We start from the raw sequence: 57671 nt of genomic DNA, 5'->3' as shown, positions 1-57671 counted from the left end.
GATCAGAATCAAAGCTGCCATAAGCTGCTGACGTGCCTTTTTCTCCTTTTCAACCAGCATCTGATAAAAGAAATAAATCAGTGCCAACGGACCGATAATATACATAAACATGTCAGTATATCCGGTATTATGGATCATGATAAAGATTAATGGAATACAGGCTAATGCACCAATGTACACCAATACTTCCTGCACCGTTTTCTTTGCTTTAGGAAGGTGTTCAATAGGACTCGCACCTATTGGTCCCAAATATTTTTTAGTAAGTAAAAAGATAAAGAGTCCGATTACCATGACAATTGCGGCTGCCATAAAAGCCAGATTCCAGGAATGTTCTTTACCCAGCCACACACACAATGCACCACCTAAAAGTGCTCCGACATTTATTCCGGAATAAAAAATTCCGAATCCGGCATCTCTTCTCGGATCTCCCTCTTTGTATAACTCTCCTACCATAGAAGAAATATTCGGTTTGAAAAATCCTGTTCCGATAATAGTAAGTACTATCCCCAGATAAAAGAAATCATGCGGAGAAACCGCAATTAATGCGTTGCCGGCGATCATCAGTATCGCTCCGAAAATCAGAGAACGTTTGAAACCAAGAATCCGGTCTGCAAAGATCCCTCCTATAAAAGTAAAAGCGTAAACGAAAGCCTGAATAGCTCCATACTTAAGATTTGCCTCTTTATCTGTCAGAAATAACTGATCGACCATAAAGATTGCCAAAACGCCACGCATTCCGTAAAAACAGAAGCGCTCCCACATTTCCACCAGGAATAAGTACCAAAGTTGCTTAGGGTACTTTCCTTCAAAATTCTGAATTTCGGCTAACGTTTGTTGTTTATATTCCTCCATTTTGTATTATGATATATTAAAAAAAGCTTTCCCGGATAAGGAAAGCCTTTAGATTTTTTATTTTACGCCGTGCATAAGTCGTTTAATCAGCGGATTAAGCAACATCACCAGTAGTCCTGCTGCAGCCGGAATAATAGTGAACAGGAAGAAAAAGTGACTCAATGAGTAATTCTCTTTGATAATCTCCACCTGACCTCCCAGAATAGCAGCCAGTTTCTGAGCAATCGCTATCGCCAGATACCATACCCCAAACATAAAGGCCAGCATACGCGCAGGAACTAACTTAGAAACATAAGATAAACCTACCGGAGAAATAAACAACTCGCCTAATGTATGGAACAAATAGGTCAATACCAGAAAGATCATCGATATCTTCACATGCTCGCTGATGCCCAATGAACCTAATCCCAATATTAAAAATCCGATCGCTACCAGTACCAATCCGAAGCCATATTTAAATGCAGCAGAGGGATTGAATTTGGATTCCCAGATTTTAGATACAGAAGATGCTAATGCAATAATGAAGAAAGAGTTAAGTGTAGAGAACCAGGAAACAGTAATCTCCGAAGTTTTGGCTGTAAATTCATTGGTCAGCATCCAGATAGCTGCGCCCCAGATCAACACAAAACAAATCAACAAAATAATATTGGAAGGAGCTATTTTTTTCCAGGTTGCTTTTGCCAGCAGAATCAACACCCATGAGATAATGGTCAACGGTACAATTGTAAATAAGGCATTTACAATATTGAAGATTAACAGACTATTGCCTGAAAGCTGTCTGTCAATATGATCACGCGCTACCAGTACCAGAGATGTAGCTCCCTGCTCGAAACTCATAAAGAAGAAGATCAGGAAGAAAGCAAGCAAGATAACGGCAAACATTCTGTCACGCACGATCTTGCCATAGCGCAGAATGCGGGATACGATCAGATAAATAAAAGCAATAAGTGCTATAAATATCATCAGGTATTGTCCTCTCAGATAAGAAGTATCAATAAATTCAAAAATATCTACAACCCCGTTTTTGGAAAGCGGATCGTTGAATGCATACATAAAACCTACAACGGTAATAAAGCCGATTAACACCATGTCAAAGGTAGTGTACGGATTGCGTTTACTTTCTTCTTCGCTCTCCTTCGCTTTCTTTTCAGCATCTTCTTTAGCCGACTTATCCAATACCCCCAGGTTACCCATTAGTGGTTTTGCAGCCCAGAACTGAATGGTACCGAGGAACATAAAAATACCTGCCAGTCCAAATCCCCAGTGCCAGCCTACTTTTTCGGCTAAGTAACCACATAGCATCATACCAAAGAATGCTCCGGCATTTACTCCCATGTAGAAAATAGTATATGCACCATCTTTTTTCTCCGGTAAATGCTTATACATCTCTCCCAAAATAGAAGGCATATTCGGTTTGAAAAAACCTGTACCGATAATCAGACAGGCCAAACCGGCAAAAAACATATAAGAATTATCAAATGCCATCGCTGCATGCCCCAGAGTCATGACAGCTGCACCTATAATAACTGCTTTACGTGAACCAATGTATTTATCCGCAATGATACCTCCCAGAATAGGAGTGAGATATACCAGCATAGCGTAAGTTCCGTACAGGGCCCCTGCCTGTTCAGCTGTCCAGCCCCATCCGGAAAAAGGACTTCCGAATATAACCGCAGAAGTTAGAAACTGAATCAACAATACGCGCATCCCGTAATACGAGAATCTCTCCCACATTTCTGTAAAGAAAAGAACTAATAATCCGGATGGATGTCCCAACACTGTTGATCCATCTATACCGTCTTTTTCAAGCGTGCCTGAAACGGCACGATTCTGATCATTCATATAAAATTTTAACTTAACAATAGCTACAAAGTTATAAATTTATCTTATTGCCAAATGGTCTTAACACAAAAAAAGCATCCCTAAGGATGCTTTTTTATGTAAATAACTTATTGTTAATGAATTCCGTGCATCATCCGCTTTAATACCGGATTTAGCAGGATCAATATCAAGGCTGTAGCAAAAGGAATAAGGGTGAAAATCATAAAGAAATAAGACATCGAATGTGTCTCTGTGATCTTATCGATATAGGCTCCCATAAATCCGCCAAGAAAATTGGCAATAGCTGAAGCACAAAACCAGAATCCGAATAATAAACCTAAAAATTTCTTAGGAGAAAGCTTACTCACATACGACAATCCCACAGGCGACAGACACAGCTCTCCTGTTGTATGGAAGAAATAAGCCAATACCAGCCAGATCATACTTACAGAAGCTGTCTTTGCTCCAGAAGGAATAGACATACTACCGTATGACAAGGCCGCAAAGCCAATTCCTACTAAAATCAGCCCCAGCGCAAATTTCACAGGTCCTGAAGGATTCCACACTTTTTCCCACAGCTTACTAAATGAAGAAGCTAACGTAACGATAAAGAAAGAGTTTAGAATCTGAAACCAGGATACCGTAACTTCAGTACCGAAAGAGGTAAATTCACGGTGTACTTTCCAGACACCCAATACCCAGATCACAGCAAATGAGACCGCTGTAAAAATAATAGTCAACGGGTATTTTTTATAGATTTTGGCTGCTAAGCTTCCTAATACCAACGTAACGATCAGCATTGGAAATATTGTCAATGCCGCATCTACCCATTTAAATGCAGAAGCCATACCTCCATCCAGTACACGCTGTGTATAGTCTTTAGCAAAGATAGTCATAGAACCACCAGCCTGCTCAAATGCAAAAAAGAATACAATACTGGCAATCATTAGTGCAGCGACCACAAACAGACGGTCACGAACTACATTTGCAGGGATAACTTCATCCTGTTCTTCATTTGCAGCCACTCTTTTATCATGGTCAGCTTTTAATACTTTCGGGCTCTCTCCGATAATACCAAAGATTCGCTGTCCGAAATAAAACTGAAGCATACCGAAAAACATAAATACACCCGCTAATCCAAAGCCATAGTGCCATCCCACTTTCTCACCAATATATCCACAAAGCAACATACCTAAAAACGCCCCTGCATTGATCCCCATATAAAAAATAGTATATGCAGCATCTTTTTTAGAACTGGAATCCGGGTATAACTTACCCACCATGGAAGAAATATTCGGTTTAAACATACCATTACCGAGAATCATCAGAATTAGCCCTAAATAGAAGAAATTACCTGAAAATCCTTCGAGAGCCATAGAGGCATGTCCCAGTGTCATGATCAGGGCACCTATCAGAATTGCTTTTTTATAACCTGTCAGCTTATCAGCAATAATCCCTCCGAGTAAAGGTGTCAGATAGACCAGTCCCGTGTAAAGACCATACAGCTTCATGGCTTCTTCATTGCTCCAGCCCCATCCACCTTTGGCAATCTCACTCACTAAAAACACGGTCAATAATGCCCGCATCCCGTAATAACTGAAACGTTCCCACATTTCTGTAAAGAAGAGGACAAATAGTCCTGCCGGGTGTCCCATTACCATTTTGTCATCAACTCCCTGTTTTGCCAGGTGCGAGACCAATACTCCATCTCTTTCTTCTGTCATATGATATTTTATAGATTTTACATGGTTATAATTGCCTGCTGAAGGAAATCATCAATCGTTGTTTTAACAAACAATGCTACAAAGAAAACAAACTTTTTGAATTGATACAGCTTATTAAAGAAATATTTTTGTTTCAATTGGCATTGAAACCACTTTTCTTCTCAATTTTTTTCCGCGCAGGGTTGAGATATTGATCTTCATCTCCCCTTACAGGATTGATAAATTCAATATTTGATTTGAAAAACAACTTCGCAGGAACAATCTCATAGGCATCATACGTCAGATCCGGCCCGTAATACTGATATTTTCCTTCCAGACTTTTATCTGCAGGCACTAAATGATCAAATACAATTCTCTTTTTTGCGGCATCATAGCGAAGCAGCATACTGGCCTGTCTTGTATAATTGAATATTTTTCTGGAAATCTGCGGCTGATCTGAAAACATTTTCTTTCCGAATGTAGCTTCTTTGCCTTTGAGGCTGAGTACCTCAATAACTTTTTGTGTAAACAGACGGTTATGGCCTTTCCAGCCTAATAAAAGGTAGTGATCAGCATTTTGGATGATCTCATAATATTGAGCTCCATACCAGTTGGCAGAAGATACAACTGCCTGATCTGCTTGCTGAATCTCAAATGTTTTATCCAGTAACGGAATCAAAGATAATTCCCCATTTCCTGTTTTGAGTTGAATACTCCCATAATAGAGATAAGAACCATCATTGAGAGGTACATTCCAGGAGAATATACGAAATTTATTATCAGGAGAATTCAGGACAGCGATCATTTTAAGCTGATCAAATCCAAAATCAAACGAATTCTTTTCCTTTAATGCGGAGACCAGCGTCTTCACAAATTTGAAGTTGGCATCTATCCGTTCGGGTTCTGAAGGATTTTGAAACACCCTGTTCCCGATACTCAGCAAAGAGTCCTGCCAGACCTGCATAGCTTTAGCGGAAGGCTTTTGAGCATGCGCATGCTGGACAGTCAATATCCCTATTCCCAAACAGACAGATACAAACCAATACTTCATATAATAAATTTAAGCATCTATATAACAGATACTATTGGAATTTTTGCAACAATTTTTTAGTTAACAATACACCGTCAATCTCACTGTGTTTATCTCCTTCGTATTCGATACCTACGAAACCTTTAAATTTTGCATCTTTCACAATTTTCATCATGCGGGCGTAGTCAATCTGTGTTTCATTCCCGTCGGCATCAAAATCATGAGATTTGGCACTAACACCATGTGCATACGGCATCAGATCAGTCACTCCCTGGTAACGGTCATACTCATAAAAATTACCCAGATCAGGGAGACTTCCACAATTTTTCTTCCCTACTGCTTTCAGGACTCCTGACAACCAGTCTCCATGAGAAGAGATACCACCGTGATTTTCTACAATCACACTGATATTAGATTTTTTTCCATAATCAGCAAGTGTACTCAGACTCTCTACGACTCTTCCTTTGACTTCCTCCGGAGTACCTTTACCGGCAGCATTTACACGAATAGCATGACAGCCCAGGAATGCAGCAGCATCCACCCATTTGTAGTGATTTTCTACAGCTTCTTTACGTTTTGCAGTATCTTCATCTCCCAGATATCCTTCACCATCGATCATGATCAGAACGTTGCGTACACCATTATCTTTAGCACGCTGATTCAGATCTTTCAGATATGTCATATCTTTTGCTTTATCTTTAAAGAACTGGTTTACATATTCTACTGCATGTATTCCAAATTTTTTAACCGCAAATTCAGGGAAATCTATGTTTTTAAGATCTCCTTTAAAAAGAGTCTTATGTAACGACCATTCCGCTAAGGAAATTTCAAACCAAGGCTTTTTGGCAGCAAACAAATCCAAGTTTGGTGCTAAAGCGACACCTGCAGTAGCAAGTCCTAAATTTTTCAGAAAATCTCTTCTAGAATTCATAGTAAGTTTTATTATTGATTATTGATAGTTAAATATTTGCCCATCCGGATGTCAGGACATCCACAAGGTGAATTGTTCGTACAGGAAGTTGATGTTTATCAATATATGCCTGCAGATGAAGCAGACATGAGGCATCGGTAGAAATAATATAGTCTGCCTCTACATCCAGTGCATGCTGTACTTTCTGCTCTGCCATAGCGGAAGAAATTCCTTCAAATTTGACCGCAAATGTACCTCCGAATCCGCAACATGTTTCCTGATCCTTCATCGGGATCAGTTCGAGTCCGCCAACTTTGGACAATAGCTGCCGGGGCTCTTCTTTAATTTTACATTCCCGTAAAGCCGCACAGGAATCATGATAGACTGCTGTCCCAACTAATTCGGCACCAAAATAATCCCGCTTTGCAATGTGAATCAGAAATTCGCTTATCTCAAATACGTTACGTTGTACATTCCTGCAACGGTTATGCTCTACAGAATTTGTAAATAAATCATCGTAGCCGTTTTTGACCATACCTACACAAGAGGCGGAAGGCGCAACGATATAATGCTCCTCACTAAAATCATTTAAAAATTTATGGCCGATTTCTTTAGCTTCATCCCAAAAACCCGCATTGTATGCTGGTTGCCCGCAACAGGTCTGCTCGGGATTGTAACTGACTTCACATCCTACCCGCTCTAATAATTTTATCGTATTGAAAGCTGTTTCAGGGTACATCTGATCTACAAAACACGGCACAAACAGCTCTACTCTCATATGTGAATTTTTCAAAAACTTAAAATTAGACTTTATTGAATTTTAATACCCGGAAGAGCAGTAACAATCCAATTACAAAAAATAAAGATAAAAATAATGCCGAATATCTGATATTATGTGTCAATTGCTCTATAAGACCAAAAGAGAATAAGCCGACAACAATAGCCAGTTTTTCGGTGACATCATAAAAGCTGAAAAAAGCGGTCGTATCTTCAATGTTTTGAGGCAGTAATTTAGAATAAGTAGACCGGGAAAGCGATTGTATACCTCCCATCACCAATCCGACAAGTACCGCCATAATATAGAATTGGATCTCATTGGTCAGAAAATACGCTCCGATACAAATAGCTACCCAGATAACGACAACCATAATAAGCACTGATATATTGCCGATCCGGCTTGCCAATGCGGACATCAGATAAGCTCCTGCAATGGCGACTAACTGAATTAAGAGTATGGTACCAATCAACTTAGGCGCCCCCAGATGAAGTACTTTTTCACCAAAGGCTGCAGCCACAATCATAATGGTCTGTACGCCTATTGCATAAAAAAAGTAAGCCGGCAAAAACCGCTTGATACCTTCTATCTGTGAAATACGATGCCACACTTTCAAAAATTCCTCTTTAACTGTCCGTATCAAAGGAAGCCCTTTGGTACCTGACATAGCCGAATTAGAAGGTAATACCCTGAACGGGATTTGGGCAAAACCTACCCACCAAAGACCTACAAGGAAAAAGGATAATCGCGCAGGAAATGAAAGATCCGTAATCCCAAACCATTCCGGCTTCAAGACAAATACAAAACAGATAATCTGCAACAATACACAACCTACATAGCCGTAGGCAAATCCTTGTGCACTGACTCTGTCCTGCTGATCTACAGTCGCAATCAGCGGAAGATAGGAGTTATTAAATGCGACACCACCGATATAACCCATTGCAGCCAGAGCAAAGAATATAATGCTCATTTCCAGCGTTTCCAGTTTAAAGAAATAAAGTCCCATACAAGCTGCTCCGCCTATGTACGTGAAAAGCTTCATCAACATCTTCTTGCGACCTGTAGCGTCTGCAAAAGAAGTAATAAAAGGTAAGGATACAGCCATGAAAAGATAGGCAAAGGCCAATGCAAAATTGGACAATGCTGTGTTCACCACTTCGATTCCAAAGAAAGTTACTGTATCTCCATGTTCCTTTGTATTGGTGATCGTGGTGTAATAGACCGGGAATATTGTAGAGGTAATAACCAGGTTGTAAGCTGAATTCGCCCAGTCATACATAGACCAGGCACGTATTGTTTTCTTGTTGTTCTTTTCAACAGCTATCATAAAGGGTCTTTAAACTCCGAATATACAACGTTTATTTAAAAAATATTAGTGTCTCCATGTTAATAATTCTGACGTATATACGTCACAATATTGACCATCTCTCTACGTACTGTACTCGCAGAAGTCACAAAATTATTATTCAGGAATGAAAATATAAGTTTACGTCCTGACCGTGTGATCAGATATCCACTCTGACAATGCACCGAATTAAGCGTGCCTGTCTTTGCCCACACAAAAGGTTCTCCTCTATCCAGTTTATAAGCTGAGCGGATGGTACCATCTACCCCACCTGTCGGAAAGAGTTTGTGCAATACCGCTGGATCCGGAATATCTTTTTGCAATACAACCAGTAACTCCGCTATACTTCTCGGAGTGACCAGATTATACACAGAGAGACCACTTCCATCCTTCAGATCTACCTTATCCGTAAAGTATTTATAGTATTCCTGCTGCATCCACTCCCGCAATCTGTTAGTATCAAATTCGCCGTATCTGACAAGCGAGCTCATCATCTGAAACTGTTCTGCCATGAAATTATCACTAGGCAACATCATTTCACGCAACATCTTATTTCTACTGTTGGAATATACTGTCTTCACGTCTGAGGGCTTTTCATAAGCAATCATTTTTACTTCCTTCTTTAGGGTGTCCACCAGCAATTTCAAAAACAGACTATCCGAATATTTAAAAGGCTTTTCATTAACATACCCTCTTTTCACGTCGATATCGGACATATAAAAGATATTTTTATCAAAGGCACGGGTTAGTTTAAATTTACCTCTGCTCCGTTCATCATCTTTTACCTGCACATCTTTCTGAAAATAATCCGGTGTAGCTCTCAACGATCCTCTTTCTCTGGCCCTGAATGTGACTACATTGCCGTAAACAGGAAATGTACTGATCTCTGGCTGATAATATTCATCATAGTCTTCTACTGACCAGCCGTTTCTGTAAAAAGGTTCTTTAGATGCTGTGGGCACATAATAAAGATGTTTACCACTGTTTTTTAAAAAATTATACACCTTGTGACTATCCAATCTGTTATGCAAAAAAGTAGGATCGCCCGTACCCCAAAAGATCAGTGAATCCCCTTTCTCTATATATTGAAGCCCCGGAATGGAATCCGGTAATGTATGGATTGCTGCCAAAAGCGTAAAGATCTTCGTATTGGAAGCAGGCATAAAATGTTTTTCCTCATTAATTCCGAATAAAAATCTTGAACTGTCTGCATCATAAAGTGAAAAACCGTAAAAGTGTTTTTTAAGCCCTTCTGCCTGATTAAACTTCCGTTGAAGATTACTGGATATCTGCCCTTTAGCAGGCATTATATAGACCAGTACTGAAACAAAGAAGCTAAAGAGATATAATTTCATTGCGATAAACATACAAAAAAGATCATAAAAACCTTCATGTACAGAGTACACCAACTGTAAAGAAGCGCTTACAATCCATCTGATTGCTGATAGAAGGAACAATTTAAGAAAAACGGGCTGCTGTTTGAGCAGCCCATCTTTCAACCGATTTCGTTACAGATTAATATCCTTCATTTTGCTTCAATGTACCGTTACTCTTATCGATTTCATCCTGAGGAATCGGGAAGTACTCATTTCTGCTATTGAAAATCAAACCTTTAAATGCAGACAGGAATCCACCTTCAAATGCAGAGTAACTTTCTATAACCTGTTTAGCCTGTCCCCATCTGACCAGATCATAAAACCGATGCCCTTCCATTGCAAGCTCCAGACGTCTTTCGAAACGGACAGCTTTACGTGCATATTCCTGGTCTGGAAAAGATGGATAAGGTTTTACTTCATATACTGCTGCCGGCACACCGTCTGCGGTCAATTTCGGAGGCAATTTGGAGGCTCTTATACGGATGGAATTCACGAGTTTCACTGCAGCATCCAGATCATTCAATTCCACCTGACATTCGGCAGCCATCAGAATAACATCTGCCAGACGAATAATATTGACATCCAATGCGGTCAGATAGCGATCTGCAGCAGCAAATTTTCCAAACTGACTTTGCGGAATCATTGTTTTAATTCCTACAAAAGGTCCGGCATAGGGCTGATCGCGTACCCAGGCAGCACCCGGCATAACACCATAATCCAGATATTGAACACCCCGGCGTCCTACGGTATAGTCCAGTCGCGGATCGAATCTCAAGGCTACATTCAGCGTATAGCCTGCTTCGTTATTAAGATCAGAGACATAAGGAATAGTACGATAAGAATTATCCAGCAACGGTAATCCATCTGTATCGACTTTATAAGCATTTACCAGGTCAATCGTAGGTTGATAAAATCCACAGCATCCTACCGGATTATTTCCGTTCAGACCGCTAAGCATATCTCCGACATTCGCATTATCGCCACTGCCGTCCGGATTAATGGCATGTTTGGATACCAACAAGGTTTCCGGACCATCTTCTGTAGTTACATCAAAGTTATTTTGAAATGGCATGACGGTGATGTCTTTGCTTCCGATCACATCTTTAAACAAAACTAAAGCTTCTCCATACTTTTTCTGATACAGGTATACTTTGCCCAAGTAGGCTTTAGCAATATTCTGATCCATCCGTCCTGTCTCTCCATTGATCTTGGTCAGCGGCAGATTATCTACAGCAAATTTAAGATCATCAATAATCATAGGAAGCACATCTGTATTATTCGGGACGGTCTTTGCTTCGTCTGTAGTCGTTGCTTCACTTACATAAGGAATATTCTTAAATACTCTCCACAGAAAAAAGTAATAGTGCGCACGTAACATACGAGCCTCGCCTTCAATGGTCTTGGCACGGTCTGCACCGATTGTTTTTGCTCCCTCCTGATCCAGTCTCAGTAATTTAAGGGTATTATTTGCGCGAAGAACACCCTCGTAATACACCTGCCACATCTGACTGAGATTATCATTGGCACTGTTGGAGATATAAGATTCGATCAGATTCATATTAGGCTGATCTGTAGATGTAGATCCTTTATGCGCATTATCTGAGGCGACTTCCCCAAACAGCCATTGACTTGGCGCAGAAGAGTAATTCCCCCAGGTGCCACTCACATTACCATTCAGAATACCATAGGTTCCAAGCAACACCTGCTCTACCCCATCTTTATTGGCGACTTCTTCATCTGTCAACTTACCCTGTGGTGCTTTTTCTAAAAAATCCTTACCGCAAGACGACATCATCAGAATAGATGCGCCCAATATTGTAGTTATTATATTTCTCTTTTTCATCTTCTTCATTTTTAATTATTCAACTATTCCATCTTAAAAACCTAAACTCAGTCCTAACATATACTGACGGGATTGCGGATAAACTCCAAAGTCCACCCCAAATGCAGGATAATCTGAAGGTGTGGCTGAAACTTCCGGATCCAATCCTTCATATTTGGTAATAGTAAACAGATTGGTCACACCGAAATAGACTCTCAGTTTGCGCACCCCACTAGTTGATTTAAATATTTTTTCTGTTGGAAGACTATATCCGATTTGCAGATTCTTCAATTTTAAGAAACTCGCATCCTGAATATAATAGCTCGATGATGCATACTCCAGTGAGGAAACGTCACTTCCTCCTTGGGAAGGAATCATGCTTGATGTATTTGTAGGGCTCCACTCATCCAGTACACGAACACTTTTCTGTCCTTTGAATACACCAAAATCAGTAAAGTAACGCGTTGCTTCATAGTTTTGATTTCCCTGTGAACCATAGAAGTACATCATGAAATCAAAATTCTTGTATGCCCCACTGATGTTAAAGGAATATACAAAATCCGGATGCGGACTACCGATAACCGTACGGTCGTTGGCATCGATCTTGCCATCTCCGTTAATATCCTCATATTTCAGACCACCGGCTCTGGCCAGTTCGTATGATGGTGAACTTGCCACATCGCTGGCGCTTTGATAGATACCGATCACTTTATAACCAAAGAATGAACCCAATGGCTCTCCGGCTTTCAGGAGAGAAGTTTCCATACTTCTGAAACTTCCGTAAATATCCTGCGAAATAGACGGTGCCAATGAGACGACTTTATTAATATTACGGGAAATATTTGCGGACAGATCTAATGTAAATGGTCTCTGCTGACGTTTACCATAATGATAATTTAAGGAGAACTCTATACCTTTATTCTGCATTTCACCCACATTGACATACGGAGAATTAGCGCGGCCTACTGCAATTGCAGGCAACGGCAAACGATAAAGCATATCTGTTGTTTTCTTATTGTACCAGTCAAATGAACCATCTAAATCTCCATTGAGAATAGAGAAGTCAATCCCAAGGTTTAATGCAGAAACCTGCTCCCATTTTACATTTGGATTATCGTAGTCACTTAACCACATACCTGTAAGTACGGTTCCGTTGATAGGATATGAAGACGAATTGACTGCGGATTCAAATCTTCTGAAATACTGATCAGACGGGATACGCTGATTACCGGTTACACCATACCCTGCTCTTAATTTCAGATCAGACAACCAGCTAGTACCTTTCAAAAATTCTTCTTCAGATACACGCCATGCACCACTTACTCCCGGAAATACCCCATACTTATTGGCCGAACCAAAGTTGGATGATCCGTCACGACGGATAGTCGCACTCAGGATATAACGATCCTTGAAAGAGTAATCTACTTTACCAAAAAGGGAGAACATAGATCCTACGGTTCCTTCACTTGTACTGGATTGTCCGGAAGCAGCACCTAAGTACAGATAATCCAGACTGCTCATGGTAAACAGATCACGACCACTTCCATCCAGCTGTCTATATCTGTTTTGAATAGCTTCCGTACCGGCAAGAATATTCAGATTGTGATCGCCGAAGGTTTTTCTGTAGTTTAAGGTATTGGTCCAGGTCCATTCTGTTGTAAATCCAAAATACTCACTTATAGAATTACTGAAATTACCTTCTGTAAATTCCGGATTAGGATATCTGTAAGATACGCCATTATAATTTTCATATTTCAAACCAAAGTTTGTACGTAAAGTAAGGCCATCAATAATGTCATATTCCGTAAAGGCATTTCCAAAGAAGAAGTTATTCTTATTTTTGTTATCCTTTGCTCGGTAAGCTATAGCCACAGGATTTTCACCGTTACCATATTTTCCACCCAGTGATCCGGCAAAATTACCGCCTTCATCATAGACAGGAATAATATTATGTATACGGTATGCAAATCCTAACGCACTCCCCTCACCGATATAATCACCGGCCGTATTGGTATTAACCCCGATTCCATATCCTTCTGTAAAACTGTATTGTAAATTCTCTCCGAAACGAAGCTTTTTGTTCAACGCAGAGAAACTGGTATTCGCACGAACATTAAACTTATCAAATCCGGTATGTATAATGGTACCTTTTTGTCCCAGATAGCCGGCAGACATTGCATATTTAGCATCATCTGTACCTCCTGCCGCACTCAACTGATACGATTGGGTAGGCGCATTTTGAGAAAGCTCTTTAAACCAGTTTGTACCTTCTTTGTTGGCTTTGGTAATCTGGTAAAAGTCTGCTCTGGATTTAGCGCGATAATTGTATTTGGCCATATCAATATCCGCCTGTGTAATATCATGTCCGGTTTTAGAGCCGGCGACTAAATAATCAGGCAAAGTATTACTATTTCCGGTCAGGCGATTTTCAATATCCAGTTCCTGCTGAGGAGTAATCATTTTTGGAAATCTTGAGCTGTTTGGCACCTGTACACCATAATAAGCATCGAGATTGATTTGCGCTTTTCCGGATTTCCCACTTTTTGTTGTGATAATGATAACCCCGTTATTTGCACGGGCACCGTATATAGAAGCAGCGGAAGCATCTTTCAAGACCTGCATCGATTCGATATCATTTTGATTTAACCAGCTCAATTTTCCTTCAAAAGGCACACCGTCAATAACATAGAGAGGTTCGTTGTTATTAATCGTACTGAATCCACGGATCTTGATTTGTGGAGTAGATCCCGGAGCACCGTCTGTTACGATCTGTACCCCTGTTGCCCGTCCCTGAAGTGCTTCAACGGCACTTGCTACGGGTTGTGTCTTTAATTGATTGACATCCACGACAGCAACAGAACCCGTCAGATCCTTCTTACGCTGTGTAGAATAACCTGTAACAACGACTTCTTCCAGTGATCCGGTCTCATCAGTCAGGTCAATAAGCAGATTGCTGGCCGGCCCGGAGACTTTATATTCGGTCTTCTTATATCCTATATAAGAGAATTCGATAATGTCGTTGGCACTTACTTTCAGTTCAAATGAACCATTTTCATCAGTTGAAGTAGCTGTAGCTTTTCCCAGTATTTTCAGGGTAACACCAGATAGTGCTGATTTTGTAGCAGCATCCTGTACCTTTCCTTTAATCAGGAATTCCTGTTGAGGATTTTCGCTCAGTAAAATTTTCTCATAATTTGTGTTTTCAGTATTAGAAATTCGGGCAAATGCCGTATTGACAAGCAATACTGTGGCACTAGCCATCCAGAAGGATTTCTTGAGTGAAAAATGGAAGGACGGCTTAATTCTTCCATCAAACTGTTTAAGTTGTTTCATAATAAGTGATAAGATTGTTTATATTGATTGTTTATGTTAGGCGACATACTCAATTAGAGTACAATAGGTTATACTTTATCTAATCATAGGCAGTAGATTTTAGTTTACTAAATTTACAATTGGCCTGTTACGAAATAAAAAAGGGATAACAGGTTTATATTTTGGTTAAGTCTAATTTACAAAAAGTGATTTGACATATCCAAGCAAAGTGTACAAAGTACAACTAGTCTTTGTAACAAAACACTGACAATCAATGAGTTAAAAATACATAAATTGTAACGACAATATATAATTCTAAAATTAATGCTTTATTAAACTAAAATAAAAAAAACACAAATACCCCGAGAATAAGAAACATAATACTCTCACAAAAATTTAGTTGATAAAAAGTCATAAAAATTAGTTAAATACTATCAAAAACGATGTTTAACCAATTAATTTAGGGTCAGAATTTCAATCTTTGAACCCTGTGAAACAAGTCCGGTAAATATATCTGTAAACGAAATAAAAGAGATAAATATCTAAAAATATCAATAGTGTAACAGTAACACATTGTAACTTTTAATTCTACTTAGCTTATCCGTTTTAGTTGTATTTTATCTCCGGACGAATACTTGTTTTTGAAAACTTAAAGAAGACAGCGACAGATAGTAGATGGGGTCTAAAGAATAAACTTATACACATTTTTAGTACTGTTAAGGTGAATGTAATTCTGCCTGTGCAAAGACATGTATAACACAACTTTTTGAGTACAAAAAAAAGTCCGCTACCTTTTTGAGTAGCGGACGATAATATAGATCTGATTAGCTGTTATACAAAGCTGTACGACAGTTCACCAGATGAGATTTATTAAACGACAATATTAATGATCTTTCCTTTTACAAAGATGATCTTCTTTACAGGCTTTCCATCCAGATATTTTTGTACATCAGCATTGTTCAATACAATCTCTTCTACTGCTTTCGCTTCCAGGTCCAACGCAAGAGGAAGATTCAGTTTCATCTTGCCGTTTACAGATACCGGATACGCAAATTCGGATTCTACAAGATATTCCGGATTGAACACAGGGTACGGAGCATAAGATATACTGCCGGCTTCATGGCCAGACAACGACCATAATTCCTCTGCTATATGTGGTGCATATGGCTGTAATACGATAATTAACTGTTCCAGAATAGCACGTTTATTACATTTTAGTTCTGTAAGCTCATTCACACAGATCATAAATGCAGATACCGATGTATTAAACGAAAAACGTTCGATATCATCTTCTACTTTCCGGATGATTTTATGTAATGCTTTATATTCTGCTTTTACAGGTGTTTCATCCGATACTTGGAAGTTTCCTTCTGCATTGTGAAACAGACGCCATACTTTTTTCAGGAATTTATATACGCCTTCAATACCATTTGTATTCCATGGCTTAGCTTGTTCAAGCGGCCCAAGGAACATTTCGTACAAGCGAAGTGTATCTGCACCATAGGTATCGATAATGTCATCCGGATTCACTACGTTGAATTTGGATTTAGACATTTTCTCTACTTCTGCACCACAGTGATACTTTCCGTTTTCAAGAATGAATTCGGCATCAGCAAAATCAGGTCTGAACTGTCTGAATTTTTCCAGATTCAGCATATCATTTACGACAATATTTACATCCACATGTAATGCGATTGTTTTATACTGCTCTTTTAAACCGTAGGATACGAACTGATTCGTACCTCTTCCTTCTTCATCCAGAATACGATATACAAAATTGGATCTTCCCTGAATCATCCCTTGATTGATCAGCTTCTTGAAGGGTTCTTCTTCATTGTGATAACCTATATCTTTTAAGAATTTATTCCAGAAGCGTGAGTACAGCAAATGACCCGTAGCATGCTCTGATCCACCTATATATAAATCTACAGCTTTCCAGTAAGCCACCGCTTCTTCAGAGGCAAAGGCGTCTGCATTTTGCGGATCCATATAACGGAACCAATACCAGCTGGAACCTGCCCATCCTGGCATTGTACTTAACTCATACTCATACTGATCTTCATATTTCCAATCTTCTGCTCTTCCCAAAGGAGGTTCACCGGTTTCAGTTGGCAGATATTTATCTACTTCCGGAAGAAGCAAAGGCAATTCTTCTTCTTTAATGAGATAAGGAAGTCCGTTTTTGAAATATACCGGAACCGGCTCACCCCAATAACGCTGACGACCGAATATAGCGTCCCGCATACGGAAATTAATCTTGGCTTTTCCAAGTTTAAGTTCTTCCAGTTTGGAGATCAATGCCGGAACAGCTTCCTGATAATTCAGACCATTAATAAAGCCGGAATTGATATAGCGTCCATTTTTATTCGGATCTGCTTCTTCTTCAATCTGCTGCGTATCTGAAATCGGAATAATCGAAAGATTAAAATGTTTAGCGAACACATAATCCCGCTGATCTCCGGATGGTACAGCCATTACGGCTCCGGTGCCATAGCTGGCCAGTACATAATCAGCAATCCAGATCTGTACATCTTGTCCTGTAATCGGATGTTTGGCATAGGAACCGGTAAATGCTCCGGATACGGTCTTTGTATCCGCCATACGATCCAGTTCAGACTTTTTATTCGTCTTATCTATATATGCTTTTACCTCGGATTCCTGATCCGGAGTAGTTAAAGCTGTTACTAATTCATGTTCAGGAGCCAACACTACGAAAGAAACACCAAAAATAGTGTCCACACGCGTTGTAAAGACTTCAATATAGTTATCTAACTGTGGCAACGGAAATCTGACAGAAGCACCTACTGACTTACCAATCCAGTTACGTTGCATTTCTACCAAAGGCTCCGGCCAGTCTATGGTGTCCAGTCCGCGAAGCAGGCGGTCAGCATATGCTGTGATACGCATAGACCATTGCATCATTTTCTTTTGTTCTACAGGATAGCCTCCACGCTCAGAAACCCCATTGATCACCTCATCATTGGCCAATACCGTTCCCAGAGCAGCACACCAGTTAACTGTGCTTTCGCGCAGATAAGCGATACGGTATTTTAATAATTCACGCTGTTGCTTCTCTTCGTCAAATCCTTTCCATTCATCTGCTGTAAATTCAAGGATATCTTCATCACACACCGCATTGATGCCTTTTGAACCGACATTTTCGAAATGCTTAACTAATGTATCTATAGAGGCAGCTTTATCCAAATCATTGTTATACCAGGAGTTAAACAATTGCATAAAGATCCATTGCGTCCATTTGTAATAATCCGGTTCTGAAGTACGGATCTCACGGCTCCAGTCATAAGAGAACCCGATATTATCCATTTGCTCCCGGTATCGGTTGATATTCGCTTCTGTGGTGATCGCCGGATGTTGTCCTGTCTGGATAGCATACTGTTCTGCCGGAAGTCCAAAGGAATCGTACCCCATAGGATGCAAAACATTAAAACCTTTTGAACGCTTATATCTTGAAAAAATATCGGAAGCTATATATCCAAGCGGATGTCCTACGTGCAGTCCCGCACCTGACGGATAAGGAAACATATCCAGTACATAATACTTGGGTTTGTCCTGAGAATCTGCCGATCTGAAGGTGTGATGATCAGCCCAAAATCTTTGCCACTTCTTCTCTAATGCTTTATGATTGTACTCCATTTGATGAATAAGGAAATATTTAAGAAATGCGAAATTACGATTTTAGTCCTATATAATAAAAGATTTGTAGTTTAAACAATATTTGAGGATATTAGAAGTTAATGATTGTGTTGGCAGCATTTGCCGCAGGCCGGCATAACAGGAGAATATCAGTAATAATAATCATACAAAAAGGAAGTAATTGCAATAAATATTCGTAAAATCAGCGCAATTCCTTACTTTCGCAAACAAATAATTTAATTGCTTATGTCAGGATACGAGTTAAGCACGACCAAGAAAAAAACGAAATCAGTATATGTCTCTACAGTTATCAGTATTGCACTGGTGCTGTTAATGACAGGACTTTTAGGTCTTATTCTTGTTCATGCACGAAATCTTTCCAAATATGTAAAAGAGAATATCGTCCTCAATGTTATTGTGAATGATGCAACGACAGAGGGTGACGTACTTTCTATGCAAAAAGATATTGAAAAAGATCCTTACGTATTACGTACGGAATATATCAGTAAAGAATTGGCTGCTAAGAACCTGAAAGAGGATCTTGGTGAAGATTTCGTAGAATTTCTAGGACATAATCCGTTGCTGCCTTCTATTGATGTATATCTGAAAGAACAATACGCCAATACAGACAGTATACAGACTTTTATCAAAAAAGTGTCTAACAACAGCAAAGTCAAAGAGGTGGTTTATCAGGAATCCCTGATCGACATGGTCAATAAAAACATTAAAGTAATCAGTATCGTTGTACTTGCCTTTACTGTCATCCTGCTTATTATTGCTGTAGCCCTGATCAATAACACCATTCGTCTGGCGATCTATTCGCAACGTTTTCTGATCAAAAGTATGCAGCTTATCGGTGCAACCAAAAACTTTATCCGTAAGCCATATATCATATACGGAATTGTTCACGGACTCTTAGGTTCACTGATCGCTATTCTTCTGCTCCTGTTTACACTGCAGTTTTCGCAAAAGCAAATTCCGGAACTGGTATTCCTGCGCAACTGGTATGAGTTTGGTGCGATTTTCCTTGTAGTCATTATCTTAGGAATACTGATTTCAGGATTAAGTACTTACTTTGCTGTCACCAAGTATCTAAAAGCTAAATCACACAGTCTATACCGTTAATTCTAATTATCCTTATGGCTCAAACGAATAAAACGACAAAATCTTCTACTGCAAAAGCAGGGAATTATAAAGGAGGTTTTGTTTTTGGAAAGATTAATTATCAGCTGTTTGCTGCAAGTGTAGCAATCGTTATTATTGGTTTTTTTCTGATGTCAGGAACTTCAGACATCTATAGTTTCACTAAAATTACATTAGCTCCCATTGTTGTTGTATTAGGGTTCGCAATAGGTTTTGTAGCCATATTGTATAGACCTAAGAACAAGAACGTATAATACAGGCATGAATTTAATTCAAGTTATCGTCCTGGCCATTATCGAAGGCCTGACAGAATTTTTACCCGTTTCCTCAACGGGGCATATGATTATTGCAACGGCACTGATGGGCATTGAGCCGACGCCCTTTGTCAAACTCTTCACCATCGTTATTCAACTGGGAACCATTTTATCCGTACTGGTTCTGTATTACAAACGTTTTTTCAAATCGCTGACCTTCTATTACAAACTTGTAGTAGCTGCGATTCCGGCATCTATACTGGGACTATTGCTGAACGATTATATCGATCAGTGGCTGGAGAGCCCGCTGATGGTTGCAGTAATGCTGGTTGTAGGTGGTATTATCTTATTGTTTGTAGACAAATGGTTCAATAAACCTACTACGGACGATTCAGATGACATCTCTTATGCGCAGGCATTCAAGATTGGTCTTTACCAATGTCTGGCTTTAATACCCGGTACATCACGCTCTGCGAGCACGATTGTCGGAGGTATGACACAAAAATTAACCCGTAAGGCTGCAGCAGAATTTTCTTTCTTTCTGGCTTTGCCAATGATGTTTGGTGCATCAGCAGTCAAACTGCTGAAATTCTTTAAAGAAGGCAATACATTTACAGGAGAAGAGATCAATCTTCTGATTATCGGTAATGTTATCGGGTTTATTGTAGCAATTATTGCAATAAAATCTTTTATCGGAATTCTGACTAAATATGGTTTTAAGGCTTTTGGTTGGTACAGAATTATTATCGGCATGATTATCCTTATCATGTTATTGACAGGTCACAGCCTACAAATCATCTAATGGAAGATCCTATTATTGAGAATTCCCATACTTTCCATTTTGCTGAAGGGCAAATGTTATTAATTGATAAACCTCTCACCTGGACAAGTTTTGATGTGGTAGGAAAGATCCGCAATACACTTAAACCGCTTAAATTAAAAGTCGGACATGCGGGGACACTCGATCCGCTGGCAACAGGTCTCCTGATCGTGTGTACAGGAAAAATGACCAAACAGATCGATTCATTTCAGGCTGAAGATAAAGAATATACCGGTATTATCACCTTAGGTGCCACTACCCCATCCTATGATCTGGAAACAGAAATTGATCAGCGATTTGATATCAGTGCTATCACCGAAGAGATGATCTTTGATACAGCACGTTCTTTCGAAGGTGAGATCAACCAATTTCCGCCTGCACATTCAGCTATTAAAATCAACGGCGAACGGGTTTATGAAAAAGCCCGCCGTGGTGAGGAAGTAGAACTGAAATCCCGCAAAGTGACTATTAATAGTTTCGACATTGAAAAAATAGAACTTCCACATATTTACTTTCGAATTTCATGTTCAAAAGGAACTTACATTCGCTCTATAGCTAACGATTTTGGTAAACTACTAAATAACGGCTCTCATTTGAGTGAACTGCGCCGGACTAAAAGTGGTAATTATCACGTAGATAATGCCTGGAATCTCGAAAACCTGATTGAAGTGATAAAATCACAAAAAATTTAACGGAAAACAAACAATTGATTGCAGCTTTACCCGAGAATAGTTTCTAATTTTGCGGCATCACAAGTTTAATAACTAATGAAAATATACAGAAATTTAGACGACTTTGAACCTTTGGATTGTGCTGTAGTGACCATTGGAACATTTGACGGCGTACATATAGGTCATCAAAAGATTTTGAGTCATCTGAAAGAATCTGCAAAGAAAATAAACGGAGAGACTGTTCTGCTAACTTTCTTTCCGCATCCGCGTCTGATTATCAATCCCGATGATGACAGTCTCAGACTGATCAATGATATTGAAGAAAAGGTGTGTCATCTGGCCAATGCTGGCATAGATCACCTGATCCTCACTCCTTTTACCCGCGATTTCTCGAATCAGACTCCCGAAGAATATATCAGTAATGTGTTAATAGGAAAACTGGGAACTAAAAAAATAGTGATCGGCTATGATCATCATTTCGGTAAAGACCGCAAAGGGTCATTAGTCGACCTGGAGCACTTTGCAGAAATCTTTGATTATACGGTAGAGCAGATCCCCGAACAGGATATTAACGATGTAGCGGTATCTTCAACACGGATCCGCGAGTCTCTGATCAAGGGAAATATTGACACGGCTAATCAGTACCTGGGCTATCCGTTCGAATTGACAGGAACAGTAATTCGGGGAGACCAGATCGGACGTACCATTGGGTTCCCGACAGCGAATCTGCATGTGCATGAAAAGCATAAGCTAATTCCGGCTTACGGAATCTATGCGGTAGAGGTTGAGATATTCGACAAAATTGAAGAAGTTCTTACGGGACAATATATCGAGAAAGTTCCTTTCCGAAAAGCAAAAGGAATGGGATACATCGGAACCCGTCCAACTGTAGACGGTATGACCCGGAATATTGAGGTTTCTTTGTTTGATTTCAATGAAGATATCTACGGAAAAACATTAAAAGTAACATTCCTTCATTTTGTAAGGCACGATGAAAGATTTGAAACTATAGAAATTATGAAAGAGCAGATCCAGGCGGATAAAAAGTATATCACAGCTTATTTTGCGGATCAGAAATAACAGGATAATATAAAATAACAATAGAGAGGCAGTATCTAAATAAGGATACTGCCTCTTTTGTTTTTATACTGTTGGCGGGGACGCCAACAGACGCTGGTTACACTTAACTTTTCTAAAAGACGCGAGTTAAACTGAATTTGTTAATATACATCTATTAACCAAACCTTTTCAATCACGCTGTATAAACTGCCATTTGTTTCTGCCATAAATTTCAAACAAGAACCAGTTTTCAAGGAATTTATAAGGTTATCTGTTGGCGGGGACGCCAACAAACGCAGGTTAAACTTAATTTGCCAACAGATGGGGGTTACACTTATTTTGTTAACAGACGTTAACCAAACCTTCTGGTGCTCCTGCTACTATTGGCAGAGATACCAATAAACGCTGGCTGACTCCCCTATTAATCCTACTTACAAAGCAATTCCAGAATATACGGAGTAAAAGACAATCCTTACTAAAAACGGCCTGAGTTCTTATGAGCTCAGGCCGTTTTTTAATAGGGTTAACAAGAGTTTAGTCCTTATAAATCACATATTTCTTACGCATTTTTTTATAATTTGTAAGTCCGGGTTCCCAGCTTTTACGAATTTCCTGATCGCTTGCTCCGGATTCGATTTGTTTACGAAAATCGCTTACTCCGGCAAGTGTTTCAATATTTCCGATCTGTGCAGAAAAGCTCCGGTCAAAAAATGCTGCCTTTTCAGGAGATTTTTGATAGAGTTCTTTCATCCAATCCAGATTTAATTTTTTACTTGCAACCAGTTTAGCCAGATCCACTTTACGCAAATCCAGACCATAACATACCTGATTCATAAACAGAGGAGATTCGCTCATCCCTTTCTTGCTCACCGGGGTAAATGAAAATGAATAGATGCCTTTATATGCAGGGCTTCCTATAACCGTAAAAGGATAATCAGTGCCTCTTCCATGGTTGAGTTTAGTGCCTTCAAATAAACAGGTACTTGGATATAGTAATATACTCTCTTCTGTATTCAGATTAGGAGACGGATTGACAGGGAGTTTATACAGCATACTGTGGTTATAATTAGACACCGGAATAATCTTCAGTTTACACGAATCTTTTGCTTTCATCCATTTCTCTCCGTTAATCATCTGTGCAAACTCAGCTATAGTCATACCATGTGCTATCGGCACCGGAAATTGTGCTATTCCTGATTTGTGCTTCATATCCAGAATGGGTCCATCAATCAGGTAGGCATTTGGATTCGGACGATCCAGAATCATTAGTTCTTTCCCGTTATCCGCACAGGACTCCATAATATCTCTTAAAGTGTTAATATTCGTGTAGAAGCGTACACCCATGTCCTGTACATCAAAAATTAATACATCTACATCAGCCAGATCTTTTGCAGATGGTTTTCTTTTGTTACCATACAGGGATATGATGCGTATGCCTGTCTTTGCATCCAATTCATCCGATACTTCTGTCCCGTTACTTGCATTACCCCGGAAACCATGTTCTGGACCAAATATTTTTACAATGTTTATTTTGAGGGCAAGAAGACTGTCCACCAGATGGGTTTTTCCTATAACAGAAGATTGATTTCCCAATATTGCGACCCGTTTTCCTTTTAAATAGCCCACATATTTCTCCGTTTGTTCGGCTCCGGTTTTAATTTTATCATTACTGTATGACAATTTCTGTTGTGCATGAACACCTGGCTTGCATAGCAGGAATAATAACATGACAGTCAAAAAAACAGGGATTTGTTTCATGGTAAAGGTTTTAGTTTGGTAAATAGATATTCTAAAATACAAAATTATACTGCCGCATTCAATATGTAACAAACATGATATCAATACATCCGTGTCTGGCTAAAGCAAATCTGCTATGACTTGGATCCCCTCTTCCAGCTGCGCTTCAGACAGCGCTCCATAGCTCAGGCGCAATCCCTGCGTATCTTGTCCAAGATTATATTGTTCCGGACCTGATATGCGGATACCTTTTTCTTTCAATCTTTCTTCCAGATATCTGACACGCTCCTGCTGTCTGGGGACTATCCAAAATGCAAGTCCCCCATCGGGCAAGCGATAGTCAGCCTTATCTTTCATATATTGATTGAGTAATCTGAAACAGTTATCTCTCTTATTCCGGTAATACAGTGTCATCTTTTTAAGATGCTTCTTAATCGTTCCGTCTTCTATCAGCTGAAGAACAGCCTGTTCCATAATATTATCGCCTTGTACATCTATGATTTTACGTAAAGCACCTATTTGTTGAATATAAGATGCTTTACTTACCAGATATCCGATACGCAATGCGGGCGCAACTACTTTACTCATCGTCCCGATGTAGATATAATTTTGAATTTCATTGTAACTGGACAGCGGTAAAATGGGGCGATGCCCAAAGTGAAATTCATTATCATAATCATCCTCTATGATTGTAAATCCATACTCATTAGACAGCCGTATAAGTTCTACCCGTCGGGAAAGACTAAGCGTAACCGTAGTGGGGTATTGATGATGAGGTGTGGTGTAGATCGCTTTTACAGATTTGCCACTCTGCAGGTGTCGGTTAATATCTGCTATAATCAATCCGTCCTGATCCACCCGTACAGGTAATAGCTTTGCGCCTGCATGTTCAAAAGCTTCCCATGCAGGATGATATCCCGGATCTTCGACTAATACATAATCGCCCTGCTGTATCAGACTCTGAGCAGCCAGATATAAAGCCATCTGGCTTCCCCGGGTAATACATATATGAGGTACATCGATCTTCATGCCCCTATGATGGTTTAACATCCTGGCAATTGCGGCCCTGAACGATTCATCCCCCAGTGCATTGGTATAGCCCATCATCTGCCATCTGGCTTTTTGATTAAAAATCTGCCGGTAAGCTCTGGCCAGCTCTTTGACGGGAGCAATCCGTGCATCCGGATATCCGTCATCAAAGCAAATACTGTACACAGGAGCCGGTGAAGTATTTATTTTGACGGCGGTACCTGAATGTGACATATTTTCAGAGCGGAATGGAAGATCATCAGCCACAAAGGTACCTGCACGTTCTTTCGTGATAATCCAGCCTTCATTTTGAAGTACGTTCACAGCCTCTACTACTGTATTACGATTTACCCCTATATGCTCTGACAAAGCTCTTGTACCTGGCAGAGCTTCTCCCTTTTTAAGCCTCCCGCTACGAATAGCTTCAATGATCGCATCTGCGATCTGCAGATAAACAGACTTCTCTGCCTGAAAATCCAACTGCATTTCTAAATTCCAAGGACGAATCATCTGGACTATTAAATTATGTAAAAACTGAACCAGTAAGACAGTCCAAATATACTATAATTTTGAAATGCAATAATGCAAATACACAACTTAATATGTTTAATATGAAAACAGAAGAAAAACAATTCAGTTCAAAAGATTTTCATCAAACCTTTGCACGTCCGACGTTTATCAAACCCGCAAAGCTCATTCATCAAAATGTAGAAAATGCAGGTGTACATAATCAGTTTTCCACTGAACGCAAACATCCTGTTTTTTTCGTTGATCTGCCCAGTAAAAATGTAAGTATGACTATAGGCGGATTATTGCCGGGTCAACTGACGAACAGACATCGTCATACCTACGAGACTGTACTGTATGTACTGGAAGGCGCAGGTTATACAGAAGTGGAAGATGAACGCGTGGAATGGAAAGCCGGTGATGCGGTCTATATTCCTTCCTGGGCCTGGCACAGACATCAGAATCTGAGCGATACCGAACCTGCCAAATACATTGCCTGTGAAAATGCTCCTCAACTTCAGAATCTGGGAGTCGCTCTACGCGAAGAAGAAGGCCGCGATCTCTAACATTAACTCTATTTGTCTTATTTAATCATGCCCTCTGCGGAGGGCTCTTTTCTCTTTACTCATTTTATACAATATGAATCAGAATCTATTTAAAGGTATAGTATCTTATCCTATTACCCCCTTTGATCAACAGGAAAAAGTTGATCTTCAATTATTCAAAATATTAGTTGAACGACTGGCTGTCACAGGTTCCAATGCGATTGCTCCATTGGGAAGCACCGGTGTATTGCCTTATCTCACAGATGCCGAAAAGGAAGCCATTATTCTCGCTACAACAGAACAAGTCGCAGGCCGTATTCCTGTACTGGCAGGCGTATCCAATCTGACAACGGAAAGAACTGTTTATCATGCAAAATTTGCAGAAAAGGCTGGTGCAGATGCGGTAATGATTATTCCGATGAGCTACTGGAAACTAACAGATGACGAAATATTCCGACATTATAAAACCGTTGCGGATGCGATATCTATTCCGATCATGGCGTATAATAATCCAGCAACAGGCGGAATAGATATGTCGCCGTCTTTACTGATCAGACTTTTGCAAATTCCGAATGTAACGATGATAAAAGAAAGTACAGGTGATGTACAGCGTATGCATCAGCTGTACCAGACTTTTGGAAAGGATGTCGCTTTTTACAATGGTTCTAATCCATTGGCTTTAGCAGCATTTACAGCTGGGGCAACAGGATGGTGTACAGCAGCCTCCAATCTGATTCCCGATCTGACAAAAGAACTTTATCAGGCTGTCGGTCAGAATAATCTGCCGGAAGCACAACGTCTGTATTATCAACAAGCCGAACTTCTCAAATTCATTGTCGAGAAAGGCCTTCCCCGCACGATCAAAGCCGGACTTCATCTGATGGGTATTGATGCAGGATATCTTAGAAGTCCGCTACAACCCCTTAGTGAAAATGAATTAGCAACACTACGTACTATCTTATTTAAAACAATAAACAAAATAAACTAATTCGGATACTACATAAACAGGATCTTTTTAAAACATGACAGACAGTTAGTTAACCAGTTTTTTAAGTACTCATATCTGCCGGATCTCAAAAACAATATGGAAGCAAATTATTTATCTTATTTAAAAAAAATAATAAATACTAGCAAACAATATTTAGACTAATCTGTTGACATCTAACACATTGAACACTAAAATTGTAAACTAAAATTTCAAAAATGGAAAAGAAAGATCTCACAATTATTTTAGTACATGGTGCCTGGGGAGATGGTTCTCATTGGCAACATGTTATCCCTCGTTTAGTAAAAGCCGGTTATCAAGTAAGAAGCGCGCAGAACCCATTGACCTCTCTGACCCATGATATCGAACGTACAAGCGATCTGATCAATGCACAGGAAGGAAAAGTCCTGCTTGTTGGACATTCCTATGGCGGATCAGTTATTTCAGGAGCCGGAAATAACCAGAAAGTAATCGGTCTGGTATACATTGCGGCATTTGCACCGGAGGCAGGAGAAAGCCTTTCCCGGATATTTTCACGACATGAATCTCCTGCAGGAGCCGCAAGCATATATCCGGACAGTAAAGGTTTCTTATGGATAAAATATGATGAATACCATCGTCACTTCTGTGCCGATCTGGATGATGATGAGGCTTTGGTGCTGTCTCTCGCCCAACGGCCTATTCATGCAACCTGTTTTGAAGAGCCTGCAGGGGATCCCGCATGGCGTACTAAGCCAAGCTGGTATCAGGTATCGGATGAGGATCATATGATACCTCCGCAGACACAGCAGGAAATGGCAGACCGTATCCGCCCGCGGGAAATTATACACCTTGACGCAAGTCATGCATCTCTGGCTTCCAAAGCAGAAGAAGTCACTAATTTTATTATCAAGGCTGCGTCCTCCTTTTGAAAAATAAGTACGCTTTAAAGAGCGGGCTTGATATAATGTAGTATGGGTATAAATGGTTCTTTTTGAAAGAGCCATTTATACTTTTTAATCAAGCTTTTTCCGAATGTTTTATGATGTTATCCGCAGATTTTAAGCCTCTCTCTGAGCGACTGCACCACCTTTATGTAAACGACTACAAACCAACCACCTAACCATCCAAAAAAGGCTTCAAAAGTGTGTAAAATTAATTTTTAGTACCTTTGCAGTCCCAAATTTTATTTTTTTCAAATCACAAAATCTCTAACTTTAATGAGTTTTATAAAAATCTTAAAGCGTAAAAGCACTTTTGTTTCAGGTATAGTTTTTCCCAGTTTATTCTTTATTCTGGGTATTACTTTAGTTTCCAGCGTCTTTCCATCAGCAGCAGATTATTACCTTAATCTGGTCAAAACTTTTCTATTTGAAAACCTCAATTGGGTTTACGTTCTTGTCGTTACCATCTTTGTTTTGTTTTTGCTTTTTCTGGTTTTCAGTAAATATGGTAATGTTAAATTGGGTTCTAATGATTCCAAACCCGAATTTTCTTTTTTCTCCTGGATTTCCATGCTTTTTGCAGCGGGAATGGGTATTGGACTGATGTACTTCAGCGTAGCAGAACCGATGTCACATTATTCCGACACCAATGTACTGGGCACCGATCCCATACAAAGAGCTAAGGATGCTCAGTTGTATACTTTTTTCCACTGGGGTATTCATGCATGGGCCATTTATGCTGTTGTCGGACTATCTCTTGCTTACTTCACTTATCGCTATAAACTTCCATTATCTCTCCGAAGCTGCTTCTACCCCATTCTTAAGGATAAAATACAAGGTCGTGCAGGTGACGTCATTGATATGTTTGCACTCTGCAGTACTTTTTTCGGAATTACCACAACATTAGGTTTTGGTGTGGTACAGCTCTGTGCCGGACTCGTCAACATAGGCGTTATTCCGGAAAGTAATTTTATATACCAGATTATTATCGTTGTTGTGATTATGACGATATCGATTCTGTCTGCTACATCCGGGGTCAACAAAGGCGTTAAATTTTTGAGCCAGCTTAATATTATAACGGCTCTGTTGCTCATGCTTTTTGTGCTGATCTTTGGTCCGACAACTTTTTTGTTAGGTACGTTTTCAGAAGGTCTGGGTTACTATATCAATTCATTCTTCAGCCTGACTTTCAACACACATGCTTATGAACCGGAGCATCAGCAGTGGTTTTTCAACTGGACTATTCTGTATTGGGCCTGGTGGATTTCCTGGTCGCCATATGTAGGCCTTTTTATTGCTAAGATATCTAAAGGTAGAACGATCCGTGAGTTTATTGGAGCAGTATTGGTATTACCTACATTCTTCAATTTTCTGTGGATGACAATCTTTGGGAACAGTGCAATATGGATCGATCAGCATGAAGCAAGCGGTGCACTAAGTGCGCTGGTGACCAATGCTGATGTATTGCTATTCAAATTTCTTGGATACTTTCCTTTTGAAATAGTTACGAGCATACTTACTCTGTTTATTATTTTTATATTTTTCGTTACCTCTGCAGATTCAGGCATCTATGTGATGAATAATATTTCATCCAATAATGCTATAAAATCGCCAAAATGGCAACTTGTTTTCTGGGGAGCATTACTGGGTATACTTGCTCTTGTACTGCTCAATGCGGGTGGTCTGGAGTCTCTGCAAACCATGACTCTGATTACGGCGCTTCCATTTTCCATTATTATGCTTCTGTTCTGTTACAGTCTGTTGAAAGGACTCGTCATTGATGTAAACTATTATTCACGCTCCTACTCGCACTCGACGAACAGCTGGTCCGGAGAATATTGGAAAGAACGCCTCGATAGAATAATATCCTATAAAGACCGGAAAACTATTGATGAATATTTGCGCACTACCGTTAAATCTGCATTTGAGGAACTTGCAAGAGAATTCAAAGAGAAAGATATTCTGGCTCATGTCAATTATCATGAACATACGCCTGTAACAGTAGAAATAGAAATTAAACATGATGCCATGAACAACTTCAGGTATGGTGTAAAGAATCAGACAAAAACAATCTCGGATTTTCTGATGCAGGAGGAAAATGCTCCTGAAATTCAGGATAAAAAAACACATATACCGATGACTTACTTTGGAGATAACAGAATGGGGTATGATATTCAATATTTTACCAGAAATGAAATAATCAGTGATGTGCTTAAGCAGTATGAAAGATTCTTATCACTATCTTCTGATGAGAAAAACGAAATATTTATTGGTAGCAATCTGAAAGACACAGATTAATATTATTTCACTCTTCTTCAAAAATAAAAATCGGCATAATGTCAAGAGATAGAATGTAGCATTTTAACTTACCGTAACGTTATATATTTAAGTTTGCTTTAATATAAATGAATTTACCACATTGCTACACTATGTAAACAGTAAAAGTGTATTTAGTTCCTGAAAATTCCACCATAGAACCACACTAATACAAGCAATAAAATCAACTATATTTTTATCGGTATTCTTATTAGTAATTATAAAATGCTATTACGTACTTTTGTGTTTAAATGATAATCAACTGTGACTAACGCCAAAAAAAATGCTTTCTATCTACGTACGGTACTCATTGTCAGTATCGTACTGTCTTTTATATTTCTGAGTGCCATATTTATTTATCAGTATGGACAGTACAGACGAATTGAAGCTAAGCTTAATGCTGCTTATGCATCCGGCAATACACAATCTTCTGCCCTGTACGGATTGTTTTCAACTTTTAGTGAGGCTGACAATCTGTTTCGGCTGTATACGGTAGATTTTAAAGCGGAAACTTATCAGTCGTACAAAAAGAAACTTGATACCATCAAATTTTTTGTGGATTCACTATCTACTCTTCCTATTGAAAACAATCCACTTCAGAAAAGTATTACAAATGTAAAAGAGAAAAGGGCTGTAGCCATGGAATTTGCCAGTCTCAAAAGAGATGTAGATCAGTTGGTCTTCTTTGCAAAAGACTCTTTAGAGTTATTAAATAATCCAAAAGAAAATTACAGATACAGACCATCACTTACTATTGCTGATACTTTTATCAGTAATACCTTACAGGATACTGTCAAAAATCTGGTTAAACAAGATACAGTTGTCAAAAAAAAGGAAAGTTTATTTAAAAGAATATTCAATACTAAAAATGACACTATAGTTTCCAATACTGTAGACCAGAAATTTAATATCAGCAAAATAGGATTAATACAGCAGCACATCCAGAATACTATCTTGCAAAATGACCAGATATACAGCAGCAATATGAATAACCTGCGACTGGCATTTAGTAAACTCCGTCAAAAGGAAAGGGAACTAATACAATCTAATCATACTCTCCTTAAGAAACTTAAGTTAGGTATAAACCGTCTTAAGGATATGGAACTGGAGGCTAATCGCAATGCAGAGGCTATTAACTTTGCTCAATATCAAAAAAACGCACAGCATTTCGGCACCCAACTTATCATAGCCTTATGTATTATGCTGTTTATGATCATTTTCATCATTTACTACCAGTTTAAGGTTGTTTCTTATGAAAAGAGACTTTATCAGGAGAAAGAATACGTTGCTAAAATTGCTGAAGAAAAAACAAGTGTGCTGGCCAGTATAAGCCATGAAATCCGGGCCCCTATCAACTCTTTGCTGGGCGTGATAGATCTTATGAACAAAAATACGGGAAGTAATAAGGTTAATCAGGAGTTGATCAATTCAGCTAATTATGAGATAACATTGATAAACAGTACTATCAATGATATTTTGAGCCTTAGCAAACTGGAAGTTGGTTCGCTTAACATTAAGTATGACTACTTTTCCCCATATGAAATGTTACACGATCTGGTTAGCCTGCACAGTTATCAGGCGCAAACAAAAGGGCTGGCCTTTACAAATGTGATCGATATAGATCCCAAACTAAAAATATACAGTAACGCATTCCGGATCAAGCAGATTACGTCTAACCTGATCACAAATGCGATCAAATACACAAAAAAAGGACATGTAACAGTACATGCACGTATACAGAAATCCGGCAATAAACCAACCTTACATATTGAGGTATCGGATTCAGGAATAGGCATAGCAGATAAAAATAAGAATTTTGTGTTTCGTAAATATTATATGACTGATTCTCAGAATAAAGTAGGAGGTTTTGGTCTTGGATTGTATATTTCTAAATTACTGACCGAACAATTAAACGGGGACATCTCTTTCGAAAGTACATTGGGTACAGGTACTACTTTCAGTCTTAAAATTCCGTATGAAAAGGAATTATTATTGCAAAAGAATTCAGGTCCGTATACCGTTAATGATCTTCCCGATAACCTCAATATTGTTCTTATCGACGATAGCCGTATTAATATCCTGTATCTGAAGCAGTTCTTTAAGGACAAGAACAATGTTCATACGTTTGAGAACGCAGCGGAAGGATTACGTTTTGTACAGCAAAACGCGGTTGATGTGGTTATTACTGATTTGTTAATGCCCGAAATCAGCGGATGGGATATTCTGAACAATCTTAAAGAAAGCAAAACTACAGAACACATAAAGGTCTTTGCCTTCACTTCCGAAAATATGCTGCTGGAAGATGATCACAGAAGCCACAATATGTATTCCTTTGACGGAGTATTGAGCAAACCTTTGCGGGAAGATGAATTGGTAAATACGCTACTCAAAGGTATGAATAGCTAACACCTGCTTATATCCCGATCAGAACATCAGCTATTAAACCAAAAATGCTGTCATACTGAACCAAATGCCTGAGGGCAATATGGATTTCAGTATGACAGCACCTTTTTTGAACTATCTTTTTTTATTTTATACTCTTCGTTAGAATTTTTCTTTTTGTCCGTTTAACAGTCCACGGTAAAATATACCTTTTTCATACAGCAGTATTTCTCCGTTCTTACCGTTTTTTATACTTGAATCGACTCCAAATATCCTGTTGTCATACAAGTTTACAATAGTCGGATGCGAGGTATGACCTACAATTATGTGGTCTTTTTTCAATCCGTGCAGAATAAAATTCAGCGTTTGTGCATTAAAAGTAGAATCTGTAAAATATCCTCTGTACCAAAGCGGACCTTTTGAACGCGTCAGAAATTCCAGCTCTTTATTCTGGCGATATACTGTCCTGGACCTTGTAAAGATACTATCCGCAAACAGCTTATTTGTACGCGCAGCTGTCAGCCCTTTTTCTACAAATTCCGGAGAAATTCCTCCATGTGTAAACAGGATATTATTAATACCAATGATTACTGGTTTCTGCTTCAGCCACCTGCCAAAGAAACTATCTTTACTGAAAAACTGATCATATCCTATTTCAAAAAGAGAGGCTACTTCTTTATACTTTTGATTAATGTAGCGAAGATCATTGTCAAATACCATGAGTTCATGATTACCGATCACATAATGTACTCTACCTCCCTTTGAGAGGGCTTGTTTTTCCAGTTTCACTAATAACCAGAGACTTTCAGTGACCTTGTCTCCTCTGTCCATAATATCTCCTACAATCACGAGATGACCATCTCCATAGGTCCAGTTTCCCTTTTTGTCTATAATATTATGCTGCTGCAATAAGCGAACGAATAAATCATGCTGGCCGTGCAGGTCGCTGATAGCAGCAAAATGCTGAACATCACTGTATTGTTCTAAAAAAGCCGATTCGTCTCTTCTCGTATTTTCCTTCTGCTGTAATACATCCTTCAGATCTACATCCAGTTTTTGAGAGAACAGTTTAATTTGCTTATCAAAATCTTTTCTGTTTGAGGAGCTGACATGCCGATATATACCTTTATCCACCCATTTAATGGTAGTTGTATTGTCTTCAAAAAATATATGCGGTTCTTCCTGAAGTCCGGTCAGTTTTTCCTGGCTGTATCCACTTAAAGCTGTACAGGCCAGTGCCAACGTCAGAACATTTCTTCTTATCACTTTGCTTAACATCGTATATTTTATTAAAAACGCCCTCTTTGTGTAATAAAGAGGGCGTTGAATGATTAAAGGTAATTATTATTTACGGATAGTCAGTCCCAGAGTGCTGTAATTTGCACTTACCTTCAGCTGATCATTGGATTCCAGATCAAAGATCAGACTGACAGCTGTAGTATTGGTCAATTCGGGTATCTCCACTTCAAAATATCCGAAAGCACTATTTGCCGGGATGACAAGCTCACTTCCTTTCGGAAGTTTATAATGCTCATTTGCCTTTGCTGTACTTTCAGGTCTGATACGAACTTTTACAATCTGATCCGTATCTTTCAATCCTCCTATCAGGTTGACCTGATATTTCTGAAGGCCAGCCTTGCTCCGAAGTTCTTTCAGAATCGGATAAGATAATCCGGGACTATTGGTATTCATTACCGCATCCTGAAACTCAATTCTGAAATCAGGAAGGTAAAAATCCTCTTCATGATCTTTAAAGCATGAGGTGAACAATACACTGATCAACACCGCCAATAAACCTATATATGTTTTCATGTTTTTATTTTTAATAATTAGTAGCCTGGGTTCTGAACAAGATTAGGGTTGATCTCAATTTCGCGTATAGGAAGTCTCCCCAGAATTCTGAAATCATTAAACATTACATTTCCGGCATCTTTGATGATATCTTTTCCCCGTCTTTTAATATCAAAGAAACGATGTCCCTCAAAAGCCAGTTCTAATCGTCTTTGTAAGATAATCTCATCCATCAATGCTGTGCCTGACAGCGATACTTCAGCAAGATTTGCACGTGTACGTATACGATTGAGAGCTGTTCTTGCATCGCTGTCTTTACCCAGATTAGCCAGTGCTTCTGCCTTATTCAGCAGGACTTCTGCATAACGGATTACTGGTACATTGTCCAGATTAGCTACTCCGTTTTTGCTGGCAAATTTAGTCATTTCATTTCTGCTGGCATTTGCGCCCAATCCTTTCATTATCAATCCTCTTCTCGTATCACTAGCGCTGTATTTCGCATACAGATCATCACTAACCACTACATTTCCGAAAGAAGCGGTAGCATTAGATGTAACCGTAGTTCTTGTCATAAAAGTGGCTCTAAGGGACTCATTACTACCCAGGTTATCTGCTGTGGTAAAAGCAATTTCAAAGAATGATTCAGGGTGTTTTTCACTCCGCCATGAGCTGATCAGCTGTGCATTAGCCGGAAATGTTGCCACTCCGCTGGCCATCGCTTTATCAGCTTCTGCAACAGCTTTCTCATAATCACCGTTATACAATGCTACACGACTGAAAAGTGCAGCTACTGCTCCCCGTGATGCAAAAGCCGGAGCTTTACTGTTGTTGCTCTCTGCAATCAGTGTAGAAGCCTCTGTCAGATCCTGATACACCTGTTTGTATCCTTCTTGAATCGTATTACGTGAAGCAAATGCGATCTGATCCACCTCAAGTACACCCTTCAGCACTATCGGCACGCCTCCTCTATCCGATGCAGATACAATAGCTGTGGGATCATACGCATATACACGTAAGAGATTGTGATATAATAAGGCTCTGAGAAACAGATTCTGGCCTTTAATATTATTTTTAAAATTTGCTTCCAGTTCTATATTTTCCAATGCATCCAGAATCAGATTGATCTGGTTGATCCCGTAATAGGACTGCTGCCAGTTTGTAATATGTGCCCCTATCTCATTATTTGACTCTCTGATCAGGCGGTTTCCTGCTCCGGTATTGATAGCATTGTCCGCCAGCAATTCAGGTATCGCAATCAGATCACGTCCATACAGACTTACTTCCCTTAATTTTGCATATACTCCGTTTGTGGCTGCAGTGATGGCTTCAGGACTGGTGAGTGCGGTAGAAGCATCTATGGATTGACGAGGATCCACTTCCAGCATCTTCTCACATGAAGTCGCCCACATCGAAGTGGCCAAAAGTATTATATATGTTATTTTTTTCATTTTCATTTAAGATTAAAACCCGATCTGTACTCCTAATGTATATGCGCGTGTCTGTGGTATAGCTCCCTGAGTAGAACTGAAATCTCCTGAATCAATAATCAATTCCGGATCATAGCCTGTCCATTTAGTCCATGTCGCCAGATTCTCTCCCTGTGCATACACTTTTACATCAGACAATTTCAGACGGCTGGTCCAGGATTTAGGTAACTGATAAGACAGGGATACATTTTTAAGGCGTATAAAAGATGCATCCTCCAGATAGCGGCTGCTGCTGGATACCTGCGACATACCATTGGTCTCCGCATTTCCGTCAAAAGGACGAGGTACTGTTGTCAACTGACCAGGCGTAGTCCATCTGTTATTAAAGATCCATTCCAATGTATTTCTGTAGTCTCCTCCATTGGCATACCATTTCGAATTCATACCACTGTTACTTAACTCACGACCATAATCGTAATGGAAAAATACATTAAGCGAGAAGCCTTTGTATTGGAAGGTATTGGTGAACCCACCATAGAAATCACTTAACTGATTCCCAAATATTTTGTAATCATTCGGTGCTGAAGGCTGATAAGTAATTTCACCATTAGCATCATACCACATTGGTCTGCCTGTCGCTGAATTGACACCTGCATACTGATAAGTCACATTGGTACCTAATGCATAACCTACACGTACAGACTGATTTCCAGGCAAGACCTTATCATCTCCTAATAGTCCCAATACACGGTTGCGCAGGAAAGAGATATTAAAATTAGTAGACCAGGAGAAATCATCGGATTGAATATTTCGCGTACGGATCTCAAACTCTATACCTTCATTCTTAAGTTTTCCCACATTACTGGTTACATTTGAGAATCCACTGAGGTAAGGAAGAGGCTTATCCAGCAACAAGTCTTTACTTAACCTTCTGAACACTTCGACCGAGCCCTGTACTCTATTATTGAAAAAGGCATAATCCACACCAATATTAGTAGTCACATTACGTTCCCACTTCAACAGGGCATTTTCTATACCAGAAGGATAAATCCCCGGCTCCTGATTATAGTTGGATGAACTAGAACTTCCATACAAAGCACGGGAGTCAAAATTGCCGATAGCATCATTACCGGTTTCACCATATCCTACTCTTAGTTTCAGCTGATTGATCCATTCCTGATCTTTCAGGAAGGCTTCTTCTGACATGTTCCATCCTGCAGAAATCGCTGGAAACCATCCAAATTTGTTGTTTTTACCAAAACGGGATGATCCGTCATAACGCAGAACAGCACTTAACAGATATTTTTTCTGAAAATCATAGTTAACCTGTCCGAATACACCGGCTCTTTTGAAACCAGTCCAGCTACCTGTACCTGCTGTAATGATAGCTGCAGACTGTAATGATCTGAACTGATAAGTTGTAAAACCAGTTCCTGTAACAGAAGAAATTTCTCTGTTGTCATATCTGTACTCCGCACCTAATAAAGCAGAAAGATTGTGGTCTTCAGCAAATGTTGTTTTATAGTTTAAGGTCTGGTTTGTAAGAAAATTACTGTTCTGTCTTTTACCAATTGTCAGGGATCCCTGAGAAGCCGCTCCACTTCGGGTACGCGGATCTACATAGCGTTCATCATCGATAATACGATAATCTATACCATAGAATGATTTGAAGTTTAGTTTACTGTTGATCTGATAAGTAGCAGAAAAATTAGATACAAGGGCTTTTGTACGGCTTTGCAATGTACCTACTACACTTTCCTGTATAGGATTACGGTTAGAAGAACCCGGAAAGCCATCGATTGGCGCATTGTAGCTTCCATCTGCATTGTAAACCGGAATAAATGGCAAAATCATCGGCGCACTGTATTGCGGTGCTGCATATGCTCCTGTAGAACCATTACTTCCTGAAGTACCGTTTTGGGTAATTGTACTCAGGTTAATGTTTGTGGCAAGCGATAACCTATCGGTTAACTTATGGGTTAATCCCAATTTAGCCGTTGCCCGCTCAAAGTCTATAGACACCACATTTCCATCCGTCTTATTGTAAGATCCGGAAAGGAAAAATGTGGTTTTATCATTTCCTCCGCTGATAGAAAGGTCTGCATTATTGGTATGACCGGTTCTGAAAGCTGCTTCCTGCCAGTTGTATGTAGGCAATGCAGCAATCTCTTCGTCAGTCATATCAGCAGGAAAGCCCATCCCTGTCAGGATATCTGCTCTGTTTCTTTCAGGTGTACGTGTCGGATAACGATTGTTACGCGATTCCAATCTGGATTGAAAAAACTGCTGTGTATTCAGCATTTTCATCTCCGGCATTGGGCTGGTAATACCGTTATAATAATTGAGGTTTACTTTGGTTTTCCCGGCCTTTCCGGCTTTTGTCGTAACCAGTACAACCCCGTTTGCGGCCTGAGCTCCATATATAGATGCAGCAGCTCCGTCCTTAAGTACTTCTATGGACTCAATATCATTATTATTCAAAAAAGCCAAAGGGTTACTTGCAGTCTGTCCTGAAGAAGTAGACGTATTGAGTTGAACCCCATCGACAATAATTAAAGGCTCATTTCCGGCTGTAATAGATCCGGTACCGCGGATATTAATCTTTACCGGTCCTCCGGGAACTCCGTTTGCTGCCATTACATTGACACCAGAAACCTGCCCTTGCATAGCCCGATCAAAGGACTGCACCGGAACATTTTCAATAGATTCCTTTTTAATGGAGGACATCGCTCCGGTAATAGATCTTTTTTCCTGAGTGGTGTAACCCGTAATGACTACAGCATCCAACTCGTTGACCTGTTCTTCCAGTGTCACCTCAATACCCGAGGCATCTCTTATAGTGATCTCCCGTGAAATATAACCTACAAAAGAAATACTCAGTACATCGCCGATTGCAGCACTTATCGAAAAATGCCCGTTAGCATCAGTCGACGTAGCGGCATCTTTTCCTTTGACACGGATGCTTACACCCGGAGCGTACAAGGTTCCGTTTTCACCTTTAAGACGCACTCTTCCACTGATATTTTGCTGTAATCCGGTATTTATTCCGGAAGTTGGATCGTTGGTTTTGGTGCTGATTACAATATTTTCACCCTGTAGTTTGTAGGAAATAGGCTGTCCCTCAAAACAGGCTTCAAGTGCGTCTTTTACGCTTACATTATTCAGATTTACAGTCACTGGTCTGGATTTTTCCAGGAGACGTTTCGAATAAATAAAATTATAGGATGTCTGCTTTCGAATAGATTCGAAAACCTCTCTGATGGAGGCATTTTTTGTATGGAGGTTAACCTTCTGCGCATAACTCACTGAAGAATAAGCACTCACAATACAAGAAAGCAGAAAAATAAAAATAAGATTAATACGCATAAAGGCCTTCTTATAGTTCTTTATTTTCATAAATTTGGTATAGGGTTATAAGTAATAGTAATTGTTCAATAAAAAGCGAATAACCTGACAATTATCTACAGGGCATTGTTGCGAGCAATGCTCTGTATCTTTAATTATCGGTCTATGGGTAAATATCTAAGCCATAACGATAATCCTCCTTCCTTCTATTCTGAATTTAACTTTTCCGGTCAATTCCAATAACTTAAGTACTTTGGCGGGATTCTCATATTTAGAGACGACTCCTGAAAATAGTTCTTCCGTTATCTTGCCCTCGTATACGACATCTACATCATACCAACGGGCTACCTTATTCATAATTTCCTGAATGGATTCTTCCTCAAATCTGAAGCTTTCATTTTTCCATTCATCCATATTTGATACATCTACTTCATAAACCTGAATATTCTTTCCATCTTTAGAAACCAGTGCCTGTTGACCTGGCCGTAAGATATTAGAACTATAAGCGGTATTAATTCTGATTTTACCGTTTACTAAAGTGGTTCGGTTTGTACGGTCCTGAGGATAGGCTGCTACGTTAAAAGAAGTTCCCAATACCTCAATAGTCTGTGATGACATCCTGACCTGAAAAGGAATATTTTCATTTTGTTTATTTTGAACATGTGTCACCTCAAAGAAAGCTTCTCCTGATAATTTTACTTCACGCTTCTCTGATCCAAACTGAACAGCATACTCTAATTCGGATTCGGCACCTAACCAAACCCTGGTACCATCAGAAAGCCTGACTTTGTACTGCCCGCCTCTGGGCGTCACTATACGATTGGTAGGCTGCACATCCGACACGGCAGAAGAGGAACTGTATGAAATCTCACCATCTGCTGATTTCAAAATACGTAAACCATTAATATCCAAAGAATCACCATTCTTCAGCTCTTCCAATACTATATGCTTTCCATCGGCTAATTGTAATATAGCCTGATCTTTTCCGGGAGAAATATCTTTGCCGGCTCTGGTCAATTGATCTTCCTGCTGAACAGGCTGGGAACTGATCGTAAAGTACAAAGCTATTGCACTACAAAAAATAAATAATAATGCTGCAGCCCAGTAATGGGAAGGAAGATTTTTGAGAAAAGATTTACGAAGTGCAGGTTTAAGATGCTGATGTGAATGTTTAAATTGTGATAAAGACTGATATTCTGCAAAATACTGCAGTTTATTTAGGCTTTCTTCCCAGTTATTCTGATCTGCAAGTCGTTCAGCAAAGAGCCGGTTTGATCCCTCATTACTGATCCATTCTTCCAGCTCCACAAGTTCCTCCTCACTGAGAATTCCTTTCCTTTTACCGGTTAGTAAATATATTATTCTATACTGATTTTCCATCTTCACTGTTAATACGACGCACTTCTCCTATCGTACTACTCCCCCATGAAAAAAAATTACAATTTAAACAGAAAAAGGAAAAAGAGATACTTATCCGGATGATTGATAAATAGTTTTCTCAATATTTTAAGGCCTTTGGACTTTTGATTCTTTACGGTCTGTACACTGATATTAAGTTGTTCTGCTATTTTTTCATTCTTCACTCCATCAAGATAACTCAGCTTAATAATTTTACTGCACTGGACTGGTAGATTATTAATTTCACGATAGATTTCGGCCATATATTCCACGTATACGACCTCTAATTGTAAGTCTTCTTCAGAAAGTTGGTATAAATAACTAAATTCTGCGTCTCTTTCTTTGGCTCTCCCACTGGTTTTTATGTAATCAAGACAGGCATTTTTGGCAGATAAATACAAAAAAGATTGTGCGTGAGCAGCGTTATTGAGGACAATTTCATTCGTCCATAGTTTAGCAAATAAACTATTCACGATATCCACTGCCTGATCATCCACAAACTTAGAAGCAAAGTAGCACAGTGGAGCAAAATAAGTCAGATATATATAATCAAAATCCGACTCCACTCCGGTGTTCAAGGGATATTCAACAAGATCTAAAGGTCTATGCTGCACACTCATCTATCAGTATTGCTTGTATATTCATAGTCAGGTATCCCCAATACGGGAGGCCTTAGAAGTTAGTAAGGTCTAAAAATACGATTTACAATTCATTATCCCTACAAGAAGGATTACTTTAGAACGGTTAAAATCTAGTATGCCAGATAACAGATTATCCGGGAGAAGTTCCATGTCTGTTTAACAGATATAGATAGGAATAGAAAAAACGCAGTATGAAAACAGATTACTCCTAACTATCCGAATTTACCTTTAATATAATTTTTCGTAATCTCATGGTTAGGATCATTGAACAGTTGATCCGTGGGACCCTCTTCTTTTACTTCGCCCAGATACATAAATACAGTCTTATCTGCTACACGCTGAGCCTGTTGCATATTATGTGTAACAATGACAATCGTATAATCCTCTTTCAGTTTAAGTATCAATTCTTCTATCTTAAGCGTACTCACCGGGTCCAGCGCAGAACAAGGTTCGTCCATCAGAATAACTTCAGGTCGCAGAGCCACTGTACGGGCTATACACAGACGCTGCTGCTGTCCGCCGGAAAGTCTGGCAGCAGGCTTTTTCAGATCATCCTTCACCTCTTCCCATAAAAAAGCTTCTTCTAACGTACGTTGTATTACCGATTTATCATAAGGCAGGTTATTGATCTTGAGACCATAGGCAATATTCTCATATATACTTTTCGGAAATGGATTTGCTTTTTGAAAAACCATACCGATACGTTTCCTGACTTCCGTCACAGGCATATCTCTGTTGTAAATATCCTGTCCGTCCAGCAATAGTTTGCCTTCAATACGGGCATCCGGAGACAAGTCATGCATTCTGTTGAAACTACGAAGTAATGTACTCTTTCCACAACCCGACGGGCCAATCAGAGCAGTAACTTTATTGGCAGGAAAATCCACATTAATATTCTTCAGAATCTGTTTATTACCAAAGCTCAGGTTGAGGTTGTTAGCGGCTAGTTTATTAATCATTTTTTCTGTATTTATATCGGATATAGAATGCTGTAAGATTCATCAGGAAAACCACCACGACCAGTATCAAAGCAGTTCCGTAGGCAATAGGTCTGACTTCTTCAATAGCCTGATGTTGTGTAGACAACATATATAAATGGTAGGGTAAAGCCATAAATTCCTGATTCATATACCCGTTCGTTCCGTTTATGTAAAAAGCGGCTCCTGTAAACAGTATCGGTGCCGTTTCTCCTGCTGCACGCGAAAGCGTAAGGACTACTCCTGTAAGTATTCCGGGCATCGCAGAAGGCAGTACCACATCTTTTATACACTCAAACTGAGTTGCTCCTACTCCTAAAGCACCTTCTCTTGTACTTTGAGGTATACGCATCAAAGCCTCTTCCGTAGTAGTAATAATATAAGGTAAAGACAGCAGTCCCAATGTGAGACCTGCAGCCATCAGAGAAGTTCCCATATTTAATGCCTGCACAAATAACGCAAGCCCGAACAGACCGTAAATAATGGAAGGTACACCAGAAAGGTTACGGATAGCTGCCCGTATAAGACGAGTCAATACATTATCCTGTGCATACTCATTCAGATAAATAGCACAGCAAATGCCAAAGGGTATAGCAAATAATGCTGTTATAAGTGTTAGTAATACTGTACCAACAATAGGTGACAGTATCCCTCCTTTTGTCATGGCCTCCTTCGGAAGTGTACTGATAAAATCCCAGGATATTACACTCGCGCCTTTAGACGCTATTTCCCAAAGAATAATGACCAGAAAAAGACAGACCAGTAATGTACTTCCGAGAAGTGTCCCCCATTCGATAATTGGTGTCAGCCTTTTTAATTTAAACCCCATGATATTTTCTAAATCGGTTAATAAAAAACTCTCCAACCAGATTGGCAATCATTGTCATAAAAAACAAAACTGTGGCAATAGCAAAAAGGCCAAAATAATGAGTCGTCTGATAAGGAACCTCACCCATTTCTATGGCAATAGTTGCAGTAATTGTTTTCATCGAATCAAAGAATCCTGTTGGAAATGAAGAAGCATTACCTGTTGCCATAAGTACGGTCATCGTCTCGCCTATGGCTCTTCCTACTCCCAGCATCACCGCTGCTATAATTCCCGGTGCTGCTGCAGGAATTGTGATTTTCAATAATGTCTGCCATTTATTTGCTCCCATCGCATAGCTAGCCTCTTTATATGTCTTAGGAATGGCATGTATCGCATCCTCAGACACTGTAATAATAGTTGGTAATGCCATTATTGCCAGCAAAATAGCTCCATTCAGTGCATTTAAACCATTAGACAGGCCAGCCAGTGAAGCAATCTCCGGTCCCAACACGACAATACCGAGAAAACCTATAACTACAGAGGGAATAGCAGCCAGCATTTCGATAGTTGGCTTTAAAATATTTTTTACCCGCTCACTCGCATATTCGGAAATAAAGGCCGCTGTGCAGATCCCCAGCGGAATGGCTATCGCCATCGCTCCAAAAGAGACCAGTGAAGTGCTGACAATGAGAGGCAGGATTCCATAGGCAGGATCGTTTGCAGTAGGATTCCACTCCATTCCCGTAATAAAATCCAGCGGTTTGACATCTGCAAAAAAGGCAAATGCATTATAAATCAACATAAAGAAAATCCCGCCTAAAAGTGCTAACACTAAAAAACCTGTAGATTTGAAGATGATCTTAAACAAATGATCTATTAATAGTCTTTTCTTAAACCTCATATTTTAACGTTATTCTATAATGTAATATCCGGACGAACGGATGATAGCCTGTCCGTCTCCGCTTTTTTCAAAATCGATAAAAGGCTTTACCTTTTCCCATGACTCTTCCAGAACAAACTGGTATAGCGGACGCTGAAAGTAGTATTGACGTGTATTGATTGCTTCTTTGTCCAGTGGAGAAACCGCTGGTTCATGTAGTGTTTTTTTGATTTTAAGGATCTTCACGGGCTGTGCGGCATCGCTCTCCTGAGAAATATATCCGGCTCCTACGTATCCTATTCCTGAACGGTCTACTTTGATTCCTTCTATAATCTGCGCATTACCCGTCATTTCTTTTGCATTCGGGCTAAATGAAATTTTGAGTTTCTTTTTGATAAACGAATAGGTTCCCGAGCTACTTTGTCTTCCGTAGATATTGATAGGTAAGCTCTCACCAGTAAGTTCTTTCCAGTCCTTCATCTCTCCGCTCATGATCTTAGCCAACGTTGCTAAATCTATCTCATCTACTGGAAAATCTTTGTGTACGACAAATGCGGTAGCATCTTCAGCAAAAGTAAGGGTTCGCAGCACAATCTTCTTGGATCTGAACAACTCTTCCTCTTCTTCAGTCAACGGGCGGGAAGAATTAGCGATATCGGCCTGTCTGTTCATTAATGATGCTATCCCAAGACCGGATCCTCCTCCGGAAATAGCAATATGGAAGTCTTTATCTTTTTCTGAATAACGCTCCGCTAGCATCACAGCCAGATTTACCTCTGTATCAGACCCTTTCATTTTGATGGTTTTATCTCTGTTCTGACAAGAAGCAAAAAAGACCACTGAGAAAATCCAAACGATTAATTTTAATTTCATCTGTAGCCAAAGTTAATTATCCAGTATATCCCCAATGTTAACAAAATTTGAATTTAACATGAATAAAGAATTAGTTCTCATTAGCTTAAAAATGAATGGAAACTAGTCTTGAAAATTAACCCAGACCAACTTACCTATGTATTCAACTGTAATCATGCAATACTTATATTTGCTGTAGTATATTAAATCAAGAATTTCAAGATGGAACAGCAATCACACTATTTTCAATTTGACAGCAATACAGAATGGGAGGATCTCGGACAAGGTGTCAAACGCAAAGTCTTTGGCTATATTGAAGAGCTGATGCTTGTCAAAGTTAAGTTTGAAAAAGGTGCTATAGGAACTTTACACCGGCATCCGCATGTGCAGACCTCTTTTGTAAGCGAAGGTTCATTTAAATATAGTATTGACGGTGAAGAAAAAATCCTGAATAAAGGTGATGCATGTGTGGTACCATCCAATGCGCTGCACGGATGTGAATGTCTGGAAGCAGGAGAACTTATTGATTCCTTTGCTCCTTATAGAGAAGATTTTGTATAATATATGACTTAGGAAGCTAAGGTATGCGCATTCCATACTTTCATGATTAAAACAAAAAAGTTAAATGGATTGTTAACACAATATAGTTGACTAATTATCTGACCACAAGTATCATTCGAAAGAAATATAAAACAAAAGGGAAAATTATTTCTCCAGAATAGGATAATGGCATCCTTTTTGAATAAATGGAACAGAATTACAGATATCTGTAGCAATAAATGCAACAGGTGGAGTGAAAAAATATTTTATACAATAAATACTTTAACATGAAAAGTACAATAGTAATGAGCATAATTGCTATCTCAATGAGTTTGAGTAGCTGTGGACTATTCCAGAAAGGTGGCAAAACAATGGACAAAACAGAAACTTCATCATCTGAAGAGATTACCGGAAAAAAATGGAAACTGATAGAATTAAACGGAAAGCCTGTGGCAGATAAAGTCAATGGTAAAGAACCTTTTCTGCAACTGGATGCCAGTGAAAAACGTTACAGTGCAAGTGGAGGATGTAATGGTATAGGAGGTAGCTTTACCCTGTCTGCCAATAACCGTATCAGCTTTTCGCAAGGCATGTCCACAATGATGGCTTGTCCTGATATGGATATCGAACAGGGATTAGGTCGTGTATTTACAACTGCAGATAATTACACCCTAAAAGATGGTATTCTGTCTTTAAACAAAGCGCGCATGGCACCGTTAGCGAAATTTCAGGAAGTAAAAGAAGGAAGTTCGTCCAAAGAACAGGCACTGAACGGAACCTGGGAGCTGGATTATATTTCCGGACCACGCATTGCATTTGACGGATTATATCCTAATAAAAAACCGACTATCACATTTGATACAGCAAATAAAAAGGCAAATGGCAATAGCAGTTGCAACAACTACAATACTACCATTAAAATAGAGGGTGCTAACCTTCATTTTGGTCCTGTAGCATCGACAAAGATGGCCTGTCAGGGAAGTGGTGAGTCTGTGTATTTCAAAACTTTAGAAACAATTACGAACTACGATATTCAGGATAATACCCTGCATCTGATTATGGGAGACATTGCAGTAATGCGCTTCCATAAAAAGTAAATCCTAAGATTAACATATGTAATAAAGAGGCTGTCCTAAAAATTTGGACAGCCTTTTTTCATATCATTCCAATCTCCTTTCCTTTTTTAAGAAGAACCTGTTCCGATATGTCGGAAAGGCCAGGAAGAAGTTCTGTGTTTGTAATATCAACCTCTCTACCCTTCGGGCATCTCTCCTTTAAAAGGAGAGAATTGTAATAGCAACACGAATACAGAAGTAACTGTCTCTCTCTGACTTGATCTATTCAAACCTTATAAACTTTATCAACTCTATCAACTTCTTATAGGCACCTCTCCTTTAAAAGGAGAGAATTATAATAGCAACACGAATACAAGAGTAACTGTCTCTCTCTGACTTTATCTATTCAAACCTTATCAACTTTATCAACTCTATCAACCTTTTACAGGCTCCTCTCCTATTCATCACAAAAATGTTATAGTCGATTTTACATCGTATTTTATTTAGATTATTTCTAAATAAATGGCAATTATGCTTATATTTGCCGAAATATCAACCAACATGTGCAACAACAGGCACTCACTATTAACTTACATCCTGATTCATCAGCCCATATGAAAAAACTACTACTTTTTTCTACGCTGCTGTCTTTTAATAGCCTGTTTGTCCTCCCGCTTGAAGCTCAACAGGCTGGCGGACAACAGCAAAAAAAGACACAGACCAGTAATCAACAAGACCTCAGGGGTCATGTCGGACAATTTAAAGACCGTAGTCCATTGCCCGGCGCTACAGTTCAGATTCTTGAACTCGGTTTATTCACCAAGACCGATGCTTCCGGAAATTTCAGTTTCTCTAAAATACCTAATGGCAAATACACCATTCAGGTTCAATTTTTAGGTATGCTCGAAGCAGAGGAACAAATCTCATTACCTTCTGATCCACTTCAGTTTTTACTAAAAGAAAACAGCATTACCCTTAAGGATGTTGTCGTCATCGCCAAAGAACAACGTAAAGATGGGGCCACATCTACGGTTATCTCCCGTAAGGCGATCGAACATATGCAGGCAACACATCTGGGTGAAGTACTCCAGCTCCTGCCGGGAGCTGTGGTAACCAATCCTGATTTTACAAATGTCAACAAAACAAGTATACGTCAGTACACAGGTGACCGGGCTTATTCGGGACAAAATACAAGCTCTTTGGGAACTTCGGTAATTATCAACGGCGCACCGCTGTCTAACAATGCCAATCTGCAAGCCATGAACACTGTAACATCAGGTGTATTAGCGGCTTTCTCGACTTCCAGCGGAATGGGAACCGACATGCGGCAGCTCTCTGCTGACAATATTGAATCTGTGGAAGTCATTCGGGGTATACCGTCAGTAGAGTATGGTGATCTGACCTCCGGAGCAGTACTGGTCACCACCAAAGCAGGGAAAGAACCTTTGCAGGTAAAAGCACGCATCAATCCCAAACTCACCCAATTCTGGGCCGGACAAGGTTTTGATCTTGGGGAGCATAAAGGTAATCTCTTTGTCGATCTGGACTTTACTAAAGCCTATGATAAGCAGATCACTGCCTACTCTGCATATGAACGTATGAAAGGAACGGCTCAATACAGCAATACCTTCGGACAAGACCGCCCCATATACACGAATACTACTTTTTCTTTTGGCACCAATCTGGATGATACGAAAGTAGACCCGGATTATCAGGCAGAGCAGGTCATCAATAAAGCACAAAACTACAATTACGAATTCGCAACTACCGGCAAATGGAAACTGGATCAGCGTTTTGCAAGAAACATTAACTATACACTTTCAGCCAACTATGCCTTTCAGAAAGGTTATCAACAAAGATTACAGACTCTGAGTGTTTCAGCAGTAAGTCAGGCTACCGAAGATATTACACAAGAAGTCAGTTATCTGCCTTCTACTTTTCTCAATCAGTTATGGATAGAAGGAAAGCCTTTGAATATTTTTGCCAAGTTGTCGGATGACTTCTATTTCAAGACAGGATCTGGTACACACCGTATCCTGTTAGGTGGAGATTATCGTCTGGATGCAAACTATGGCACAGGAAGAACTGTTGATCCTAACAATCCTTACCGCACCTCCGGTCCTTTCGGCTTCAGACCACGCGCATTTAAAGATATTCCTGCTCTTCACCAAATGGGATTATATCTGGAAGACCGTTATTCTATGCAGATCGCAGATCGCAATCTGCATATACAGGCCGGTTTGCGCTGGGATCAGGTACAACCCTTTACCAATAATACCTTATCCGCTTTGTCCCCCAGAATCAATGCTTCTTTTGAAATTATTAAAAACCTGACCTTACGGGGAGGCTATGGTATTACTGCCAAATCACCAACTCTGCTTTACCTATACCCGGACCGGGCCTATTATGACGCTTTCAGTCTCAACTATTATAAGGAAAACCCTGCCGAAGCTCTTGCTCTTGTTACTACCCGCGTTTTTGACACCTCTAATCCGGATTTGAAAATGACAAAAACCAGTAAAAAAGAAATAGGTCTGGACTTTTTCAGCGGGAAAAGACGTTTTTCAGTAAACGGATATTACGAACAGACAAAAAACGGATATGAGATGAATACCAATCTCAATAGTGTCCAGTTTGTTGGCATACCTATCTATACGGTACAATCTGCTCCGGCGGGAAGCAAACCGATCCTGAATCCCAACGTAACCACTTCAACATTCGTAGCGACATACAGTTCTCCAAGTAACAATAATGACATCCTGAATAAAGGTATAGAGTTTGATTTTGACTTCGGAAGATTTGATAACATCCGTACTTCTTTTGTATTGAACGGAGCCTATCTTTCTACAAAATCAATGAGCAATACTCCTTATATTCTGTTGCAGAATGTAGCCAGTCAAGCCCCTGCCCGTATAGGCGTATTTGAAGCCAGAGGAATGGAGCAACAGCGTTTTGTAACGACATTAAGGGCTGTCCATAATATTCCTGAACTGCGTTTTATTATTTCAGCCTCAGCACAGACCATATGGAAGGATCAGCATAAATTTGTCAACTATTCCAGCATTCCTACAGGTTACATACCCGTTGGACAGGCCGGCAGTACTCCACAGATCATCAACTTTACAGAAGCAGAACGCAATGCTATTACTGAAGCAGACAGAGATATCTATCTCAGCCTGAATGACGGATATTTCAAAAGTGAAAGCTGGAAACCACTTTGGTTATTTAATGTCAAACTGACTAAAGAGTTTGCTAATAACATGGGCTTTTCTTTCTATGCGAACAATGTATTTAATCATAGACCTTTGGAAGCAAGCTCCCGTTATCCGCAGGAATACAGTAAGCGCAATATCCCAATGTTTTACGGAACGGAAATTTCCATCAAATTCTAATACGACATGAAAACAAGCGTATCCACTCCACACATAACAGGTTTCTCATCTCAAGCAGATGATCAGAAAACAACATATAAACGCATGAAAACTAAAAGTATATTAATCCTTTTAGCGGTATTCAGCATCTTTACCGCCTGTCGTAAAGATTACTATGCCTATACAACAGTAGATTACAGTTTTACAATTCAGTATCCCGAAGAGTATAGTAAACAACTTGCGGATAGTGTCAAAATCAATCTTAAAAATACTATTACAGGGGCGACGCAGGAATTTGTCTCTGATGCTCAGGGACGTGTGTCAGCAAAAGGTATTACACCAGGTGTATATACAGTCACAGCAAGTAAGCAGGTTAAAGCAGAAGAGGCAGAACAACTGGTCGGAATACGTGAAGAAATCTTCTGTAATGGAAGCATCCCCACACTTCGTATCACCGAATCGGCTAACAGTGCAATTCGTTTAGTCGGCAGTCAGGCGGGAGGATTTGTTATCAAAGAGTTCTATTATGCGGGCTCCAAAACTCCTTCCGGCACAAATTACCTCTATGATGGTTTTATCGAAATCTATAATAACAGTACCGGAGATCTGTATGCAGACAGTCTGGTTATCGGAAATACCAAATCGGCTTCATCTTCTGTATATGGTTTTCTGCCGGATAAAAACAATGTATATATTGCACAGGCCTGGATGATACCGGGTAATGGTACAGAACATCTGGTCAGACCGGGTGAATCTGTGGTCATCGCTATCACAGCGATAAACCATAAGACAGACCCCAATGGCAATCCTAATTCACCCGCCAACCTGGGGAAAGGTATTGCTGATTTCGAAACATATTTTAACCCTACCGGAACCAATACCCGCGATACCGACAACCCGGATGTACCGAATATGATCCACCAGTTTGCGAACACAACAGCAGGATTTGACTGGAATATAGGTGTAAACGGAGCCGGACTTATTCTGTTTAGAGACAGTCATGTCGCCAGTTATCAGACCCTTACAGAACCCAATGTCAGCGGAACTACCCGCTATCTGCAGGTACCTGTAAAAGCTATATTGGATGGAATAGACTGTGTAGGCAATTCGACCATTACAATTGATAAAAAGAGAATTCCGGAAACAGTAGATGCCGGAATGACTTTCGTCGGATCAACTTATTCTGGTAAGTCCGTGATCCGTAAAGTAAAAAGCAGAATCAATAACAGAGCTGTTTTGATGGATAGCAATAACTCTTCTACAGATTTTATAGTAAATGATAACCCCACTCCCAAAACAATAGCACAGTAATATGAAAAAGAACTTATTCGCAAGCCTTTGTGTCCTCATCGTAACGGGACAAATGGCGACCGCACAGACTGTGCCTGCATATGATTATTTTAAAGCTAAGGATGCATTGAGTAAAAGTCCCAATGCAGCACTTCTCCGTTACACTATACTCCCGGTCGAAGGGGAAACACAGCTTGGAGCCTATTATCAGGCTGGTGACCTCAGACATCCCTTTTCAGCAAAGGAAAGCCAGGGCATCAACTTCAGCACTTCACGATATCAACGGCTTAAAGAATGGACATATTATGGTCAATTTGATTTCCGGACCACGAAAGATAAACAAATGAACATGACAGCACATACGGATCCCTATCGTGATAATCCGTATCAGCTGATGGATTCTCTTTCCGGGGACTGGAAAAAGCAACATTATGATCTTCGTTTGAAAATTGCCTCACCGGGATTTGCTGATGATCGTATGAATGTGGGTTTGGATGTACAGTACAATTTAAAAACCGGAGCCCGCCAAAAAGATCCCAGGTCTCTCGATAATTCCAGTACATTAAATTTATCACCGGCACTGACTTATAGGCTATCGAAAAACCAACTGCTTGGACTGACAGGTATCTATAGTTTCTATAAGGAAGAACTCAATATAGAAACTATTGGAAATTACCAGCAGCATTATTTATACAGATTACTGGGTGCCGGAGAATACCAGATGAGTGCTCCTTATATTATGACTGCCGGATATAGTAGAACCTACAGAGGTCATTCTTTTGGTGGCGCTGTTGATTATGTGTTTAACACTGATCATATAAAATGGTCAACTACTGCCGGATATCGTAGTGGATACGAAGATGCTATAGACGGAACAACATATATACAACAAGCGGGGAAACATCGCTATCAGGAATATCAGGCCTCTTCCTATTTGAATTGGAAAAAAGGAAAATATGCGCATCAGGTCGCATTGGAGTGGTTGCTGAAAGATATGGAAAACACCGAATATCATCAGATTCAAAATGCGGATACCAAAGCGTATGAAACCGTATATTCAAGCGTAATGAGTACCATGCTTCGGAATAAAAGTACACTTTCCTACCTGATTAGCCATGACAGCCCTTCAGGGCTTACTGATTGGTGGCTCAAAACTGCTGTAAGCTATCATAGTCTGGACAACCGATATGCCAATCCGCAAAACAAAGAGATCGTAGATAAACTGAATGTTGCCGTGAGTTTTGACAAGACGTATGCAAAAGAAAACAGAAAAGGATTTGCCTTCCAATTGAGTTCTGCATATGACTTGTTGCTAAGCGATGAATTGCTTTACACAGATAAATCATATTCCACTAACTTTGTGGCGAAAAACGTTTTTATCCCGGCACATCAGTTTTATAGCGTCAATACATGGACAAACTCGGCGAATGTCAAATATACCTTTGGAGCATTCGGAAAGAAGAGCAATCAGCTATATATCAAAGCCAGTGGCTGGCTAATGAGTGCTATGGGTGATCAAGGAGATATCCGCAAAGGAGATAACCGCTATCTGACTCAATTGTCTGTCGGATTGATAAGTCTTTAATAACAGAATAAAAACATTAGAAAGAATAAACATGATAAGATTGAGAAAAACACTTCTTTCCCTAACCTGCATGTCACTGGTGGCAAGTAGTTATGGGCAAGAGATAATCAAACCTTCCGTTTCCTCCAAAACCAGTTTTGCCATTGTCGTTGACCAGAAGACATTCAATGCGCTTAAACCTGAATTAATGGCTTATCGGCAATCTGTAGAACAAGATGGATTAGGCACTTATATTATTGCTCACAACTGGGAAAAACCGGAGCAGATACGGGAGCAGCTGCAACAACTCCGTAAGACTAAGCAACCACTGGAAGGCACTGTACTTGTCGGAAATATCCCTGTGGTGATGATTAGGGATGCACAATATCTGACTTCGGCATTCAAAATGAATCAGAAAATCCGTTGGGACAAATCTTCTGTTCCTTCTGACAGATATTATGATGATCTGGATTTGAAACTCAACTTCATAAAACAAGATACCGCAAGTGAACGTAGCAATTATTTTTATTACAGTCTGGATGCTACTTCTCCGCAATATATTGAAATGGATATTTATTCAGCCCGAATAAAGCCTCCTGTTGAAAAAGGCGAGAATCCGACAGATAAAATTAAGGCTTATCTGCAAAAACTCGTGGAGTTGCGTAAAGTCAGCAACCCGCTCAATGATATGATTGCTTCTACAGGTCATGGTTATAATTCAAATTCTCTAAATTCCTTCTCGGGAGATGTACTGGCTTTGAAGTCACAGTTTCCATCGCTCTATCTTCCCGGTAATTCTATCAAGTTTCTAAACTTCCGTAATGCGGATTTTATGAAGTTCAATCTGTTACGCGAACTGAAACGCGAAGGACTGGACTTTGCATTTATGACTGGCCACGGTACTCCTACCCTGCAATTGATCAATGGCTATCCCCTTGCTTCCAATCCACAGCCTTCGATGGAAAATGTCGGAAGGTACCTTCGCTCAAAGGTCAGATCTGCTAAAGAAGATGGCAGAGATGTGGAAAAGGTTAAGGAAGGATTCAAAACATCTCTTGGGGTTTCTGATAAATGGATGAACGATGCATTTGAGCAGGCTGTTATTGATTCTGACTCCGTGTTTAATGATAATCTGGATGTACAGATCTGGGATATCCGGGATGCCGGTATTCAGGCTCCGCTGGTCTATCTCAATTCCTGTCTTACAGGCTCATTTCATCTCGACAATTATCTGGCAGGTTATTATCCCTTCTCCAATAATAAAAATATAGCCGCTATCGCTAACAGCGTTGGAGTATTACAGGATCTTTGGCCTGCTGAACTTATGGGAACGCTGCAACACGGAGTACGCATAGGAAACTGGTTTAAACATATCGCTTATCTGGAGACTCATATTCTTGGAGATCCTACTTTTCATTTTACCTCCTCCAGAAGCAAAGAGATCAATGAGGCTATTAGTACCGTAGCAAAAGCAACTTATTGGAAAAATCTGCTTAAAGAGCAGGATGCTGACCTGCAATCTCTGGCATTGGTATACTTACAAAAACAGCTTCCTGAAGCAGAAATGTCAGCGCTGTTGAAATCTATTTATTTCAGTTCTCCTTTTGAAACTACCCGTATGCAGGCCTTTGCTTTATTAAGAAAGTATGAGAATGAAGCCTACTTTTCGGTCTTACATGCTGCACGTCAGGATTCGTATGAATTTATCCGAAGAATGGCGGTGTATGACCTTGGGGAATTCGGAGGTGATGATTTTGCCAAAGATCTGATTGCCTTTTATGTCAGCGATCCACATTCTGAACGCATCAACTATCGTCTTCGTACAAATATGACTTTCTTTAATCCGGAATTGCTCAAAACCGAAATCAACAATCAGGTAAGTCAGAATAAAGGAATCAATAATGCATCCGCTTTAAGTGCACAATTGATCAAAGATATTGATTATAACCAAAGTAAGGTCGATAAGATGCAGGCCACTATTCTGGATAAGAATACGGCGGAGAAAGAGCGTCTGGCTGAAATTACAACCTTAAGACTTTACCGTTATCATCGTGTGGTACCTGCAGTTCTGAAAGTAATTGAAGATGCATCCGAATCTGAAACTTTGCGTATAACAGCTCTGGAAGCCATGAGTTGGTTTCCACTGTCCTATCAGCGTGAAGCGATCTTCCGTACCTGTGACGTCTTGCTACAAGACAGCAAAGTACCTCCTGCTGTAAAGGAACAGGCATTGAAGACCAAACATGTCATGAAAAAGGAATCCATTTAACATAAAAAAATGCTGCAGTCTTTAATGAACTGCAGCATTTTTTATATCAGAAGACTTATGTTAATGACCGTGCGAATGTCCCATATCAGCCGGGTTGATCATAATGTGAGCTTTATAACTTCCTTCATCCATTAACCATGGAATACCGGGAACTGTGGGCTTAGTCGCCAGTCCAAGATCTGCAGCTTTAGCATAAGGCACATACAATACATACCTGCGCTTAGCATCTGTCATTTCTCCGGTTTCTTTATCCAGCTTGTCTAATGAACCCCAATATGCGTACAACATCGTAGGTTGCTGAGGTATGACCAGTTTGCCCGCTTTAAACTCTTCTTCTCTGATCTTATCCCGCTCTTTTCTTTTTCCTTCTGCAATCAGCGCCCGTCCTCTGGCCATAAAAGGCTCAAGACTTTCAGGGTAAGCATAAGCGTAAAGCAAAGGCAATTTGTAATCCGGAGCCAGACAGATATATCCGTTGGAACCTTCCCGAAGGACTGTAAACTTACCATCTTTGTCGTAGCCATATACCTTGGCTCCTTCTCTGAATTCTGTAGGTGCAGCCTGTACCGCAATTCGAACTTGTACATCAGCAGGCAAAGGCTCACGAACAGGTTTTTGCTGGGCATTTACAACGATTCCCGATGTAAGGGCTATTAATACTAAAGCAATTAGTTTTTTCATTTTTACTTGATAAAGGTTGTATGTAGATTCATTCTAAACAAATATACAGCTTTTTCTTACGGTTTTTACATCAACTTATTGCAAGATTCCGCAAGCACCTTTAATTGTACCTGACTGCATTCAAATTACTTTATCTCTACCAGAATTTTCACTTCAGACGGATTGGAGACTAAAGCCTCAAAACCTTTTGAAACAATTTCATCCAATCCGATTTTGCTTGTCACCAACTTTTCTACCGGCATACGTCCGCTATCAATCATCGCGATGACCTGAGGAAATATATTGCGATAGGCAATGATTCCTTTTATAGTAATCTCTCTGACCACCTGATCATAGGCACTGTACTCTACCGGTTTTCCAAACAGCGCTACTAATACAGCCGTTCCACCATTTCGCAGACTGGCAATCCCGGTCGAAAAAGAAGCCTGCACTCCCGCAGCGTCCAAAAACACATCTGCTCCAATTTCTGTAATACGTCGAATCTGAGCAGGAATATCCTTATCAGCAGCATGGATTATGGTCGTCGCGCCGATATCTTTTGCTTTCTCTAGTCGCTTTTCAGATATATCCGTTACGATCACTTTCGCAGCTCCTGCTGCTATAGCTGCCTGTACACATAGTAATCCGATTGGCCCTGCTCCTGAAACTAACACAGTCTGCCCCATCCGGAGCCCGCTTTGCAATACGGCATATACAGCCACTGCTGCAGGTTCTACCAGTGCACCCTGTTCGAAGCTCATACTATCCGGAATTTTATGAACCATATAATCTTCCACAACTGTATATTTTGCAAATCCTCCGTTAGAAGTCAGACCGACAAAACCAAGAGGCTCGGAAAGATTATATTCTCCGTTTGCAATAAACGGACTGTCAAAATTTTTAAAAATTGGTTCTACAACTACGCGATCTCCTTTCTTCACACGGTTTACCCCTTCTCCTACTTCTTCTACAATTCCGGAGAATTCATGTCCTAAGGTCGTGACACCTATATGTCCGTTAAGCGGGTATGGTTTTTCTGAGGGAATTAATTGGGGACCATGCACATACTCATGCAGATCAGATCCACATATACCGGCATATTGTACGGCGATCTTTACCTGTTGTTTACCAGTAGCAGGAATTTCTGTGTCTTCTACTCTGATATCTTTGGCAGCATGCCATCTTGCGGCTTTCATTGTACTCATCTTATTTATATTTAAACAGTTACTACATGACCTGTTTTATACAGGTTTATTATCTTACTATAAAGATCGTTAGTATTGCTTCCTTAAAAAGTGACCGTTATCAGCTTCTTATGTGTTTCTGATAAGCATTAATTGACTTTGAAGGAAAATACATTTTCATACCCTGCAATCTCCGGAGTCATTTTTTTTGAAAAGGAACATTCAAAATGTCCCCCTATATGGACTCTTTGTCCCCCTTTTATACAGCCCTAAAACTATAATTTTGATAATGAGGACGGTATAATCCGAATTATCACGCTTGTAACTGATTTTTCAATAACGTAAAAACATAGAATTATGAACTACAACATTGTAATGGGTACTGACAACAAAACCTTAAATCCACTTGTCAAACAGGTTTATCAAAAAATCTATCCGAATATATTCAAAGGCAGTAAAGATATTTCTTCCGAATTATTCCTTGCCGTATCCTATGATATTAATGAATCGCCAACAGTCGATCTGTCACAGCGGGTCAAATTAAAAAAAGAAGATTTCCAGCAATTTAAGTCAGCAGACCTATTGGAAGAAGAATTGTTTCTTGATGCTCATGAAGAGAATTTAATTCTGGATATGGTTTCAAAAGCT

General features: G+C 39.7%; 42 protein-coding genes (2 of these 42 running past the window's edge). 17 read left to right on the top strand and 25 right to left on the bottom strand.

What is annotated here, in order from left to right; genetic code table 11:
• The 11 genes from B4B65_RS10645 to leuS form a co-directional block, all read right to left on the bottom strand.
• Positions 1-852: the 5' portion of a peptide MFS transporter gene (locus B4B65_RS10645; protein WP_293915619.1), read on the bottom strand. Its footprint begins 639 nt before the window's first position; the window shows 852 of its 1491 coding nt (coding positions 1-852); its start codon is at positions 850-852; its stop codon lies off the left edge, out of view.
• A 57-nt stretch (positions 853-909) separates the two neighbouring features.
• Positions 910-2694, bottom strand: coding sequence for a peptide MFS transporter (locus B4B65_RS10640; protein WP_201679024.1), 1785 nt, complete (start codon positions 2692-2694; stop codon positions 910-912).
• A gap of 113 nt (positions 2695-2807) precedes the next feature.
• Complete coding sequence (locus B4B65_RS10635) at positions 2808-4397, bottom strand: peptide MFS transporter (protein ID WP_201679023.1); 1590 nt, start codon at positions 4395-4397, stop codon at positions 2808-2810.
• A gap of 133 nt (positions 4398-4530) precedes the next feature.
• A complete protein-coding gene (locus tag B4B65_RS10630; RefSeq protein ID WP_293915618.1) occupies positions 4531-5427 on the bottom strand; it encodes a hypothetical protein in 897 nt (298 codons plus the stop codon).
• 31 nt (positions 5428-5458) lie between these two features.
• Entirely contained in the window at positions 5459-6337 is an 879-nt protein-coding gene (locus tag B4B65_RS10625) for a TIM barrel protein (protein ID WP_201679021.1), read from the bottom strand.
• Positions 6338-6365: 28 nt separating this feature from the next.
• On the bottom strand, positions 6366-7094 hold the full coding sequence (locus B4B65_RS10620; RefSeq protein ID WP_201679020.1) for a (Fe-S)-binding protein: 729 nt from the start codon (positions 7092-7094) through the stop codon (positions 6366-6368).
• A 25-nt stretch (positions 7095-7119) separates the two neighbouring features.
• Positions 7120-8418 (bottom strand): MFS transporter, encoded by a 1299-nt coding sequence (locus tag B4B65_RS10615; protein ID WP_293915617.1) that lies wholly within the window; start codon positions 8416-8418, stop codon positions 7120-7122.
• 59 nt (positions 8419-8477) lie between these two features.
• On the bottom strand, positions 8478-9791 hold the full coding sequence (locus B4B65_RS10610; RefSeq protein WP_293915616.1) for a D-alanyl-D-alanine carboxypeptidase/D-alanyl-D-alanine-endopeptidase: 1314 nt from the start codon (positions 9789-9791) through the stop codon (positions 8478-8480).
• 160 nt (positions 9792-9951) lie between these two features.
• A complete protein-coding gene (locus tag B4B65_RS10605) occupies positions 9952-11655 on the bottom strand; it encodes a RagB/SusD family nutrient uptake outer membrane protein (protein WP_201679017.1) in 1704 nt (567 codons plus the stop codon).
• Positions 11656-11688: 33 nt separating this feature from the next.
• Positions 11689-14967, bottom strand: a complete 3279-nt coding sequence (locus tag B4B65_RS10600) for a SusC/RagA family TonB-linked outer membrane protein (RefSeq protein ID WP_293915615.1) — start codon at positions 14965-14967, stop codon at positions 11689-11691.
• Positions 14968-15816: 849 nt separating this feature from the next.
• Complete coding sequence (gene leuS, locus B4B65_RS10595; protein ID WP_293915614.1) at positions 15817-18600, bottom strand: leucine--tRNA ligase; 2784 nt, start codon at positions 18598-18600, stop codon at positions 15817-15819.
• Positions 18601-18846: 246 nt separating this feature from the next.
• On the opposite strand from leuS, the gene B4B65_RS10590 reads away from it, so the two are divergent.
• From B4B65_RS10590 to B4B65_RS10570, 5 genes are all read left to right on the top strand, one after another.
• The gene (locus B4B65_RS10590; protein ID WP_201679014.1) at positions 18847-19725 is read left to right on the top strand and encodes a cell division protein FtsX; all 879 of its coding nucleotides are present in this window, start codon (positions 18847-18849) and stop codon (positions 19723-19725) included.
• A gap of 14 nt (positions 19726-19739) precedes the next feature.
• On the top strand, positions 19740-19997 hold the full coding sequence (locus B4B65_RS10585; protein WP_201679013.1) for a DUF3098 domain-containing protein: 258 nt from the start codon (positions 19740-19742) through the stop codon (positions 19995-19997).
• Positions 19998-20004: 7 nt separating this feature from the next.
• Positions 20005-20799 carry an undecaprenyl-diphosphate phosphatase gene (locus B4B65_RS10580; protein ID WP_201679012.1) on the top strand — a complete coding sequence of 265 codons (795 nt, stop codon included), beginning with the start codon at positions 20005-20007 and terminating at the stop codon, positions 20797-20799.
• Complete coding sequence (gene truB, locus B4B65_RS10575; protein ID WP_293915613.1) at positions 20799-21509, top strand: tRNA pseudouridine(55) synthase TruB; 711 nt, start codon at positions 20799-20801, stop codon at positions 21507-21509. The genes B4B65_RS10580 and truB overlap by 1 nt, the downstream gene beginning before the upstream one ends.
• Before the next feature lie 75 nt (positions 21510-21584).
• Positions 21585-22568, top strand: a complete 984-nt coding sequence (locus B4B65_RS10570; RefSeq protein WP_201679010.1) for a bifunctional riboflavin kinase/FAD synthetase — start codon at positions 21585-21587, stop codon at positions 22566-22568.
• A gap of 513 nt (positions 22569-23081) precedes the next feature.
• On the opposite strand, the gene B4B65_RS10565 is transcribed toward B4B65_RS10570, so the two are convergent.
• Both B4B65_RS10565 and B4B65_RS10560 read right to left on the bottom strand, forming a co-directional pair.
• Positions 23082-24305 (bottom strand): exo-beta-N-acetylmuramidase NamZ family protein, encoded by a 1224-nt coding sequence (locus B4B65_RS10565; protein WP_293915612.1) that lies wholly within the window; start codon positions 24303-24305, stop codon positions 23082-23084.
• Between the two features lie 99 nt (positions 24306-24404).
• Complete coding sequence (locus B4B65_RS10560; RefSeq protein ID WP_293915611.1) at positions 24405-25823, bottom strand: PLP-dependent aminotransferase family protein; 1419 nt, start codon at positions 25821-25823, stop codon at positions 24405-24407.
• A gap of 101 nt (positions 25824-25924) precedes the next feature.
• On the opposite strand from B4B65_RS10560, the gene B4B65_RS10555 reads away from it, so the two are divergent.
• From B4B65_RS10555 to B4B65_RS10535, 5 genes are all read left to right on the top strand, one after another.
• Positions 25925-26386, top strand: a complete 462-nt coding sequence (locus tag B4B65_RS10555; RefSeq protein ID WP_236582095.1) for a cupin domain-containing protein — start codon at positions 25925-25927, stop codon at positions 26384-26386.
• Positions 26387-26459: 73 nt separating this feature from the next.
• Positions 26460-27353 (top strand): dihydrodipicolinate synthase family protein, encoded by an 894-nt coding sequence (locus B4B65_RS10550; RefSeq protein WP_293915610.1) that lies wholly within the window; start codon positions 26460-26462, stop codon positions 27351-27353.
• A gap of 215 nt (positions 27354-27568) precedes the next feature.
• On the top strand, positions 27569-28261 hold the full coding sequence (locus B4B65_RS10545) for an alpha/beta hydrolase (protein WP_201679005.1): 693 nt from the start codon (positions 27569-27571) through the stop codon (positions 28259-28261).
• 288 nt (positions 28262-28549) lie between these two features.
• Positions 28550-30571 (top strand): BCCT family transporter, encoded by a 2022-nt coding sequence (locus B4B65_RS10540; RefSeq protein ID WP_293915609.1) that lies wholly within the window; start codon positions 28550-28552, stop codon positions 30569-30571.
• A 282-nt stretch (positions 30572-30853) separates the two neighbouring features.
• The gene (locus tag B4B65_RS10535; RefSeq protein ID WP_293915608.1) at positions 30854-32995 is read left to right on the top strand and encodes a hybrid sensor histidine kinase/response regulator; all 2142 of its coding nucleotides are present in this window, start codon (positions 30854-30856) and stop codon (positions 32993-32995) included.
• Positions 32996-33133: 138 nt separating this feature from the next.
• Here the strand turns inward: B4B65_RS10535 and B4B65_RS10530 are convergent, their stop codons facing one another.
• The 10 genes from B4B65_RS10530 to B4B65_RS10485 form a co-directional block, all read right to left on the bottom strand.
• Complete coding sequence (locus tag B4B65_RS10530; RefSeq protein ID WP_293915607.1) at positions 33134-34237, bottom strand: metallophosphoesterase; 1104 nt, start codon at positions 34235-34237, stop codon at positions 33134-33136.
• A gap of 78 nt (positions 34238-34315) precedes the next feature.
• Positions 34316-34783 (bottom strand): DUF4843 domain-containing protein, encoded by a 468-nt coding sequence (locus B4B65_RS10525; protein WP_201679001.1) that lies wholly within the window; start codon positions 34781-34783, stop codon positions 34316-34318.
• 17 nt (positions 34784-34800) lie between these two features.
• A complete protein-coding gene (locus B4B65_RS10520) occupies positions 34801-36210 on the bottom strand; it encodes a RagB/SusD family nutrient uptake outer membrane protein (RefSeq protein WP_293915606.1) in 1410 nt (469 codons plus the stop codon).
• Between the two features lie 12 nt (positions 36211-36222).
• Entirely contained in the window at positions 36223-39585 is a 3363-nt protein-coding gene (locus B4B65_RS10515) for a TonB-dependent receptor (RefSeq protein WP_293915605.1), read from the bottom strand.
• Positions 39586-39711: 126 nt separating this feature from the next.
• Positions 39712-40914, bottom strand: coding sequence for a FecR family protein (locus B4B65_RS10510; RefSeq protein ID WP_293915604.1), 1203 nt, complete (start codon positions 40912-40914; stop codon positions 39712-39714).
• 56 nt (positions 40915-40970) lie between these two features.
• Positions 40971-41552 (bottom strand): sigma-70 family RNA polymerase sigma factor, encoded by a 582-nt coding sequence (locus B4B65_RS10505; RefSeq protein ID WP_201678997.1) that lies wholly within the window; start codon positions 41550-41552, stop codon positions 40971-40973.
• A gap of 233 nt (positions 41553-41785) precedes the next feature.
• Complete coding sequence (gene pstB / locus B4B65_RS10500; RefSeq protein ID WP_293915603.1) at positions 41786-42532, bottom strand: phosphate ABC transporter ATP-binding protein PstB; 747 nt, start codon at positions 42530-42532, stop codon at positions 41786-41788.
• Positions 42525-43379, bottom strand: coding sequence for a phosphate ABC transporter permease PstA (gene pstA / locus B4B65_RS10495; RefSeq protein ID WP_201678995.1), 855 nt, complete (start codon positions 43377-43379; stop codon positions 42525-42527). Before pstA ends, pstB begins: the two co-directional genes overlap by 8 nt.
• The gene (gene pstC / locus B4B65_RS10490) at positions 43369-44259 is read right to left on the bottom strand and encodes a phosphate ABC transporter permease subunit PstC (protein WP_201678994.1); all 891 of its coding nucleotides are present in this window, start codon (positions 44257-44259) and stop codon (positions 43369-43371) included. Before pstC ends, pstA begins: the two co-directional genes overlap by 11 nt.
• A 9-nt stretch (positions 44260-44268) precedes the next feature.
• Positions 44269-45111 (bottom strand): substrate-binding domain-containing protein, encoded by an 843-nt coding sequence (locus tag B4B65_RS10485; RefSeq protein WP_201678993.1) that lies wholly within the window; start codon positions 45109-45111, stop codon positions 44269-44271.
• Between the two features lie 201 nt (positions 45112-45312).
• Here B4B65_RS10485 and B4B65_RS10480 point away from each other — a divergent pair, with 201 nt between their 5' ends.
• The 6 genes from B4B65_RS10480 (at position 45313) to B4B65_RS10455 (ending at position 55179) form a co-directional block, all read left to right on the top strand.
• Entirely contained in the window at positions 45313-45651 is a 339-nt protein-coding gene (locus tag B4B65_RS10480; protein WP_201678992.1) for a cupin domain-containing protein, read from the top strand.
• Positions 45652-45917: 266 nt separating this feature from the next.
• Positions 45918-46727 (top strand): META domain-containing protein, encoded by an 810-nt coding sequence (locus tag B4B65_RS10475; RefSeq protein WP_201678991.1) that lies wholly within the window; start codon positions 45918-45920, stop codon positions 46725-46727.
• Between the two features lie 572 nt (positions 46728-47299).
• Positions 47300-50077, top strand: coding sequence for a TonB-dependent receptor (locus B4B65_RS10470; RefSeq protein WP_293915602.1), 2778 nt, complete (start codon positions 47300-47302; stop codon positions 50075-50077).
• Between the two features lie 84 nt (positions 50078-50161).
• Positions 50162-51367, top strand: coding sequence for a DUF4876 domain-containing protein (locus B4B65_RS10465; protein ID WP_293915601.1), 1206 nt, complete (start codon positions 50162-50164; stop codon positions 51365-51367).
• 1 nt (position 51368) lies between these two features.
• Positions 51369-52931 (top strand): DUF6850 family outer membrane beta-barrel protein, encoded by a 1563-nt coding sequence (locus B4B65_RS10460; protein WP_293915600.1) that lies wholly within the window; start codon positions 51369-51371, stop codon positions 52929-52931.
• A 31-nt stretch (positions 52932-52962) separates the two neighbouring features.
• Positions 52963-55179 (top strand): HEAT repeat domain-containing protein, encoded by a 2217-nt coding sequence (locus B4B65_RS10455; RefSeq protein ID WP_293915599.1) that lies wholly within the window; start codon positions 52963-52965, stop codon positions 55177-55179.
• 60 nt (positions 55180-55239) lie between these two features.
• Here the strand turns inward: B4B65_RS10455 and B4B65_RS10450 are convergent, their stop codons facing one another.
• Together B4B65_RS10450 and B4B65_RS10445 are read right to left on the bottom strand one after the other, a co-directional pair.
• On the bottom strand, positions 55240-55860 hold the full coding sequence (locus B4B65_RS10450) for a hypothetical protein (protein WP_201678986.1): 621 nt from the start codon (positions 55858-55860) through the stop codon (positions 55240-55242).
• Positions 55861-55985: 125 nt separating this feature from the next.
• Positions 55986-57044 carry a 2,3-butanediol dehydrogenase gene (locus B4B65_RS10445; RefSeq protein WP_293915598.1) on the bottom strand — a complete coding sequence of 353 codons (1059 nt, stop codon included), beginning with the start codon at positions 57042-57044 and terminating at the stop codon, positions 55986-55988.
• A 336-nt stretch (positions 57045-57380) separates the two neighbouring features.
• On the opposite strand from B4B65_RS10445, the gene B4B65_RS10440 reads away from it, so the two are divergent.
• Positions 57381-57671, top strand: partial view of a hypothetical protein gene (locus B4B65_RS10440; protein WP_293915597.1) — the beginning only. The gene runs 984 nt beyond the window's last position; only the first 291 of its 1275 coding nucleotides appear in the window; its start codon is at positions 57381-57383; its stop codon lies off the right edge, out of view.

This window comes from Sphingobacterium sp. UBA5789 (assembly GCF_002418355.1).
In the GTDB taxonomy this organism is placed as follows: Bacteria; Bacteroidota; Bacteroidia; order Sphingobacteriales; family Sphingobacteriaceae; genus Sphingobacterium.
The sequence above is the reverse complement of the archived record's forward strand: the minus strand, read 5'-3'. Positions and strand labels throughout refer to the sequence as shown.

What these genes read in the sequence shown, in the direction of transcription:
- B4B65_RS10640 (WP_201679024.1), bottom strand. Translation starts at nt 2,694, where the DNA reads ATGAATGATCAGAATCGTGCCGTTTCAGGCACGCTTGAAAAAGACGGT.
- B4B65_RS10635 (WP_201679023.1), bottom strand. Translation starts at nt 4,397, where the DNA reads ATGACAGAAGAAAGAGATGGAGTATTGGTCTCGCACCTGGCAAAACAG.
- B4B65_RS10630 (WP_293915618.1), bottom strand. Translation starts at nt 5,427, where the DNA reads ATGAAGTATTGGTTTGTATCTGTCTGTTTGGGAATAGGGATATTGACT.
- B4B65_RS10625 (WP_201679021.1), bottom strand. Translation starts at nt 6,337, where the DNA reads ATGAATTCTAGAAGAGATTTTCTGAAAAATTTAGGACTTGCTACTGCA.
- B4B65_RS10620 (WP_201679020.1), bottom strand. Translation starts at nt 7,094, where the DNA reads ATGAGAGTAGAGCTGTTTGTGCCGTGTTTTGTAGATCAGATGTACCCT.
- B4B65_RS10615 (WP_293915617.1), bottom strand. Translation starts at nt 8,418, where the DNA reads ATGATAGCTGTTGAAAAGAACAACAAGAAAACAATACGTGCCTGGTCT.
- B4B65_RS10610 (WP_293915616.1), bottom strand. Translation starts at nt 9,791, where the DNA reads ATGAAATTATATCTCTTTAGCTTCTTTGTTTCAGTACTGGTCTATATA.
- B4B65_RS10605 (WP_201679017.1), bottom strand. Translation starts at nt 11,655, where the DNA reads ATGAAAAAGAGAAATATAATAACTACAATATTGGGCGCATCTATTCTG.
- B4B65_RS10600 (WP_293915615.1), bottom strand. Translation starts at nt 14,967, where the DNA reads ATGAAACAACTTAAACAGTTTGATGGAAGAATTAAGCCGTCCTTCCAT.
- leuS (WP_293915614.1), bottom strand. Translation starts at nt 18,600, where the DNA reads ATGGAGTACAATCATAAAGCATTAGAGAAGAAGTGGCAAAGATTTTGG.
- B4B65_RS10590 (WP_201679014.1), top strand. Translation starts at nt 18,847, where the DNA reads ATGTCAGGATACGAGTTAAGCACGACCAAGAAAAAAACGAAATCAGTA.
- B4B65_RS10585 (WP_201679013.1), top strand. Translation starts at nt 19,740, where the DNA reads ATGGCTCAAACGAATAAAACGACAAAATCTTCTACTGCAAAAGCAGGG.
- B4B65_RS10580 (WP_201679012.1), top strand. Translation starts at nt 20,005, where the DNA reads ATGAATTTAATTCAAGTTATCGTCCTGGCCATTATCGAAGGCCTGACA.
- truB (WP_293915613.1), top strand. Translation starts at nt 20,799, where the DNA reads ATGGAAGATCCTATTATTGAGAATTCCCATACTTTCCATTTTGCTGAA.
- B4B65_RS10570 (WP_201679010.1), top strand. Translation starts at nt 21,585, where the DNA reads ATGAAAATATACAGAAATTTAGACGACTTTGAACCTTTGGATTGTGCT.
- B4B65_RS10565 (WP_293915612.1), bottom strand. Translation starts at nt 24,305, where the DNA reads ATGAAACAAATCCCTGTTTTTTTGACTGTCATGTTATTATTCCTGCTA.
- B4B65_RS10560 (WP_293915611.1), bottom strand. Translation starts at nt 25,823, where the DNA reads ATGATTCGTCCTTGGAATTTAGAAATGCAGTTGGATTTTCAGGCAGAG.
- B4B65_RS10555 (WP_236582095.1), top strand. Translation starts at nt 25,925, where the DNA reads ATGAAAACAGAAGAAAAACAATTCAGTTCAAAAGATTTTCATCAAACC.
- B4B65_RS10550 (WP_293915610.1), top strand. Translation starts at nt 26,460, where the DNA reads ATGAATCAGAATCTATTTAAAGGTATAGTATCTTATCCTATTACCCCC.
- B4B65_RS10545 (WP_201679005.1), top strand. Translation starts at nt 27,569, where the DNA reads ATGGAAAAGAAAGATCTCACAATTATTTTAGTACATGGTGCCTGGGGA.
- B4B65_RS10540 (WP_293915609.1), top strand. Translation starts at nt 28,550, where the DNA reads ATGAGTTTTATAAAAATCTTAAAGCGTAAAAGCACTTTTGTTTCAGGT.
- B4B65_RS10525 (WP_201679001.1), bottom strand. Translation starts at nt 34,783, where the DNA reads ATGAAAACATATATAGGTTTATTGGCGGTGTTGATCAGTGTATTGTTC.
- B4B65_RS10520 (WP_293915606.1), bottom strand. Translation starts at nt 36,210, where the DNA reads ATGAAAAAAATAACATATATAATACTTTTGGCCACTTCGATGTGGGCG.
- B4B65_RS10515 (WP_293915605.1), bottom strand. Translation starts at nt 39,585, where the DNA reads ATGAAAATAAAGAACTATAAGAAGGCCTTTATGCGTATTAATCTTATT.
- B4B65_RS10510 (WP_293915604.1), bottom strand. Translation starts at nt 40,914, where the DNA reads ATGGAAAATCAGTATAGAATAATATATTTACTAACCGGTAAAAGGAAA.
- B4B65_RS10505 (WP_201678997.1), bottom strand. Translation starts at nt 41,552, where the DNA reads ATGAGTGTGCAGCATAGACCTTTAGATCTTGTTGAATATCCCTTGAAC.
- pstB (WP_293915603.1), bottom strand. Translation starts at nt 42,532, where the DNA reads ATGATTAATAAACTAGCCGCTAACAACCTCAACCTGAGCTTTGGTAAT.
- pstA (WP_201678995.1), bottom strand. Translation starts at nt 43,379, where the DNA reads ATGGGGTTTAAATTAAAAAGGCTGACACCAATTATCGAATGGGGGACA.
- pstC (WP_201678994.1), bottom strand. Translation starts at nt 44,259, where the DNA reads ATGAGGTTTAAGAAAAGACTATTAATAGATCATTTGTTTAAGATCATC.
- B4B65_RS10485 (WP_201678993.1), bottom strand. Translation starts at nt 45,111, where the DNA reads ATGAAATTAAAATTAATCGTTTGGATTTTCTCAGTGGTCTTTTTTGCT.
- B4B65_RS10480 (WP_201678992.1), top strand. Translation starts at nt 45,313, where the DNA reads ATGGAACAGCAATCACACTATTTTCAATTTGACAGCAATACAGAATGG.
- B4B65_RS10475 (WP_201678991.1), top strand. Translation starts at nt 45,918, where the DNA reads ATGAAAAGTACAATAGTAATGAGCATAATTGCTATCTCAATGAGTTTG.
- B4B65_RS10470 (WP_293915602.1), top strand. Translation starts at nt 47,300, where the DNA reads ATGAAAAAACTACTACTTTTTTCTACGCTGCTGTCTTTTAATAGCCTG.
- B4B65_RS10465 (WP_293915601.1), top strand. Translation starts at nt 50,162, where the DNA reads ATGAAAACTAAAAGTATATTAATCCTTTTAGCGGTATTCAGCATCTTT.
- B4B65_RS10460 (WP_293915600.1), top strand. Translation starts at nt 51,369, where the DNA reads ATGAAAAAGAACTTATTCGCAAGCCTTTGTGTCCTCATCGTAACGGGA.
- B4B65_RS10455 (WP_293915599.1), top strand. Translation starts at nt 52,963, where the DNA reads ATGATAAGATTGAGAAAAACACTTCTTTCCCTAACCTGCATGTCACTG.
- B4B65_RS10450 (WP_201678986.1), bottom strand. Translation starts at nt 55,860, where the DNA reads ATGAAAAAACTAATTGCTTTAGTATTAATAGCCCTTACATCGGGAATC.
- B4B65_RS10445 (WP_293915598.1), bottom strand. Translation starts at nt 57,044, where the DNA reads ATGAGTACAATGAAAGCCGCAAGATGGCATGCTGCCAAAGATATCAGA.